We start from the raw sequence: 56122 nt of genomic DNA, 5'->3' as shown, positions 1-56122 counted from the left end.
GGCCGATTTCGTTGGCTGCTTTCTCCATACTTTTATCATAATACTGAACCATCTTTTGGTTAGCTTCATAAGCCCGTAAAGCCGACATCATATCGACCATGGACTGGCTGGAATCCACGTTGGAGCGCTCGACATAGCCTTGCCGCACTTCAACCTGGTCTTGAGCGTCAATCGGCCGGAACGCTCCTTGATCCTGGGCATTTATGCGGTACAGCCCGTTGCCCTCGCGGACCAGCTGGTTCGGATCTTCCACCCGGGTAATAAGCAGCGACAACGGTTGTCCGTTCGCCCCCAATATCGGTTGGCCTTCTGCATTGGTGAACTGTCCCGCCCGGGTCATGCGGAAATTCGTGACCGGCGTACCCGCATCCATCAACACGATAGGTTGTCCATCGCGCCCTAACACCGAATGGCCTTCGGAATCGATCAGCCGTCCGTTGGCATCCAGCGAAAACTTGCCGTTCAGGGAATAGCGCTGTTCGCCGGCCGCATTCAAGATCGTAAAGAAAGCTTGGGGCTGAATCACCCGTTGTCCGTTCTGATCCACGTACTTGCCTGAGCTGTCAAAACGGGCACCCGGCACCTGAATATCCGAAATCAAGGCGAAGTCAAAAGGGTTCTTCGTTTCCTGAATATCGCCTTGCGCATGCAGAGAAACATTCTCCTCCGCCATAACCCCTGTATTAATCCGGCCGACAGGCACCGAACCCGGTTCGTCCTTGCCGCTGCGTACCCGGGAAATGAGAATTTCCGGGAACGACCGGTTAATTCCGTTGCCGCTTTTAAAGCCGGGGGTGTTGAGGTTGGCAATATTATTGGTAACGATATCGTGCTTGCGCTGCTGTGCGATCATGCCGGAAGCGGCGGTATACAGGCCTCTTAACATCGAATGGTTACCCTCCTAAAATTTGCGCTTGGTTACTTTATCCAGGTTGTCCAACATAATGCCGGTTCCTTTTACAACGCAATGCATCGGATCTTCCGCAATCAGGATGGGCACCTTAAGCTCGTCCGCCAGCAATTGATCGATGCCGTGCAGCATCGCGCCGCCACCGGTCAAAATAACGCCGCGGTCGATAATATCGGCCGAAAGCTCCGGAGGCGTGCGTTCCAACACGCTCTTGGCAGCCGCCACGATAGACGATACCGGCTCCGACAGCGCTTCTTGAATTTCCTGCGAATTGATGGTCACCGTTAACGGCAGTCCGCTCACCATATCTCTGCCGCGGATATCCATCGTCTCGCGCTTGCCGTCCGGATGCACCGTTCCGATGCGGACTTTAATATCCTCGCTTGTACGTTCGCCGATCAAGAGCTTGTACTTGCTTTTAATATATTTCATAATGGCAGAGTCGAACTTGTCCCCTGCGATTTTAATAGAAGAGGAGGTAACGATGTCGCCCATGGACAATACGGCCACATCCGTCGTACCTCCGCCGATATCTACGACCATGTTGCCGCTCGGTTGGAAAATATCCATTCCGGCGCCGATGGCCGCAGCCTTAGGCTCTTCTTCCAAAAACACTTCGCGCGCCCCGCTCCGTTCGGCCGCTTCCCGAATCGCTTTCTGCTCTACTGACGTGATGTTCGTCGGAGCGCAAATCAAAATACGGGGGTGACTGTACCAGTTCTTCCCGCCGACTTTATTGATAAAATACTTCAGCATCATTTCCGTTATTTCAAAGTCGGCAATAACGCCGTCTCTCAGCGGACGGATCGCCACAATATTGCCAGGCGTCCGGCCAACCATGCGGCGCGCTTCTTCGCCTACGGCCAGCACTCGCTTTATATCGCTTTCGATGGCGACGACGGACGGTTCATCCAGGACAACGCCCCGACCTTTCACATGAATCAGGACGTTCGCAGTCCCGAGATCTATGCCGATATCCTTGCTTAACATTCCTATTGATCCTCCCTAACCAACCGTCCATCCTTATTGTAAAAGAAGTGGCACTTCTATTATATACGTTACTTAGGTAAATTCGCCATGTATTTCAAAATTCCTCTTTTTTTTGAACGATTTTTCGACAAATATCGCTTCGTCTCCGGCCGGTTCGGGAGAAGGGGCGTACCGTCAGCGGCGCGGAGGCCCATTGGCATCCAAGGGCTATAGGCCTACCTCCGCGTTGGGAAATACAGCTCACGGTACGGCTGGAAACGCGCCCTGCAGCGGGGCCGGTTTACTTAACGGTAACGAGCTTATCTTGCGCCTTCGGGCTGCGGGTTTTCCGGTATTTAATCTTGGTGGCCTCTCCCCCGCGCAGGTGACGGATGGACTTATGATATTCCAAAATATGCTTCACCTGATTGGCAAGCTCCGGATTTATTTCCGGCAGACGTTCCGTCAAGTCCTTGTGCACCGTGCTTTTGGAAACGCCGAATTCCTTGGCTATGGTGCGAACCGTATGCTTGGTCTCCACCAGGCAGCGGCCTATCTTAATGGTTCGCTCTTTGATGTAATCGTGCACTCCCCTCGCCTCCCTACTCGAGTTAGTTTGGTACATTATATGAGGGGCGCACGCTTATATTCTTTGTTTCGGAAGGCTGACAAGCCCGCAGCGAACAATTATTTCAAGGACAAGCGTTTTTTCGCAAGAGCATCCGTTCCGCGAAAACAAAAAGGCAGAGGAAACGATCCTCTGCCTGCCGATCCGCCGATATTAATGATCTCCGAGGTATTGCTCCGGATTAACCGCCGGGCCGCCTTGACCTTGACGCAATTCGAAGTGCAAATGGTTGCCTTGATCTTTTTCCAGCTCGTTGCGTCCTGCTTTGGCGATGACGTCGCCCTTCTTCACTTCGGCGTCTTTGGCGACCTTGACTTCGGCCAGGCTTTGATAGACCGAAACAAGCCCGTTGCTGTGCGTAATTTCCACCAAGTTGCCGACGACCGGATCTTTCTGTACCGCCGTGACCTTACCGCCCATGACGGCCAATACGTCAAACGCTTGATTGTCGTGTCTTGCGAAATCCATACCCATATGGGGGGTAAAGGTGTCGCCGTATTCGACCATCGCGGCTTGCCGCACTTCGTTCGACGCTTTATTATCGAAGAAAGGAAGCACGACATCCAGTTCGCTGCGTTCTTTGACCGGCCATTGCATCGTTTCCTGTTTCGCGTTGGTAGCTACCGCATCGGTACCCGAGACGTTTCCTGTGACCGTACCGGTTTTCGTAGCATCAAGACTGACGTTTTTGTCAGGCTTCGTGATGCTGGACCCTTGGTACCACCACATTAACGTTAAGATGATTGCCGCAGCTGCTATGTACGTTGCCGGAAATACCCACTTCTTGGCGAGCAATCTTTTCCAGGATGACGATGTGCCGCTTTGGGCTCCTTCGGTAGATTTAGGAGCTTCTTCTTGGACCAAATCTCTTTTTTGTTCACTCATTTGTATATCACCTCGCTAACCATTCTTGCCAGGTTCGCGAGATTTATACGCGGAAAAACCTATTTTATTAGAAAGTTTTTCCTTTCAATAGATTGGAAGCCCGGTCGATGGCTATGCCGGCATAATAGTATTTCACAATGTCCTCCGCTTTGCGTCCTTCCATCGCCATCCCGTTGGCGCCCCATTGGCTCATCCCTACGCCATGCCCGTAGCCGAATGTCGTAAACCGCCATTCTCCGCCGCTCCATGTCCATTGAAACTGGCTGGAATTCAGTCCGAGCTTCTCTCGAACCTCTCTTCCGGTAAATAGCTTTCCGCCGATAGACAGCTTCTTAATCCGGTTTCCTTGACTCTTCTCTATCACCTTGATGCCTAGAGGGCTTCCGGCCGATACCGGCACGGCGCCGGACAACCCCAGCTTGCGCTGCAGCTCCTTGGACGTAAAAGCTACCGTCTCTTTATAGCGCGGCGACAGCTTAGCATCCCAAGGGCTCGGTACGCTTCGCAAATACGGAACGTTGAAATTCCAGTAGTCTTCCGAATTTTCCGTATACCCGTTGCTGGTAGAGAAAAAGCTCGCTTCGATCGGCTTCCCTTGATAGGTTAGTACGAGATCTCTTGTTTCCTCTACCGCCCGTTTTAGCTTGTCCATACGGGAGAGGAACGCATCGTCGCCCCAGCGCTGCTTTAGCTCCTCGTCGGTGACGTAAACTTGGTGGCTGATCGTATCCGTCACGAGCGCATTGGCATCCGGGACATTGCTCTGGTCGCCGTCGAGCAGCCTTCGGACGATATAGGTGCGTGCGGCCATCGCTTGGGCTTTGAGCGCCTCCGGCTCGAATTCGATGGGCATCTCCGCCGCGACGACTCCCCGCACATACTGCTCGAGGGCCATTCTTTCCGTTCTCTTCTCCTTTGCCCGGTAAACGGGAACAAGCAGTTCGTCCTGCTGCCGCGCTGCGGACGGCTGCTCTGCAGCAGTCGGCGCAGGCTCCGGCTCCTTTCCGGGTCCCGTGCGTACGAGCAAGCCGGGTACCAGCACGACGACAGCTGTGAAACTGGCCAGCCATACGGCCAACCAGCGAATCCAAGATTGTTGCGTCCGGGTCAGCTTGTACTTCATCAACGGGTTCCTCCATCTTTCGGCTCTCCATAATCAGACGCTGCGGCTGCAGGTACCACCATCTTATGAACCGAAAAGATAGAATAGAACCTCAAAAGAAAGAGAACCGGCCCTTTCCGAATGAAAGAGTCGGTTCCCGTTCCAAGAGAATAGAAGCCATAAGGGTTAAGCAAGGCTTGGCTGCACAGCGAACAGCGGGAGTGTTTGCTCCTCTTCTTCCGTATCGACGATTTCGACAGGAATCCGGCGAATGTCCGCCCCTAGCGCGCTGAGCTTCTCAGCTATATCCACATAGCCCCGGTCAATATGATGAATGCCGGTAATCTCCGTATCGCCGTCGGCCGCAAGCGCAGCCAAAACAAGCGCCGCTCCGGCACGCAGGTCGGTCGCGCACACCTTGGCCCCTTGTAGCTTGCTGCCGCCGCTGACAACCGCCGTACGGCCCTCCACCTTAATCTGCGCATTCATGTTCAGCATTTGCTCCACATGCATAAAACGGTTCTCGAACACCGTCTCGGTAACCAGGCTGGTCCCGTCTGCCATGAGCAGCAGGGCCATCATCTGCGACTGCATGTCGGTAGGGAAGCCGGGATAAGGCAACGTTTTAAGATCTACCGCACGCAGAGGACGATCCGTATACACCCGGAGGCCGTTCTCATCTTCTTGAATTTGCACGCCCATCTCCTGCATCTTGGAAATGACCGGACGCAAATGGTCGCCGATCGCTCCTTCGATGTACAAATCGCTGTTCGTGATGGCGGCGGCAATCATATATGTACCTGCTTCAATGCGGTCGGGAATGACCGTATGTACTGCACCGGTAAGCTTCGATACGCCGTCGATGCGGATGATGCCCGTACCCGCTCCGCGGATTTTGGCGCCCATCGCGTTAAGATAGTTCGCCAGATCGACGATCTCCGGTTCCTTGGCGGCGTTCTCAATTAAGGTCGTGCCTTCGGCAAGCGCCGCGGCCATCATAATGTTCTCCGTCGCCCCTACACTGGCGACATCGAGGTACACCTTAGCTCCCTTTAATCGTCCGCTCACCCTCGCTTCAATATACCCTTGGCCGAGCTCAATCTCTGCGCCCATCGCTTCGAAGCCTTTCAGATGCTGGTCGATCGGACGCGTACCGATAGCGCATCCTCCAGGCAGCGATATGCGCGCTTGGCCGACACGGGCTAACAGCGGGCCCATGACCAGAAACGACGCCCGCATTTTTCTTACCAGATCATAGGAGGCCTCGCACGTATCGATTTTGGATGCATCGATGCGGACCGTTTCGTGTTTATATTCAATCTTGATTCCCAGACTTTCAAGCACCTTGTTAATGACAAGGACATCATCCAGGGGAGGCGCGTCGTGAATGACGCTGACTCCATCCGTTCCTAAGATCGAGGCTGCGATGATCGGCAGGACAGCGTTTTTCGCTCCGTTTATTTTGACCCTGCCGGATAGCTTTTTGCCGCCGCGGACGATTATTTTGCTCATCATGATCCCCCTCCGCGTAATTTCTGCTTGCGGTTGCATAGTCTTTAGCCGGTCACGATACCATTCGTGGCCCGAGCGGATTTTTTAACGGTTGTACTAACCATTGTTGACAACATTCTCCTCGGTTATTCGAAAAAATGTTTTTTCAGAACATTCCGGAGAACCAGGTCGACCACTCCAAATAGTCGATCACGAAGCGGGCGGTTTGATACCCTAGCGCGATCGAAAGCAGGATTTGCAGCATTTTGGCCTGGGCGCTTTTGGGACGTCTCAGCATCGTCTCCAGCTTCAGCTCCTGCAGAGCCCACCAAGAAACGCCGATGAATACCAGGACGACCACAATGTTGATCATCCCCTTGAGTCCCATCGACGCGCTCATTTGATCCAAATAATCCATGGAAAAAGCATTCCCCGCTTTCACCGAAGTGTCCCGCCGGTCCGGAAAAGCCGTATTGACCGCTTCCGGACCCGGTTTATTTCAGAATCCCCATCAACAGCTGGACGAATTCGGCCCGGGTCGCCTGCTGCTCGGGCCGGAACGAGCCGTCCGCATAGCCGCCGACCAGTCCCTCGGCTTTCATCTGCTTGAGCAGACCGGTGCCCCAATACTCTTCATCCACGTCGGTGAACGGAAGGGCGCCTCTTCGTTTGCCCGTCATGTTCATGCTGCGTGCCAGCATCGCCGTCATCTCCATGCGAGTGACCGGCTGGTCCGGCGCAAACGTCTGGTCCGGGTAACCTTCGATAATGCCCGCCTGTGTCGCCCGGGCCACATGATCATAGGCCCAATGCGTCGCCGGCAAGTCTGAGTAGCTGACCGCTTTTTGCTTTTCGAGCCGGAACGCCCGTGAAATGACCGCCGTCGCTTCGGCACGGGTAATCGGCCGGTCGGGCTGGAACGTATAGTTGTCGTATCCGTTAATGACCTGTTTGCCGGTCAAATTCAAGATCGCATTTTGCGCCCAATGCCCTCGAATATCGGTATAGCCGCCGGTCAGCGGCTTGGCGTTAACGAGAAGCTGATACATACGGTTATCGAACGGCCGGTTGGAAGTCAGCTTCAGATAGTACGTCCCCGGCTTGAAGCGGCCGGACAATTCCTGCGAATCGGCTGAGCTGTTGTTCATCGAGGTTGCCATCGAATTCATCGACCCGTCGTATAAATGCATATACATGCTCACGCCGGAAGGGATGTCGCTAAGTCCGACCCGAACGAAGCTGTCCTCTTCCACCTTAAATTGGAACCAATCGACGTCGTCCGACTTATCGAGCAGGCCGTTATAAGGAGTATCCATCGAGATGGCAGTCGCCTGATATGAACGATTATTCGGTTCGTTCGGATCGATCAGCTTCGCGTCGTACTCGATCGCAAGCGTGTATTCGCCAACAACCGGGTTCGTATAATCCTTCACGTTGGTCACCCGAATGTAGTAGGTGCCGGGAAACACTTCGGGCAAGGAGTACGACTCCGTTGCGCCGTCGTCCCCTTCGTCGATCGTCACCGACTTCTCTCCTTGTTTTTGAACAAGAAGCACCGGGTCGATTCGCGCCGTATCGGTCGTCACATGAATGCGCAACGAACCGGTTTGGGTAACGGGGAACTCGTACCAGTCCACATCATTGTATTGGTGGAACGTCCCCTTGACCTTCACGCTCCGGGAAGGCAGCACGTACGCTTTGAACTGGCGGTCGTTGTCTTCGTACGGATCGCGGTAGATGTCAAAGGAAGTCGTCAGTCCGTAAGGCGTTTCCCCTTTGCGGTTGCGATCGCTAAGCTGGAGTTGAAAATAACTGCGCCCCTTGGATACTTTGAACGGAACCGTCTGGCCTCCTTGCACGGTTTTGGTCGTCAATACACCGGAAGCGTCCGTATGCTGTACATTTACAGACAAGCTGCTATCGAGCTCCAGCGTAACATTTACGGTTCCGTCGTAGGAAGCATCCGTGGCATACCAGTCGTTGTCCGTGCCGTCCGAGAAGGATGCGGTAATTTTTTTGCTGGCGGAGATTACTTTGGCCTGATCCTTACGGTTATTCGGTTCGTACATATCGGCCAAATAAGGCTCATTGAGCAATCGGTCTACCCGAAGCAAGCCGTAGCCGGTACGCGGATTCCAGCCTTTTCCGGTTAGATCCTCCGCCGTTTGGCGAATCCATTGACGAATCTGATACGCTTTCATCTCCGGATTCCGTCCCCACAGCAGTGCGGCGGCAGCTGCGACTTGCGGTGCAGCCATCGACGTGCCGTCCTTCGCTTCGTACGAACCGCCGGTCGCCGTCGTGAACACATCCCAAGGCGCGACGACGTCGACCTCCGGTCCCGTGTTGGACAAGTCGTTCACCGCACCGTTGGCATTCACTCCGCCAACCGCGAGGACGGTAGGATACGCCGCCGGATATTTGACGCGGTTGCCTTCGTTGCCCGTAGCGGCTACCAGCAGCACGTCTCTTTCCTCCGCGTACCGTACGATATCGTTCATGTAGGCGGAGTATTTATTGAGGCCGAGCGAGAGAACAACAATCTTGGCGCCATGATCGACGGCATAGCGAATCCCTTCGCCGAGCTTCTGCTCGCCACCGGACCCGTCCGCTTCAAGCGCTTTGATCGGCATGATCCGGGCGTTCCACAGCATGCCGGCAACGCCCCGGTCGTTATTTCCCACAGCGCCTATGACACCCGCTACGTTGGTGCCGTGGCCGTTGTCGTCCGCCGGCGGCTGTTTCGCATGAATCAGGTTGACGCCCGGCAGCAAATTGGGCTTCAAATCGGGATGCGCCAAATCTACTCCGGTATCAACGACCGCGATAATCATGCCGCTGTTGCTCTGCGTCACATTCCAGGCTTCGTTCATATGAATTTGCTTAAGGTAAGTTTGCTTGGCATAGAACGGATCGTCCGCCTCCAAGGCATAAACCGTACCGGTGATGGTGAGGAAAATCGTGAGGCCTAAGCATGATGAGTATATGGTATGTTTAAGATTTATGCCGTTCATCGCATTCAGAATCCTTTATCATGATTTTCTTCAGCCTAACCCCATTATCTCATTCTAAGCTTTATGCCGAATCCCTGCAACTGGAATTGAAAACCTGAGAGCAAAGTTTCACCATTCAGACATATACGCCGAAAAACCCCGCCGTTCCGGTCAAGGAAAAGCGGGGTATCACATGGACGAGTGGAGAAATACGTCCACCCGGACTAGCTAAATATGAACAAATCCTGCGTAAGTGAGAAGATGCGTTCCAAGTAGCCGAGCACCCAGTGCGGGAACAAGCCGAGCACTACGCTCGCGGCTGCGCACAGCCACATCGTTACGCTAAGCGGAACGCTCGTGCGGATCGGCTGCGCTCCGTCTTCGCTGCGCATGAACATTTGGCGGATCAAGCCGAAGTAGAAGTAGTACGAAACGACGCTCGTTCCGATCATGACCGCCGCAAGCCAGTAATGCTGCGTTTGCAGCGTGCCGAGCAAAATGTACAGCTTCCCGAAGAAGCCTCCGGACATCGGCAGCCCGGCCAGTGACAGCACCAGCAGCACGGCTGCGACAGCCGTTCCCGGCGCTCGGTAGTACAAACCGGCCAATCCTTTGATCTCATCGTCGCCCGTCGAGCGTTCGATGATCATCAGCACCGCGAAAATCCCGATGTTCATGAACAGATAGGCGATAAGGTAAAAAGCGAACTCGGCGAAATTCGAATAATGCATCATCGAGAACTGAATCGCGATCGGCACCATCAAGTAGCCGGAGTTGGCAATCCCGGAGTAGGCCAGCAGCCGCTTCATGTTCGTTTGCCGCAAAGCAATGAAGTTACCGACGATCATTGCAGCAGCCGCCACGACCATTAGCGATAGCAGGACGTCCTGATGGAACGGGAGATTCATCAGATCCCCGATCGCATAAACGTTGTACATGAACCGGAACAAAATCGCAAATGCCGCCGCCTTCGACACGACCGCCAGAAAAGCGGTAACCGGCGTCGGAGCTCCTTGGTATACATCCGGAGCCCACATATGGAACGGCGCCGCCGCCACTTTGAAGCCGAAGCCCGCAAGCAGCAGGAAAAAGCTTAAATAAACGAGCGGAAGCATTCCATGGGACGCTGCCCCCAGTCCCGCGTTAATCTCCTTAATCACCGTCGAGCCCGTCATGCCGTACAAGAAGGACATGCCGTACAGAATGACGGCTGACGATATGCCGCCCAGCACAAGGTATTTGAAAGCCCCCTCGTTCGAGCGTTTGTCTTTTTTGCGCATGGCTACCAAAATATACGAGGTGATGCTGAGCAGCTCCAAGCCGACGAAGATGGTGATCAGATCGCCGGACGAAGCCATAATCATACCGCCGAGCGTCGCCGGCAGAAGCAAGTAATAAAATTCGCCGATGTGTGGAATTTCATCTTCTTTTACCGAGCCGATGCTCATTAGTGTAATCAGCCCGGCTCCCGCCAGCAGCACCAGCTTCATTATGGCCGCAAAATCGTCGATCCGATAGCTGAAGTTCAGCAGCTGCTTCGGTTCTGCAGGATTGAGCTGCCCGGCCGCAAATACAGCGGCAATAATAATGCCTACCAGCGATAGCCAGCCCAGCCAGGTCCGGTTCATCTGACGCGGCAGCAGCAGATCCAGCAGCGACAACACCACAGCGGCGGCGACAAGCGTCAGCTCCGGAGCCAGCAGACCCAGATCACTTAGCTCAAGACGTATCGGTTCCACCGGTCTAACCCCCTATCTTCGCAGAAACGCTGTGAATGAATTGATCGAAGCTGCTGACGGTTTGATGCAGCGGATTGCTCAGCACGCCCGGGTAAATCCCGAGTACCACGATGAAAGCGACAAGCGCAATCATCGGAATCGCTTCGATCAGCCGTGCGTCCCGCATCTCCGGCAGCGTCGTCTTCTGCGGTCCGTATGTGATACCGAGCACCCCGCGAAGCACGTAGACCGCAGCCAGAATGATCCCAAGCGCCCCGACGGCCGTAATGATCTTATACTTCTCGAACAAGCCCAGGAAGGCCAGAAACTCGCCGATGAAGCCGGACAACCCGGGCAGACCGAGCGAGGCCATCCCGGCTACAAGCAGAATCCCGGAAATGAACGGCACCGATTTGGCCAAGCCACCAAGCTGGTCTAACTCCGTCGTCTGCGTGCGCTCATAAATGCTTCCGACAAGCAGGAACAGCAGCGCCGAGATGAGACCGTGAGAGACGAGCTGGAATACGGCTCCTTCCAAGCCGGCCGGATTAAACGCGGCAATGCCGACCAGTACGATGCCCATGTGGCTAATACTGGAGTAAGCCAGCACCAGCTTGAACTCCTTTTGCACGAAGGCCAGAATCGCACCATACACGATGTTGATCACACCGAGAATCGCCAGTACGGCAGCCCACTGCACCGCCTGCTGCGGGAACAGCAGAATCCCGAAGCGGATCAAGCCGTAAGCGCCCATTTTCAGCAAAATGCCGGAGTGAATCATAACGATCGACGGCGGCGCTTCCGTATGTACTTTCAGCATCCACGTATGGAACGGGAAAATCGGCAGCTTGATGCCGAAGGCCACAAGCATCATCAGAAACAGCACCCATTTCATCGTTTCGCTTAAATAGAACGGGTTGCCTTCCAGATCGCCTTGATTCACATACGAATCCGCGCTCTGGAACAGATGCTCCATAATCACGTTGATATCCCCGGAATAATGAATCGAAATGCCGTTATCGCCCATCGTTTGGCCGAAGCCCGCCGTACTGACGAGGATGAGAAAAGCGATCAGCATAATCGCCGAACCGATTCCGTTATAGATCAAGAACTTGTTCGCCGCCCGCTCCCGGTCCATATATCCCCAAATGCCGATCAGGAAGAACATCGGGATCAGCGTCAGCTCGAAGAAGACGAAGAACAAGAACAGATCCTGCGCCATAAAGACGCCGAACATACCGGTTTCGAGGAGCAGGAACAAAATAAAATACGATTTCCAGCGTTTCTTGATGTACACCGACGCCAGCGCGGCCATCGTTGCGACAATCGCGGTCAAGAAGACGAGCGGCAGCGAAAGGCCGTCAACGGCCATCGTATACTTGAACTCAAAAAAGTAGGCTGTCAACTGACTGAGTCCCTGCGTCTCTTTGTTCAGCGGAACGAGGATCCACGGTACCTCTTCTCTGAACTGCATGCCTTCGAGATTATGGTTGAACTGCCCGTAAAGCCAGGCGGACAGCACCAGCGGAATGAGCGTCGCGACAATCGCCGTCGCTTTGATCCACTGGCCCTGCGTCTTGGGCGTAAACATCAGGATCAGCACACCGATGAGCGGTGAAAAAGCGATGAGCGATAAAATAGGAATACTATCCGACATCGATGAACCTCCTTCCCGCAATGGCCAGCATCAAAATCAACAGCCCGAGCAGCGTAATCAGCCCGTACGATTGTACCTGTCCGTTCTGCATCCGGGACCCGAGACGTCCGAGGCCGGTTACGGTGTAGGCGGCCAAACGAACGACGCCGTCGATCACATAGACGTCGAACAGGTGCAGCAGAGACCCGATGCCCTGAAGCGGACGCACGATGATCGCTTGATACAGCTCATCGATGTAATACTTGCGGTTAAGCAGCCGGTACAACCAAGGCGCGCCAGCCGTGAAGGCATCCGCCGAAATCACGCGTTTGAGATAGACGAGATATCCCAGTCCGATCCCTAGCAAACCGACGACATTGGACATCACCATGACGAACCAGGAAGCATGCTCTTCTTCCGCATGTCCGGTTAGCCACGAGCCCAGCCACGGATTGAACGGCGTAAAGACGAAGCCGGCCACGACGGCAAGAACCGCCAGCACGATAAGCGGGAAGGTCATGGAGCCGGGAGATTCGTGAACCGGACCGTGACTCTCCTTCTGCCGGGACTTGCCCATAAACACCAGAAAGAACAGGCGCGACATATAAAATGCCGTAAAAAACGCTGCGATCAGCCCGACCCAGAACAATCCGGTATGTCCGGTGTTATACGCTTCGGCAAGAATCGCATCCTTGGACCAGAAGCCGGACAGCGGCACGATTCCGCTGAGCGCAAGCGCGCCGATGGCGAACGTCCACGCCGTAATTTTCATTTTGCTGCCGACGCCGCCCATCTCATGAATGTTCTGTGTATGCACAGCATGAATGACGCTGCCTGCGCCGAGGAACAGCAGAGCCTTGAAGAACGCATGCGTGAACAAGTGGAAAATGCCGGCCGTATACGCCACGGTCGTGCCGATGCCCAGCGCCATCATCATGTAGCCGAGCTGGCTGACCGTCGAATAGGCCAAAATCCGCTTAATATCGTTCTGCGCCGTACCGATCGTGGCGGCGAATATCGCCGTGAACGCCCCGACCACAGCGACCACGGTCAAAGCCACGGGCGATGCCGTGAAAATGTCAAACGTCCGCGCTACGAGATACACGCCAGCGGCAACCATCGTCGCGGCATGGATCAGCGCACTGATTGGCGTCGGACCTTCCATCGCGTCCGGAAGCCACGTGTGCAGCGGGAATTGGCCGGATTTGCCGATGGCGCCGATGAAGATCAAGATGGCGATCCAAGTCGCCATATCGCCGGAAATTTTTCCGCCGGACAGCGCATTATGAATCGAGCTAAAGTCGAGTGCATGGCCCGGCATAACCCAGAACAGCAGCAGAATGCCGAGAAACAACCCGACGTCGCCGATCCGGGTGACGATGAACGCCTTCTTGGCGGCCGCCCGAGCCTCCGGCTTGAAATACCAGAAACCTACGAGCAGGAACGAGCAGACGCCGACCAGCTCCCAGAATATGTAGAACTGCACCAGGTTCTCCGAGGTGACAAGCCCGAGCATGGAGAACGTAAACAGGGCGATATAAGCGAAAAACACATTAATTCGCTCGTCCCCGTGCATATAGCCTTTGGAATAAATATTGACAAGCAAGCTGACAAAGGTCACGATGACCAGCATGAGCGCATTCAAATTCGTAACCTCGAAGCCCATGTTCAATGTAACGTTGCCAAGATGGAGCCATTGCAATTTGTTCCACGTGAAATCTTCGACGTTCCCGCCGATCCGCTCCCAGAAAATAAGGACGGACAGCGCGAACGAAGCGAACACGGCCACTATGCTGATATAAGCGCCCGTCTCCCGCAAGCTGCGCCCTACCGCCGTTAAAATGAGAAACGACAGCAAAGGGAACAACGGGATGAGCCAAGCGTATTGCGAATAAGCCGATACCATGGGCTTAAGTCCTCCTCCAAGAGATTGCCGCAAGCTTGCCTAAGAACACGATCTCTGATTTCCTGTCCGGATAATCCTTCCAAGAATCCGGACAGGCGCTTGCGGAAGCTGCGCTATCGCTTCATCGAGTCCATCTCGTTGACATCCGTTGTTCCTTTGTTGCGGTACAGCGCAATCAGTATCGCAATGCCGACAGCCACTTCCGCCGCGGCCACCGTAATGTTGAACAGCGAGAAAATTTGCCCGGTTAATCCGGGGTTGACGCCCAGCTTGGAAAAAGCGACGAGGTTCAGGTTGACGCTGTTGAGCATCAGCTCGACAGACAGCAAGACGATAACGGCGTGCTTTTTCGAGAGCGCTCCGTACAATCCGATGCAGAATAGAATCGCTGCCAGCGTCAAGTAAGGCGTAGCCAGTCCGGTAGCTCCCATCCCTCAGTCCTCCTCTCTCTTCGCCACGATGATCGCACCGATGAAAGCGACCGTCAGCAGCACGGACATCAACTCGAACGGGATCACATGGTTGGAAAACAGCAGCTTCCCGATCTCCATCGTATTGTCCTGCATCGACGGGTACTCGCCGGAAGGAAGCTGCGATTTCTGGATCGCGTAGAAGATGATGCCGAACAGTCCAGCCGCCCCGATGAACAACAGTCCGTTATGCCACGGCCGCTTCGGCTCCTCTTCCTCTTCCTTCGTATGCTTGGTCATCATAATCCCGAAAATCATCAGAATGGAGATGGCACCCGCATAGATCAAGATCTGAACGACGGCCACAAATTCGGCTTCGAGGACGACATACAGCCCGGCCAGGCTGATGAACGTCAGCGCCACGGCCACGACCATGTGGACCACTTTGGTGAAGCTGAGCATGAAAATCGCCCCGCCGATGGCAAGCAGCGCACAGATAAAAAATGCGATATTTTCGCCGCGGGACAAAAAGTCGACGATATTTCCGAACATTATTTCGCCCCGCCTTTCGGAAGCGCGGAGTTGTTCTCCTTGCGCACGTTGTGATTGTTCTCGTTCAGCCATTGCAGGTTTTTGAACAAATCGTCGCGGCTGTACGTGCTCAGCTCGAAGTTGTTGGTCATCACGATCGCTTCGGTCGGACATACTTCCGTACACAAGTCGCACAAAATGCATATTTCAAAGTTAATATCGTACGTATCGATCACTTTTCCCTTTTTCTCGGGGTCCGGGTTCGGCTTGCCGACCAGATTAATGCACTCCGTCGGGCAAATGCGCGCGCATTGGTTGCAGACGATGCACTTCTCGGGGTCAAAATGCTGGATGCCCCGGAACCGGTCCGGCATTTGAAGCGGAACGTCGGGATAAGCGTAGGTCACTTTTTTCTGGGTCATGGATTTAAAAGTCACGCCCAGTCCCTTCATGATGCCCTTCATAGTCAATCACCCTTTCATCCTCGGCATCCGGCTGCCGGGTCCTTGTTACATCGCAATCGCCATATAAATGGCCGTTACAAAAATATTAACCAGCGCCAGCGGCAGCAGTATTTTCCAGCCGAGTCCCATCAGCTGGTCCACCCGAATCCGGGGCATCGTTGCGCGCAGCCAGAACAGGAAAAATACGATGAACGCAAACTTCAGCAAAAACCAGATGATCCCCGGGATAAAATCGAGGAACGGAAGCGGCGCCTGCCAACCTCCTAAAAACACGGTCGTCGTCAAGCCGGCGATGGCGAACACGTAGACATATTCAGCAAGCATGAAGAAGGCAAAGCGGAAGCCGCTGTACTCGACGTGGTAGCCTGCAACCAGCTCCGACTCGGCCTCAGGCAAGTCGAAAGGCGTCCGGTTTAGCTCCGAAACGGCAGCCACGATAAAGACGGCAAAGCCGATAATTTGCGGCAAAAAGTTCCAGTGCCAGAACCCGCCCGCCTGTCCTTCCACGATCGTACGAAGGTTCATGCTGCCGGACATCATCACGACGCCTACGATGGAGATAACCAGCGGAATTTCATAGCTGATCATCTGGGCAGCGGACCGCATTCCGCCGAGCAGGGCATATTTGTTATTGGAAGCCCAGCCGCCGAGCACGATGCCGATGGTGGAGATTCCGGAAAGCGCGACATAGTACAGCACTCCGACATTCAGGTCGCTGCTGATCAGCCGGTCCGTGAACGGAATGGCCGCAATGACCGTAAACGCAGGAATAAACGTAATCACCGGAGCGAGGATGAAGAGCTCGCGCTCGGCTTTTCTCGGAATCGTGTCTTCTTTAATCAAGAGCTTGAATACGTCCGCGACCGTTTGCAGCAGTCCGAGGGGGCCAACACGGTTCGGGCCGATCCTCATCTGCATCCAGCCGATGACCTTGCGCTCGAAGTAGATCGCGTACGTCACAAAGCCGAGCACGACCAAAAGCAGCACGACGCCCCATGCGAAGAAAATGGCCGCATTCGTCCATGTTAACGGTTCTTGCAATAAATCCGGCATCAGCTATCCACCTCCCCGACAACGATATCGATGCCTCCGAGAATGGTGATCAGGTTCGTCATCGTTTCGCCGACCAGGAGCTTCGGCAGGATCTGCAGATTGACGAATGACGGTCTGCGGAATTTCAGGCGGTACGGCTTATCTTTTCCTTTGGAAATAATATGGCAGCCGATTTCGCCGCGCGGGGATTCGATACCGGCGTACACTTCCCCTTCGGCGGGACGCAGCACACGAGGCACCTTGCCCATGATCTCGCCTTCCGCCGGGAACTGCTCGACCGCTTGCTCCAGAATGCGCAGCGATTGGCGGATTTCCTCCAGCCGCAGCAAATATCTGGCGTAGCAATCGCCGCCTGTGCTTACCGGGACATCGAAATCGAAGCGATTGTAAATGCTGTAAGGCTGGTCCTTACGCAGGTCCCAGTTTACCCCCGTACAGCGCAGATTCGCGCCGCTCAGCCCGTAGGCGATAGCCGTCTCCGCGTCGTATTTGCCGACGCCCTTGATCCGGGCCAGAAAAATTTCGTTTCCGCTCACTAGCTCGTTATATTGTTCCAGCTTGCCCCGCATGTATGGAACAAACTCGCGCACCTTCTGAATCCAGCCTTCCGGCGCATCCCACTTCACTCCGCCGACCCGCATATAGTTGTACGTCAGCCGGGCGCCGCACAGTTCGTTAAATAAGTCGATAATAATCTCCCGGTCGCGGAATGCGTACAAGAACGGGCTCATGGCCCCGATATCGAGCAGGTATGTGCCCCACCAAACCATGTGGCTGGCAACACGCTGGAGCTCCATCACGATCAGCCGCAAAAACTCTGCGCGCTCCGGGATCTCCAACTGCATGAGCTTCTCCACGGCATTGACAAGCACGTAATTGTTCGTCATCGCCGATACGTAGTCCAGTCGGTCGGTATAAGGTATGATTTGGGTGTAGGTTAAATTTTCGGCCAGCTTCTCCGTTCCCCGGTGCAGGTATCCCATGACCGGGATCGCTTCCGTGATGATTTCGCCGTCGAGCTTGACGACGATCCGAAACACTCCATGCGTACTCGGATGCTGCGGGCCTACGTTCAGCAGTAGTTCTTCCGTTCTAATGGCCAAACTTCATCACACCTCCGGGTCGAGCGGCTCATAATCTTTGCGCAGCGGGTGACCGATCCAATCGTCAGACATCATAATCCGGCGCAGGTCGGGATGTCCCGGAAAATCGATTCCGAACAAATCGTAGACTTCCCGTTCGTTCCAATTGGCCGTTGGCCAAATCGGCGTCACGGAAGGAATGGACGGCGATTCCCGGTCTGTCTTCACTTTCACGCAATAATTGCGCTTGGTTTCCAGCGAAATGATATGGTAGGCCACTTCCATATGTGTCTCCATATCGACCCCGGACAAATTGCGCAAGTAGTTCAGCTTCAGCTCCTCATGCGTCCGCAACAGCTCCGCCACATCCGGCCAAGCCTCGGCTTTAACAATAACATAAGGAATATGCCCGTCTTTTTCATTAATAAAAGCTTCTTCGACCGCATCCGCGCGAAAATCTTTCAATATCGCCACGAGCCGATCCACCAGCGGCTGATTCGGCGACGGCTCCTTCGGCGCCTCGGGCTCCGCCCCTTCCGCTTTCGCGGCGCGCGCGTTCGCTCGCGCGGCTCTCGCCTCGGCGGCGGCTTTCGCCTTCGCCTCCTTCTCGGCGTCGCTCGGCGCTGCGCGCTCCGCCTCCGGCGCGTCGCCGGGCTCGCCTGCGGCGGCCTTCGCGGCCTGCGGCGCTGCAGGCTTCGCCGCGGCGTACCCGCCCGGCGGCTCGCCTGCGCCGCCCGCCTTGGCGACGTCGGCGCCCGGCGCTGCCGTCGGCTCGCCGCTCATCGGCGCCGCCGCGGGGGCAGGCTTCGCTTCGGGCGCTTCACCGTCAGCGGCTTTTGCTGCGTCGCTGCGTGCCTCTGCGCCGCTCTTCGCCGGAGCCTCTTCGCTTGCGACCGCTTCCCCGGCGGACGCTTGGCTTACGCTAGCTTTCGCCGTATCGCTCGCCTGCTCGCCGGCTGCACCCGCTTTCACTCTATCGCTCGCAGACGGCTCGCCTGCGTTCGCTTTCGTATTTTCGCCCGCCGTCGGCTGCTCGTCTGAAATGGCTTCCGCTTGATCGCCCGACGGCTTTGCGTTGGCGTCCGCTTTCGCTTGCTTCTGCTCTTCGGCAGCGGCCGCATCAGCTTTTTCTCGCTTTTGCTCCTCGCTCATCGATTGGTCACCTGCTTACCGGTTTTCGCTTCATAGCGGATTTTTTCCTGCAGCTTGTTGATGCCGTAGATCAGGGCGGCCGGATTCGGCGGACAGCCGGGAATATACACATCGACCGGAACGACTTGGTCAACGCCCTTCACTACCGCGTACGACTTCACATACGGGCCGCCTGCCGTGGCACAGGAACCCATCGCAATGACCCACTTCGGCTCCGGCATCTGCTCGTACAAGCGCCTCAAAAGAGGGGCCATCTTCTTCGTCACCGTACCGGCGACGATCATCACATCCGACTGGCGCGGGGACGTCCGGAAAATAACACCGAAACGGTCCAAATCGTAATGGGACGCGCCCGTACCCATCATTTCGATGGCACAGCAAGCAAGTCCGAACGTCAACGGCCACAGCGAGTTGCTGCGGGCCCATGCCTTCACCTGCTCCAGCGTCGTCATGAATACGTTGCGCTCCAGCTCCTGCCGTTCCTCCGGCGTAATGCTCTCTAAATTGAAGTCCATTGCAGCACCTTCTTCTTCCAAGCGTAGAGTAAGCCTATGACCAGCAAGCCCACAAATATGCACATCTCTACAAGCGCAAACAAGCCTAATTGCTTATAAGCAACGGCCCACGGGTACAAAAATACAGTTTCCACATCGAAGATGACAAACATCAGCGCAAAGAGGTAATACCGGATGTTGAAACGGACATGACCCGTACCTACCGGCTCGTTACCGCTTTCATAAGTCGTATACTTTTCCTCCACCGGTCTGTAGGGACGGAGCCAGCGACCGATTGTAAGCGCTGCAATTGGAAGCAATACCGCTAAGAAGAGAAAAATCGTTACGACCACGTAATTGTTCATGTACATCGCGAACGAACCGCCTCCCTTATTATATTGGGTCCCGCCTGCGTCTTGCTTTTGCAGGACTGTTGTTAATGTTATGCCTTCCCAATTATAACAAATGCCTTTTGGGGTGTCTAACATTTTCATCCACTTTCACAATGCCTTCATAAGTCGAGAAGCCTAATCCCATCCGATTCATTCAATATACCGGAAGAACTAGAAAAAAGACGGAGGAACCGTGTTCCCCCGTCTTTTCAGTTCATTTCTTATTTTTTCCCAGAGACGTCAATTCGATTCAATGCACGCTGCAAAGCGAGTTCCGCCCGCTTGAAGTCGACATGGTCTTGTTTGGCTTGAGACAACCGACCTTGCGCCCGTTCTTTCGCTTTCTGTGCACGCTCGACATCGATCTGTTCCGGCAGCTCGGCGCTTTCCGCCAGTATAACCACCTTATCCTTGCGCACTTCCATAAAACCGCCGTTTACTGCGATAACCGTGTCTTTCGACCCTTTCAGTTTCACAGTAATCGGAGCGATCCGTAATGGAGTGACCAGCGGAATGTGATTCGGCAGAATTCCAAGCTCCCCTTCAACGCCCTTTACGACAATCATGTTCGCCTGCTCGGCGTACACTTTACGCTCGGGGGTGACGATTTCCAACAGGAATGTGCTCACTTGGATTCCCCTCCTAAGAGTTTGCCTGAAGGCAAACTACTTCGTAAGCATAGTCTTGCCGCCGAAGCCCGATTCTTTTGCGGAATCGGCGCTTCAGCCGCGTTCTATTTCATTACAGCGTTTTTGCCTTTTCGATCGCGTCTTCAATCGTACCCACGTTGTGGAACGCAGGCTCCGGAAGGTTGTCGTGCTTGCCTTCGAGGATTTCTTTGAAGCTGCGGACGGTTTCTTTAACCGGCACGTACAAGCCAGGGATCCCGTTGAACGCCTCGGCCACGTGAAGCGGCTGAGACAGGAACAAACGGAGACGGCGAGCGCGGTGTACGACCAATTTGTCCTCGTCGGACAACTCGTCCATACCCAAGATCGCGATAATATCGAGCAGCTCTTTATAGCGCTGAAGAATCCGCTTCACGCCTTGAGCGACATTGTAATGCTCTTCGCCGAGAATTTCCGGCGTCAAAATCCGGGAGGACGAGGCGAGCGGGTCTACCGCAGGGAAAATACCGGCGGCAGCGATGCTGCGCTCGAGGTTCGTCGTTGCGTCCAAGTGAGCAAATGCCGTTGCCGGAGCCGGGTCGGTGTAGTCGTCCGCCGGAACGTAGATCGCTTGGATGGAAGTAACGGAACCTTTTTTCGTCGAAGTGATCCGCTCTTGCAGCTGACCCATCTCGGTAGCCAGCGTCGGCTGGTAACCTACCGCGGAAGGCATACGGCCGAGCAATGCGGAAACCTCGGAACCCGCTTGGGTAAAGCGGAAGATGTTGTCGATAAACAGAAGCACGTCGCGGCCTTCTTCGTCACGGAAATATTCCGCCATCGTCAAACCGGACAATGCCACGCGAAGACGCGCACCCGGCGGTTCGTTCATCTGTCCGAAAACCATCGCGGTTTTCGAGATAACGCCGGAGTCTTTCATCTCGTGGTAAAGGTCGTTCCCTTCACGCGTTCTTTCGCCTACGCCCGCGAATACGGAGATACCGCCGTGCTCTTGAGCGATGTTGTGGATAAGCTCCTGCATCGTAACGGTTTTACCTACGCCCGCACCGCCGAAGAGACCGATCTTACCGCCCTTCGCATAAGGAGCCATCAAGTCGATAACTTTAATTCCCGTTTCAAGGATTTCCGCCTTCGTCGACAGGTTGTCGAACGCAGGAGCGGCTTTATGAATCGGGCTGACGTTGGTACGGTCGACTTCTGTCGTTCCGTCGATCGGATCGCCAAGCACGTTAAATACGCGGCCCAGCGTAGCCGGTCCTACCGGTACGGAAATCGGAGCTCCAGTATCGACGGCTTCAATACCGCGTACCAAACCGTCCGTGGAAGACATCGCGACACAACGAACCAGGTTGTCGCCGAGATGTACCGCAGCTTCAACCGTCAGGCTGATGTCGTGCTCGCCTTGTTTTTCGGCTTTCTTTTCAATCTTAATGGCATTCAAAATCTCAGGGAGGTGTCCACGTTCAAACTCAATGTCAACGACCGGCCCTGTGATATTCACAACGCGCCCTTTGCTCATGTTTTCCCTCCTCAAAGTTTTGCCTATGGCAAAACTGTCTTCGTAAGCATTCGCTTAAGTTTTGCCGTAGGCAAAACTGCATCGTAAGCATATATCCGAGCCTTGCCGGAGGCAAGGCCATTAACGTACCGTGATTCGATCTAGGCGTTAGCGTTCGCACCGGCGACGATCTCGGAAATTTCCTGGGTAATCGAAGCCTGACGCGCACGGTTGTACGACAACGTCAGTTCGTTGATCATCTTCGTCGCGTTCTTCGTCGCGCTGCTCATCGCCGTCATTCTGGCGCCGAACTCGCTGGCCTTTCCGTCCAGTACCGCACTGTATATGAGCGTCTCGGCATACTTGGGAAGGAGCACTTCCAATACGCCTTCGGCAGACGGCTCGTACTCGTAGGCTGCTGTTGTTTCGACGGATACGTCTTCCATCGGGAGAAGGCGTTTGACGGTCGGGATTTGAGTCATCGCATTTTTAAACTGGTTGTAGACCAGGAACAATTGGTCATACGACCCGTTTTCGAAATTAGCTACCGCTGCAGCCGCAACCGACTTAATATCCGAGAACGTCGGCGAATCGGGAAGCCCGGTTACTTCCTCCAAAATCGGAATGTTCCGCTTCTTGAAAAAGTCTCTGCCTTTGCGTCCGATCACGAAGATCGAATATTCGGCAGGAGAGCTGTGCTTTTCCCGAATTTCCGCCAGCACCTTCCGCAACACGTTGGCGTTGTAACCGCCGGCCAGACCGCGGTCGGACGTGATGACCAAATAACCGGTCTTCTTCACCTCGCGGGTTTCGAGCATCGGGTGCTTCACACCCTTCGTTCCCGCAGCGATGCTGCCGACCACTTCCTTCAGCTTATCTGCGTAAGGACGGGCGGATTCCGCCGCCATTTGGGCTCTTCTAAGCTTGGAAGCCGCAACCATTTCCATGGCCTTGGTTATTTGTTTCATGTTTTGCTTGGATCTGATCGCGCGCTTAATCTCGCGCATCCCTTTTGCCATACCTGCTCACCTCTCTTTCGAGGCTTCTCCGCTTGCTTCCGCAGGCCCTGAACGGCCAATGCTTCCGCAAGGGAGAACCTTCATCGAAACGCTTGTTTCAGGCTTATCGTAGAGCACCGGGTTTCTTCAGCAGATTCCCGGGTTAATTATATATTACTCGGAAACCGAGAAACTTCTTTTGAACTGTGCGATCGCATCCGTCAATGCTTTCTCGTTATCCGCAGTCAAGTCTTTCGTGTCGCGGATGCTTTGGAGAATTTCCGGACGGCTGGTGTCCAAATAAGTCAAGAATTCGGACTCGAAACGAAGCACGTCTTTCACCGGGATATCGTCCAGGTGGCCTCTGACAACCGTAAAGAGGGAAGCCACTTGACGGTCAAGACCCATCGGCTGGTTAACGCCTTGCTTCAAGATTTCAAGCGTGCGCTCACCGCGGTTCAAACGGCTTTGCGTCGCTTTATCCAAGTCGGAACCGAACTGTGCGAATGCGGCCAGCTCGCGGTATTGAGCCAAGTCGACGCGGAGCGTACCGGCAACTTTTTTCATCGCTTTCGTTTGTGCGGAGCCGCCTACCCGGGATACCGAGATACCGACGTTAACCGCCGGACGTTGGCCGGAGTAGAACAGGTCGGACTCCAGGAAGATCTGTCCGTCCGTAATCGAGATTACGTTGGTCGGAATATATGCGGATACGTCGCCTGCTTGCGTTTCGATAAACGGCAGCGCGGTGATCGAACCTCCGCCCAGCTCGTCGTTCAATTTTGCAGCGCGCTCCAGCAAACGGGAGTGCAGATAGAAGACGTCGCCCGGATAAGCTTCCCGACCCGGAGGACGGCGAAGCAGCAAGGACAGCTCGCGGTATGCGGCCGCTTGTTTGGACAAGTCGTCGTAAACGATCAGGACGTGCTCGCCTTTGTACATGAAGTACTCGCCCATCGCGCAGCCTGCATAAGGAGCAAGCCACAGCATCGGGGACGGCTCGGAAGCCGAAGCGGTAACCACGATCGTATATTCGAGCGCGCCTGCTTTACGCAGCTGCTCTACGACGCCGACAACGGTGGATTGCTTTTGTCCGATCGCAACGTAAATACATTTTACGCCGTTGCCTTTTTGGTTGATGATCGTATCGATCGCGATTGCGGTTTTACCCGTTTGACGGTCGCCGATGATAAGCTCGCGCTGACCGCGGCCGACAGGAATCATCGCGTCGATCGCTTTAATCCCGGTTTGCATCGGTTCATGAACCGATTTACGGGCCATAACGCCCGGAGCCGGAGATTCGATCGCACGGAAATTCGTTGTGTTGATCGGACCTTTGCCGTCAACAGGTTGACCGAGCGGATTCACGACGCGGCCCAGCATTTCCTCGCCTACGGGAACTTCCATGATGCGGCCGGTACGCTTCACTTGGTCGCCTTCGCGGATGTCGGTGTAAGGCCCCAGAATAACGATACCTACGTTGCTTTCTTCAAGGTTAAACGCATATCCCAACACGCCGTTGGGAAACTCGAGCAGTTCGCCTGCCATGACGTTCTCCAAGCCGTGCGCACGGGCGATACCGTCACCGACCTGAATAACCGTACCTACGTCAACCACTTGAATCTCGGATTTATATTGTTCAATCTGCTGCTTAATCAGCGTGCTGATTTCTTCCGGTCTGATACTCAAATTCCCTCACCCCTATCTACAGTGCTTGAGATTGATTCAACGTTTTGTGCAGACGCTCGAGCTTGCCCGCCAAGCTTCCGTCATACAGACGGTCGCCGATGCGGACTTGAATGCCGCCGAGCAATCCTTTATCGAGAACCGATTCCACACGGATTTGTTTGCCGGTTAATTTGCCGAAGGTTGCGGCAATGGTGCCGAGCTCCGCTTCGCTGAGTTCCACCGGCGTGTATACGGTGGCGCTTGCTTGACCGAGCGCATCGCTGGCGATTTTGCTGTAAGCTTTCGCGAAAGCTTCCAGAGACTCTTCCCGGCGGCGCTGGATGAGCAGCTTCAGCGTGTTAATAACGACTTCGGATACGTCCGCATCGAAGATTTGCTTGATCAACCCGATCTTTACATCAGCCTCGATGCCCGGATGCTTGATGAGCTTGAACAGGTCCGGATTCTCGTTTAAGACCGCAATGACCTTTTCGAGCTCTTGCTCGACTTGAGCAACCCGGTCGGACTCCCTAGCAACATCGAATAATGCCTTGGCGTACCTTTTGGCTGCGATCAGATCCTGGCTCATCGGTTGCCCCCTACTTCTTTCAAGTAGTGTTCAACCAACTCTTCCTGGGATTTTTCGTCAACTTGCTTCTCGATAATTTTGGAAGCGATCATGACGGACAAAGCGCTGACTTGACCGCGAACGGCTGCAATCGCTTTGTTTTTCTCGCTCTCGATATCCTGAAGCGCTTCGTTCTTCAAACGAGCTGCCTCCGATTTCGCTTGCTCCACAATTTCTTCGCCTTGCTTGGCGCTTACTTTGCGTGCTTGCTCGATGATCTCGTGAGCTTCCTTGCGAACATCCTGCATCGCTTGCTTTTGTTCGGCCAGGAGCTGCTCCGCTTCACGGCGATTTTTGTCAGTAGATTCGATTTGCTCAGCAAGCATACGCTTGCGCGCTTCCATGATTCCCATCAAAGGTCCGAAAGCGTATTTATTTAAGAGCCAATACAGGATCAGAAAGGCTACTATTGCGAATACAAAGGATTCCCAGTGCCAACCCATACCACCCATCTATGCCACTCCTTTCAGTCATTTCAGGCAAAACGAAGGCGTGGATGGCTCTTGCCTTCCGCGCCAAACCGATTTCATTCAATTAAGCACCGAAGAAGATCAGGAATCCGAGTACGACACCGATGATCGGAACAACCTCGACGATACCAACACCGATAAACATAGTCGTTTGCAGCGTACCGCGGAGCTCAGGCTGACGAGCGATACCTTCGACTGTTTTACTGACGATCAAACCGTTACCGATACCTGCGCCAAGTGCGCCCAAACCGATTGCCAAAGCTGCTGCCAAAAATCCCATTGTTAAAATCCTCCTCAACTGATAACTAATTTTTTTTGTTTGATTTCCTTAAATTCGCAGACCGACACGAAGGCGAGTGTCTAAATTAATGCTCCTCATGCACAGTAGCTTGCGAGATATAAACCATGGTAAGAATGGTGAACAAGAACGCCTGAATGCCGCCGACGAAAAGACTGAAGCCTTGCCATGCTGCAAGCAGCGGAGTTCCAAAAATACCCGCCATCAGAATTGTGGCGATCAGCACCTCACCCGCAAAAATATTCGCGTACAAACGCAGACCGAGCGTTAGAGGCTTGGAAAGCTCCTTCATCACGTTCAGAGGGAAGAAGAACCAAAACGGTTCGAAATAATGCTTCAAATAATGCTTCGTATTCTGCTTAAGTCCCAAATAATGCGTCAGTACGAATACGATGACAGCCAAACCGAAGGTTACGGAAACGTCGGCCGTCGGCGATTTCCACCAAGCAACCTCGACTCCGTGACCGCCGTGGGCGGTTTTGATCATTTCTTCGGAAACGATCGTATAGCCGAACAGCGATAGCGGTTGCTCATGCGTTGTCACGATACCGAAGGGAAGACCCAACAGGTTGGCTACGAAAATAAACATAATCAAGGTCATACCGAGCGAAACATAAGGCTTCACTCTGTTTAAAGGCATGGTGCTGGCAACGATGCCATGTACGAACTCGACAACCCATTCCAAAAAATTTTGCATTTTGGAAGGATTCGTGACGGACAGGTTTCTTACGGACACCCTGGCCAGAGTGAACACGATGATGCAAGTGATGATAATCGCCAAAAACGTGGAGATATCGATGTTCAATCCACCGAGCTGCCATACCGGAAATTTATGCATTTTAACATTTCCCTCCTTTCCATGCACTATGATTGATTGCTTCTAAAAAATATACCCATCAGGAGTGTTACCAATTGGACAAAAAATAATCCAATAATGGTAAAAACAAGGTTGAATTGCGGCAGCTTCACGGCGATCATCACCGCGATTAGCGCCATGCACATCCTGGAGACCGTTCCCAAATTGACTCGCTTGCCCATGTATTCGTTTGCGTTCCGGGAAACCGATTCAATTTTCATGGCCAAAAGCCAGGCGTTGATCAGGCTGACCGTCAGGCCGAGCATCAATCCGCACACATATGTCCGGTAAGCCGGCAAGAAGGCCCATACCAGCAGCAGAGCAGACAAAAAATACAGCGTAACACGAACAACAGACTTTAACTGGTTCTTCATTTATTCCCGTTTGTCCTCCAGAAACCGTTTTAGTACCAGTATGACCGTAAAGATACCGATTGCAAAACCAATCAATACCCCGACGATCAACCAAGTCTTTGTACCGCTACCCCAATGTTTGTCGGCCAAGCTCCCTATGAAATACCCAACCGTTGTGCATACGACAATGTCGATACCCAAAGCGCTGACCAGTGCGGCCGCGCGCCAAGGCTGATTGTACGGATCCTTTTCATTCATGGAATGCCACCCTACAATCCTAGTATATTTTATCGAAGCAAAGTCAACTTTGTCAATTGTGCAACTTGGCAAGATTTCTATGACAAAACTCACAAAAACGTTGATATATCAAGGTTTTTTTGGCCCTCAAACCAAACAGTGCAACTGTACGCTGTAGCGTTTGTCAATATATTGTCACGGTTGGAACGGTTCCGGCCTGTCCGCCGTATGTCCAAAATGGTAAAGGATGGCCTGAACGATCCGTTCGGACGCTTTTCCGTCACCGTATGGATTGGCCGAGCGGCTCATTTTCTCATACAGCGTCTCATTGCTGAGCAGCGCCTTCGCCCGTTCGTAGACATGCTGTTCGTCCGTCCCCACCAGCTCCAGCGTTCCGGCGTCGATGCCTTCCGGACGCTCGGTCGTTTCGCGCAGCACGAGCACCGGTACGCCAAACGAAGGAGCTTCCTCCTGCATCCCGCCCGAATCGGTCAAGATCAGGTGCGCATGCCGGTAAAAGTTGTGGAATTCCAGCACGTCGAACGGCTCGACCAGCTTGATCCGGTCATGCCCGCCGAGCATCTCGTGAGCCGGTTCCTTAACGGCCGGACTCGGATGCACCGGATACACGATGACAATATCTTCAAACTCGTCAACCAGCCTGCGCACAGCGCGGAAAATTTGCCGATGCGGCTCGCCCTGCGACTCCCGGCGGTGAGCGGTCATCAGCACGAGGCGCTTGCCCTTCGCCCAATCCAGCACCGGATGGGTGAACTGCTCCTGTACCGTATATTGAAACACATCCGTCACGCTGTTGCCAGTGACATAGATCGCGTTCTCGGGCTTATTTTCTTTGCGCAAGTTGCCGGCCGACCAATTCGTCGGCGCAAAATGCATATCGGCCAATACACCCGTAAGCTGGCGGTTCATCTCTTCCGGATACGGCGAAAGCTTGTTCCATGTGCGCAGTCCGGCTTCCACGTGCCCCACTTGAATCTGCTGCAGGAAAGCCGCATAGCTGGCGAGGAACGTCGTCAACGTATCGCCGTGAACGAGAATGATGTCCGGCTTCTCTTCCTTGAACACGGGATCGAGTCCCTGCAGCACGCGAATGGTGATTTCGTTCAGCGTCTGGCGATCCTTCATCACATCAAGATCGTAATCAGGCTTGATTTTGAAAATATCGAGCACTTGATCGAGCATCTGGCGGTGCTGCGCCGTAACGCATACGAGCGACTCGATCTGCTCCGGATGCTTCTCCAGCTCTTTCACCAGCGGAGCCATCTTGATGGCTTCCGGCCTTGTCCCGAAGATCGTAATGACTTTTGTTTTTTTCATGCTTTGCGGTTTCCCCTTCCCGAAGACTTTATTTCGTTCCGAACAACCGGTCGCCCGCATCTCCGAGCCCCGGCACGATATAGCCGTGGTCGTCCAAGTAATCGTCGATGGCCGCTACGTAAATATCGACGTCCGGATGCTCCTGCTGTACGGCTTGTACACCTTCGGGAGCGGCGATCAGACACATCAGCTTGATCTGGGTGCAGCTGCGCTTCTTGAGCGCTTCGATCGCCGCATTCGCCGAGCCTCCCGTGGCCAGCATCGGATCGATCACGATCAGCTCGCGCTCCGTGACGTCCGTCGGCAGCTTGGCGTAGTATTCGACCGGCTCCAGCGTTTCCGGGTCTCGGTACAATCCGATGTGGCCCACTTTAGCCGCCGGGACGAGCTTCAGGACCCCGTCCACCATGCCGAGCCCCGCTCTCAGAATCGGAATAAGTCCGAGCATCCGCCCGGAAATAACCCGGCCTTCCGCCGTGGTGACGGGAGTGCGAACCTCCACCTTCTCCAGCGGAATGTCTCTTGTGATTTCGTAGGCCATCAGCGTAGCCACTTCATCGACAAGCTCGCGAAAATCTTTCGTTGTCGTATTTTCGTCCCGTATGTACGTTAACTTATGTTGGATCAGCGGATGATCGCAAACAAATACTTTTCCCATGCCTTGCTCCCCCTACTAACGCTATGAAGCCAAACCTTGTCTATTATACCACAACTACAAGAAGTAATCCCAAATCGCGTGAAAAATATGCAGCATCGACAAAAATGATCCACGTGGAACAAATAAAATCGGCACGATCACAACACAAAAGAACCGGTCCCTTCGCGAGGAAAGGCCCGATTCTTTTGCAAAAAGCGAATTAGTATTGAAGTCCCGAATAAAGCGGGAACTGTGCCGTCAAGTCTTTAACCATCCCGCGCACCTTGTCATGAACCGCCGCGTCGGACGGATTTTTCAGGGTAAGAGAGATGATCTTCGCGATCGTTTTCATCGCTTCTTCGTTCATACCGCGGGACGTTGCCGCCGGTGTGCCCAGACGGATGCCGCTCGTCACGAACGGGCTGGTCGGATCGTACGGGATCGCGTTTTTGTTTACGGTAACGCCGACTTCATCAAGCAGATGCTCGGCTTCTTTCCCCGTAATGTTCAAGCTGCGCAGGTCGATGAGCATCAAGTGGTTGTCCGTACCGCCGGACACGATGTTGATGCCTTCGGCCGACAAAGCTTCGGCCAACGCTTTGGCATTGTTGATGACGTTTTGCGCGTACGTCTTGAACTCCGGCTGGAGCGCTTCGCCGAACGCTACGGCTTTCGCTGCGATGATGTGCATCAGCGGACCGCCTTGCGTGCCCGGGAAGACCGCTTTATCGATTGCCGCCGCCCAAGGCTTGCGGCACAAAATCAAGCCGCCGCGCGGACCGCGAAGCGTTTTGTGCGTCGTCGTCGTGACGAAGTGCGCATGCGGCACCGGGTTCGGATGCAGACCGGCTGCAACAAGACCCGCGATATGCGCCATGTCCACCATAAAGAGCGCGCCGACGTCTTCGGCGATTTTGCCGAGCGCTTCAAAGTCGATCGTACGCGAGTACGCGCTTGCGCCGGCTACGATCAGGCGAGGTCTATGCTTGAACGCCGCTTTGCGGACGTCGTCGTAATCGATGCGGGCATCCTTCTCGGAAACGCCGTACTCGACGAAATTGTACAGAATGCCGGATGCGTTCACCGGGCTGCCGTGCGTCAAGTGACCGCCATGGGACAAGTTCATGCCGAGAATCGTATCGCCAGGCTTCACTGCTGCAAGATAGACGGCCATGTTCGCCTGTGCACCGGAGTGCGGCTGTACGTTCGCATGCTCGGCGCCGAACAATTCTTTCGCGCGGTCGCGGGCGATATCTTCCACAATGTCGACGTATTCGCAGCCGCCATAGTAGCGCTTGTGCGGATAGCCTTCGGCGTATTTGTTGGTCAGCACCGTACCCATCGCTTCAAGCACGGCTTGGCTGACAAAGTTTTCGGAAGCGATCAGCTCGATTTTGTCGCGTTGACGGCCGAGCTCCAGGTTCATGGCCTCAACAATTTTCGGATCTTGTTTGCGCAAATGTTCCATAATGAATAAGTCCTCCTCATAGTTAAAATGATTTATGGTTATTGTGACTGTTCATCGCAGCTTTCTTCTCCGCGAGGCGGCTCTGCCGTGTAGACGGCGCGGACTCCACCGATTAGCTTCGGACGGGTAACCGCCATCAGCACGGGCGCCTCGCCGATCTGCCGGATCGACGGCCGGACCGGTACGGCTACGCGCTTCAAGTGCATCCCGATCAACGTGCCCCCGATATCGATGCCGGCATGTGCCGTCACGGTCTCTACGACGACGGCGTCGGTCAGCTTCCTGTAGGCATAGGAGGCCATAGAGCCGCCAGCTTTCGGTACCGGGATGACGCTTACCTGCTCCAAGCCGTACCGCCGCATCGCTTCCCGCTCCATGACGAGCGCCCGATTCAAATGCTCGCAGCATTGATATACCGGGAAGAAGCCGGCTTCCGACCTTACCGCTTCCACCGCTTCGTAGATCTCCTTGGCGACCGCTTCGCTGCCCCCGGTGCCGATATGGCGGCCGAGCACTTCGCTCGTGCTCGTCCCAATCACGATGAGCTGGCCCGGCTCGATTTTCCCGGCCTGAATCAGCTCCCGGACGATCGTTTCGACTTGCGTACGGACGGCTGCCACAGGTGAACCCGCGGCCCGCTCGTTTTCCACATTAGGCTGTTCGGTCATCGATCTCACCCTCTTTTCCTGCCATGCGGCAAATTTAAGGATGTACGGCGAACTTGTCTTCGAGCGCTTTGACCTTGTTCACCCGATTCCGGTGGCGTTCGCCTTCCGAAAACTCGGTTTCGAGCCAAATCTTGACGATTTCCTGCGCAACCCCCGGGCCGATGACCCGCTCGCCCAACGCGAGCACGTTCGAATCGTTATGCTCCCGCGTCGCTTTGGCGGAAAATAAATCGTGCACGAGCGCGCAGCGGATACCCGGCACTTTGTTGGCCGCGATGGTCATGCCGATGCCCGTCCCGCAGATCAGAATGCCTTTGTCCGCATCACCCGCCGCCACTTTCTCGCACACAGCCAGCGCATAATCCGGATAATCGACGGAATCGGAGCAGCTGCAGCCGTAATCCTGAACCTCGTGTCCCAACGATTCGATAAGAGGCTTCAGCTCGTCCTTCAGCCGGTACCCCGCATGATCCGCACCCATTGCAATTTTCATTTTCGTGAATTCGCCTCCTCGCTAATGTCGATTTCATTATAACCCAAAACTGCGACAAAAACGAAAAAAGAGCATGACGCATGCGTGTCCGCTTGCGATGCTCTTTGCCCAGGCGACCGGCCGTATGTCCCGATGCTCCACTGTGGTTGCCCCCACTCGTCGCCAGTTACATCGGGATTCCTTCATGTATACGTCCATCATATCCGATTCTGCGCCCGGTGTAAAGCCTAGCTTGCCACTTGCGCGGTAACACAAAAGCTTCAACGGGCTTCTTTCAGCTTGGCTGCGAGCTTGATCAGACAGGCGTGAATTTCGACTGCACAGCTCTCATACTGCTGCAGCGAACCGCCGAACGGATCGGCGATGTCCGGAGTGGGCAGTTCCTGCTGTAACGTTACAATACGGGACCGCTCTTCGTCCGTCACCGGCTTCGCCAAGGCTTGTTTCAGCTGGATATCGGTCATCAGCCTTTCGACCTCAGCGATTTTCGCCGCAGCTGCCGAATCGGCTTCCACGTATTCCTTCAAGGTATGAATCTTGTCCACGGCGCCCGGAAACCGTTGAATCGTATATCTTTTGTGCGCGGAAGTCATCGTCAGGATCAAATCCGCCCACTCGACCGTCGATTGCGAAAGAGCTGCAGAACGCTGGGGCCCTGTGCCGCCGCTTGATTTCAACACCGTCGCTGCGTGCTCGGAGATCGGAGTCCCGTCTTGGGCGGCTACCCCGGCGGACCTTACCTCAATCCCCGCCAGCCCCTCGTCCGCCAGTATTTTTCGCATCAATCCTTCCGCCATCGGACTGCGGCACGTATTGCCGGTACAAACGAACAAGATCCGGTTCATCGCATTCTCCCCTCTTTCATCTTTAAATTGGTTCTCCCCTATATATTACCTCAAAACCATCGGATTTACCTCAAAACCGCCCAAGGGCGGTGCGGATCGGTCACAACAAAAATCGGATGCCGAATGCAAGCAGGATGACGCCGCCCAGCGCTTCGCCATACTCTCCCACCCATTCGCCGACCCTTCGGCCAAGCGTCAGTCCGACAACCGACATGAGCCCGCCTGCCGTGCCGAACATGAGAACGGTCATGATGACATCCCCGGCGAACATCCCAAGCGAAACGCCGACCGAAAACGAATCGATACTGACGCTAAGCGAAAACAGCATGAGCCCCCAAAAAGATCGGTGATCGTACGTCGGAGACTCTTCCGCGCGCAAGGAGCTGTAAACCATGTGCGCTCCGAGCAGCAGCAGAAGGACGCCTCCGCAGATCGTGGCGACTTTGCCGATCAGCGCGCTGATATAGCCGCCCATCCACATTCCCGCGAGCGGCATCAAGATGTGGAACAGGGCGGTTACGACGCTGATTTTGGCAATATCAAGCTTGCGGATGCCCCGCATGCCGATCCCGAGCCCCAGTGATAACGCATCCAAACCGAGGGCCAGCGCCATTAGCCCGATGGAAATGAATTGTCCCCACAGCAGCGGCGATGCCAGATCCATGCTTCCCCTACCCCCTGTCCTCTTCTTAACCAACATATGCGGACAAGAGGGCAAACATGAATTCCATAATATGCCACGCCGTAAAAGAGATTGAATGAATCCCACGGCAGGTCACACGGGCTGAAGAGTCACAAGCTAAAATAGCTACACCGTTAAAATGCGGCCACCGGCAGCTTTGCGCAGCCGGTTCATGATCGCAGCCCCGAGGCCTTCTTCGGGGCAAGCTTCGGCCACGATGAAGCCGACCCCGGCTTCATCGAATTCGCGCAGTGCCGCGTATAGCCCATGGGCGACCGTCTCCAGGGCGTCCAAGCGGCCGCACGGCACGACATGGTCCGCGCGGAAGCGATCTGCGTGCTCCGCGTAGGTTAATACGCCGGTGCGCTCGCCCCGCGCCCGGGCTTCATCCAGCTCGCGCTGCATGCAGGCATGCACCAGCTCGTCCGATGCGCCCTGCACAAGCACCATCGTCCCCCGTGGAGCGTAGTGCGCATATTTCATGCCCGGTGCGCGCGGAGCGTCGGGCTCGCGGTGCTCCGCCTGCGGCTCGATCACGGGAATGCCCGGCAGCGCTTCGCGAAGCTGCCCTGCCGTAACCCCGCCGGGCCGCAAAATATAAAGTGCATCGCCCGCAAATTCCACCACGGTTGACTCCAGACCGACCCCGGCCTCTCCCCCGTCGACGATCCCCGCTATGCGGCCCGCAAGATCGCCCAGCACGTGCGAGGCGCTCGTCGGGCTCGGACGGCCGGAGCGGTTCGCGCTGGGAGCGGCGACCGGACAGCCGGAGGCCGCAATCAGCGCGAGCGCGACAGGATGGCCCGGCATGCGCAGCCCGACCGTGGAAAGTCCCGCCGTAACGAGTGGGGAAAGCGCGCCTGGCTTAACCGGCAGTACGACGGTCAGCGGCCCTGGCCAGAAGGCGTCCAGTAAACGCAAAACGGCCTCCTCCGGCGGAGCGACGAGCTCCTCCAGCTGAGACCTGTCCGCGATATGAACGATCAGCGGGTTATCCGACGGTCTTCCCTTGGCTGCGAAAATGTCCGCAACGGCCTCCGTGTTCCGCGCGTCCGCCCCGAGGCCGTACACTGTCTCAGTCGGAAACGCCACCGTTCGTCCGTTCCGCAGCAGCGCAGCCGCTTCGAGTAATGCTTCCCGGGAAGGGGCTTCCGCGCTCACTTTCCACACCTTAGTTTCCGTCGTCATGTTCGTTATCTTCCTTTCCTGACAGACCGGCCCGGACAGGCCGCCGCATCAGGCAAACCACGAGCCGACTTTGTTCATGAGATCCCATAAGAAGAAGCGTACTTCCGGCTGCGGGGCATCCGGAGCTTCCGGTTGAGCTTTCGAAGGAACGGATGCTTTGCCGCTATCCGCCACTTTTCCGTTCCGGACCTTTACGTCGCCTTCGGCGCTTCCCTTTTTACTCTCTGACTTGCTTTTCTTTCCGGTTTCGGTAGCGCCCTGTTTCGAAGCCGAGGCATGTTCGCTTTGCGCCGACCCGCCATTTTCAACAGACTCTTCCACAGAGGCGGCATACGCCGTGTTGTTCTTTTTCACGACACCCGTGTCCGCAAAGCATAAAGGCGGGAACAGCACGCACCACCAATTCTGCCCTTCGGCGGCGCCGATAGCGATGCGCAGCGCTTCGTAATCTCCTGCGGGATACACTTCGTTGTTATATACTTTGGCCGGGAACGGGACCATCCCCAGTTCCACGCGATACGTATAGTCAAAGCCGTTCTTGCGCAGCGTTTCGCCGACGAGCTTATCGAGCTCGGGCAGATGGTTGCGCAAGGTTTGGCGGGCCGCTTCGATGCCTTGAGGCTCGGTCGCCCAGCTTTTCATCTGCTCCATGACGGCGTCGCGCACTTCGCGCTTTACCCATTGATCGGCCGGAGCGTCGGAGTTGGCCAGAATGCGCAGACGGATCGCTTCCTTCGGAATCGAGCTTCCTGTTTCCATTTCGCGTTCCGCCGTAGCCAGCATCGCATTGGAACGGTTCGTTTCCCAGCAGGCCAGCATCACCATAAGAGCAAATGCCAAGTACGCATATCGTTTCCACGCAAACCGTTTGACCATCTCCGAACCGCCCCTCTCGAACTCTAGCATTTCTAGTTGTCAGTATGCTCGGGTTTGAGAGAGTTTATACTCGGGCAGAAAAATAAGTTCCGTATGTTCCGCATAAATCGTGGTTCGAGGGCCTTGTCCAGCCAGCCATCAGGCATGATTCTTGCTGCGATAAGCGATCACATGCCGGTCGATCCCGGCCAAATCCGGTACGATCCGCACCTCGTCCCAATTGGCCGCCCGCTCCAGCAAACGACGTACCTCGTCCGCCTGCCCTTGGCCGACCTCGAAGCCGACCAGCGCGGGCATCGCCGGAAGCTCGCCCAGCTGCGCCGTCAGGCGGCGGTACGGCTCCAGCCCGTCCGCTCCGCCGTATAGCGCCGTCCGCGGCTCGAACAGCCGCACCTCCGGCTGCAGCCCCGCCTCATCCGCCTCCGGAATGTACGGCGGATTGGACACCACCAGATCGAGCCGCTCGCCGCGCTCGATCCACGGGCCGAGCAGGTCCCCTTCCACGAAGGCGACCCGCTCGGCCACCCCGTTGCGCTCGGCGTTCGCTCGCGCCACCGCCAGCGCGTCCGGCGCGATGTCCGACGCCGTCACGCGCCACGCAGGGCACTGCACCGCGAGGCTCACCGCGATCGCGCCGCTGCCCGTGCCGACGTCTGCGACCGTCGGCGAAGCCACACCCGCGGCGCCCGGCCCGTGCGAGGCCCCGCCGAAGAGCTGCCGCCCGAGCAGGACCACCTGCTCGACCAGCAGTTCCGTCTCCGGCCGCGGGATGAGCACCGCCGGCGTCACCGTAAAGGGGAGCCCGTAGAACTCCTGCTCCCCAATGATGTACTGCACCGGCTCGCCGCTCGCCTTGCGCTCGAGCAGCCGCTGCCAGTCCGCCTCCCGCTCCCGCGGGAACGGCTCTGGCCAGCGCAGCAGAAGCCCGCTGCGGCTCTCGCCCAGCAGGTGCTCCAGCAGCCGGCCGGCGTTGGCCTCCGGCTCCCGCACCCTGCGCTGCTGCAAAAAAGAAGAAGCCTCGGCATAGGCTTCACGTATCGTTATCCGCTGCTCGTCACGCACCGGCGTATTCTCCTTTTTCCATCTGCTCGGTTTGCGAGGCGATCGTCAGCGCTGAAATGATCTCTTCCATATCGCCGTTCAGCACGGCGTCAAGCCGGTGCAGTGTCAAGCCGATGCGGTGATCGGTCACCCGGCTTTGCGGGAAGTTGTACGTGCGGATCCGCTCCGAGCGGTCGCCCGTGCCGACCTTGCTCTTCCGTTCGGCACCGTACTTTTCCATTTCTTCCTGCTGCATCTTGTCGTAAATCCGTGCGCGCAGTACCTGCAGCGCCTTCTCTTTGTTCGAGTTTTGCGACTTGCCGTCCTGACAGGTCGCCACGATCCCGGTAGGGATGTGCGTCACCCGAACGGCCGATTTCGTCGTATTGACGGACTGTCCGCCCGCGCCGCTCGAACAGAACGTGTCGACGCGAATGTCCGAATCGTTGATCTCGATGTCAAAGTCTTCCATCTCCGGCATAACCGCTACGGTCGACGTCGACGTATGGATGCGCCCGCCCGACTCCGTCGTCGGAATGCGCTGCACGCGGTGCGCCCCGCTCTCGAACTTCAGCTTGCTGTAAGCGCCCTTGCCGTTCACCAGGAAGATGATCTCTTTGAAGCCGCCGAGATCATTCATGTTGACGTCCATGACTTCCGTCCGCCAGCCTTGCGCATCGGCAAACTTGGAATACATCCGGTAAAGGTCAGCCGCAAACAGGGCCGCCTCGTCCCCGCCGGCCGCGCCGCGGATCTCCACGATGACGTTCTTGTCGTCGTTCGGATCCTTCGGCATCATGAGAACCTTAATGCGTTCCTCAAGCTCCGTTTTGCGCTCCGACAGCTCGTCGAGCTCCATTTTTACGAGTTCCTTCATTTCATCGTCAAGCTTTTCGTTCTGCATTGCCCGCGCCGCTTCGTATTGTTCGGAGACGCTTTTATACTCCATATAGGCGTCGTACGTCTCCTGCAGGTCGGATTGCTCCTTGGAATATTCCCGCAGCTTCTTCGCGTCTCCCGCAACATCCGGGTCGCACAGCAGCTCACTCAATTTTTCATAACGGTCGGCCAATGCTTGAAGCCGGTCCAGCATCGTCATTCACCCTTTCTTTTATTCCGTTTGTCGTAAGTTTGTCCGTTCTGGTTCCTTTGCAGCTCCCGTGGAGCCCACAGCCGTCTCCCGACTGTTGCTCTTCCCTCCGTTTCACCGCGAATCGCGGCCGAAGCAAGAGACGGTCCCCCAAGTCCCTCAGCCCAGCCTCGCTATACGTTGAAACGGAAGTGCATGACGTCGCCGTCCTGAACGACATATTCCTTGCCTTCCAGACGCAGCTGTCCTTTTTCCTTCGCCGCATTCATCGAGCCGGAACCGATCAAATCTTCATAGCCGACGACTTCCGCCCGAATAAAGCCGCGCTCGAAGTCCGTATGAATCACCGCCGCCGCTTGCGGGGCTTTCGTGCCCATGCGGATCGTCCATGCGCGCACTTCCTGTACGCCGGCCGTAAAATACGTATACAACCCAAGCAGCTTGTAAGCCGCTTTAATCAGCCGGTTTAAGCCGGATTCCTGCAGCCCCAGCTCCTCAAGGAACATCGCCTTGTCTTCGCCTTCCAGCTCTGCGATCTCCGATTCGACCTTCGCGCTGATCGGCACGACTTCCGCGCCTTCCTGCGCCGCGTATTCGCGTACCTTCTGCACGTACGGATTGCCTTCGGCGTCGGCCACTTCCGATTCGCTAACATTGGCCGCGTACAGCACCGGCTTCATCGTCAGCAGGTGCAGATCGCGGATCAGCAGCTTCTCTTCCTCGCTGAGCTCCACGCTGCGCGCCGGTTTATCGTTGTAGAGCGCTTCTTTGATCCGTTCGAGCGTTTCGACTTCTTGCGCGTACTTTTTGTCGCCGCCCTTCATGTTTTTGCGGGAACGGTCAATGCGCTTATCGACGGAATCGACGTCCGCCAAAATCAGCTCGAGGTTAATCGTCTCGATGTCGCTGATCGGATCGACTGTACCGGAAACGTGCGTGATGTTTTCGTCCTGGAAGCAGCGCACGACGTGCACAATCGCATCCACCTCGCGGATGTGCGCCAAAAATTTATTGCCCAGTCCTTCGCCTTTGCTGGCGCCTTTAACCAGGCCCGCAATGTCGACGAATTCGAATGCCGTCGGCACGATGCGGTTCGGATTCACAATCTCGGCCAACCGGTCAAGACGCTCGTCCGGCACCTCGACGACACCGACGTTCGGATCTATAGTACAAAACGGGTAGTTCGCCGACTCCGCACCGGCTTGCGTAATCGCGTTAAACAACGTAGATTTGCCAACGTTCGGCAGTCCGACGATCCCTGCTTTCAATGCCATGAAAAGGACAACTCCTTCAGTGTATTTCTAAGCAAATTCCTAACTTCAAATTATACTACAAAACCGGCCTTTGTGTCACCTCATGCCCGCACAGCAAAAAATACCGGCTTCGCGTTCCGCAAGGCCGGCTCTATTCGTTCCGTTCTCGTTTGCAGCCTACTCTTCCGGCTGACCTGAAGCCTTTCTGAGCTCGTTCGCCAGCCGGTGGAATTCCGCCTGGCCTTCCGCATCGTCAATCGCCAAATACGACGCAGACAAAAAACGGATCAGGTTATTCGCATCCTCCACGCTAAGAAGCGCATCCGGCGGGTCCGGCGTTACGCTGGAAGCATACTCGTCCGCCACGTCCTGCAGAAAATCACCAAACGTCTTGCCGAGCAGTCGCAGCGGCTCCATAGGGTCCGTGCGCCGTGCCGGATCGAGCATGTAATGGCCGGCAATGTCCGTCCCCGGATTCAAGCCGTACCGGTAGCAGGCATACGCCAGTACCCACACGTACCGTTTATACGCTTCCGCCAGATTGATGCTTCCGCCGTAACAAAGCTCGACCGCACCGGCCGCATCGTTGGCATCCACACCGTAACGGGCGTTGTCCGTGGTTACGTTATATACAACGTGATACGCCTTCTCCGGAGCCCCCGTCAAAAAAGGGATGCACTCGATAATCTCCCGGTCGTCGACAAACAAATGCGCCGAAGCCGACATGTCGTTTCGGGTCCGTTCGTAATACGCTACGTTGGATGCAGCCGTCGCACCGGGATTGCCCGTATCGTGCGCCACCATGAAGCGGCACGGGTCCAGAGCAAGAACCGGGCGGCGTTGGCTCGGCCCCGACAAATACCGGGGAACGATCTCGTATTTCATCGTAAACGCCATGCTGTTCACCACCTCGAAGCTTTTATCTTTAAGATATGCTCCAAGTTACCAACCAGTCCGGCGCGTTTGCCGATGAAGCTGCGCCTTTTTTACTCTTCCCGTTTCTGCGCAAAATGCGTCTCCACCTGTTTTTTCAGGATGAATGCGCGCAGTGAATTGGCCTTATCCGCCGCCATTTCGGCGAAATGGGCCCCATAATAACAGCCGAACTCCACCGGCTCCGTCCGTATAATTTCCGCACGGCAGTGCATAGAGAAGCCAAGGTCGAGATGCAGCTGCACCAGCGCGTCCCGGTCAAGCTCGACGGGCTCTTCTACGATAAAACCTATCCCGCTGAGGCTGATGTTTTTAACAGTAAGTGGAATCTGCCCCTCCGGCACCTGCCAGGAACCGTCCTCGTTGCGGTACGATACGAGAGCGCCCTTTTGACTCACCTGAACCCGGGGATGCTCGCGCTTTTCCGCGAACCGGTTCTGATGCTGGGGCGGAATAAGGACCATAACCACGCCCTGATCCTTCGCAACGACCGTCGACTCGAACGGGTAAAAGCCGCCCGGCGAATAAATCGTCAGCTTGACCGCATCGCCCAATTCGAACGCTTTGTACTCCGACATTTCGATTTCGAGAATGTCCCCTTCGACGTACGTCAATGTCCCGGTGGACACAAATTTCTCTTTCTCCACTACAATTCGGCTGTTCAGCATAACCGTGCCGGAGCCGCGATGTCTTTCTTTGAAATTGTTAAGATTGCGGGAAACAGCCGGTGTGTTCATCCGCTACGTCACCATCCTTGATTTTTAAGTGATGTCCTTGGCGCAAAAAAAGGCCGCCTCCCCCGTAACAGAAGAAACAGCCGGTGAATTCCGCATCTTTTCGGCGGCCAGGCTGTCGTAGTCCGTCTGCGGACCTTAGACCCTAAGCTTTGCGTCGCTGCCTTTCGGCAGGTTTGCCATGAACGAATGGTTGCAATACTTTATTATCATTATCGTATATGTAAAAACAATCAATTATAGGACAATTTACCTAATCGATACTATATTTAGTATATCGTTCACCTCATCATCATTCAACGGCATAGCCATAAATTCATTTTTTCTTAATAATTCACAATGGGGATAACTTTGCTATTCACATCTTCGACAACCTGTGGATAACCGCAAAATTCGTTTTATTCCTTGCTATTTCGACTCGAATTATCTACAATGAATTGAAAATAGTGCTTTTTATCCACAATCTTATCCACAGCGTGTTAACAACGAATACTTGTTCGAGAACGCACTGTGCATGCACATACGATAATCGAGGTGTCCAGCTTGTCCGCAGCATTATGGGAAGAACATTTGCCTTTTATGAAAGCCGCGATCGAAGAAGCGCAGAAAGCGGAAGCGATACGCGAAGTCCCGATCGGGGCGGTCGTCGTGCTCGGCGACGAGATCATCGGCCGCGGCCACAATGTCCGTGAAACGACGCGGGACCCGCTGGCGCATGCCGAGCTGATCGCGATTAAGCAGGCGAGCGAGCATCTGGATGCTTGGCGTCTGCTGAACTGCCGGCTCTATGTTACGTTAGAGCCATGTCCGATGTGCGCGGGTGCGATTGTGCAAGCCCGAATCAGCCAAGTTGTCTTCGGTACGCCGGACCCCAAGGCCGGCTGCGCAGGCACGCTGATGAACTTGCTGCAGGAAGACCGGTTCAATCATCGGGTCGACGTGATCGGCGGAGTGATGCAGCAGGAATGCGGAACGATGCTGACGCAGTTTTTCCGCAAGCTGCGGGGAAAAGAGTAAACGCCGGCTTCTCTATCAAGCTGCCACAATTTGTGGCGGCAAAAAAAGAGGCCGTCCTCTTTACATTTTCTTGGGACAATGATAGAATAAAAAAGCTTCGTGCTTAGGCACACCGACGAGACGTGGCTCAGCTTGGTAGAGCGCTTGGTTCGGGACCAAGAGGTCGCAGGTTCAAATCCTGTCGTCTCGATACTTTTAAGACAAGAATTGCGGTCATGAGACCGCAATTTTTTTTATTTTCTTTTACGGAAAATATGCGCTGTGTCGTTTTTATGAAAAGTCGTTCCAAGATACGCCGCAAACCGTTCAAGACAATCGAGTATGCTCTCTTTCATCAGACTCGTTACGGAAATGGAATCTTCCCACCACCAATTTTTTATGGCAAGCGGAGCGCCGTTTTTATGCTGTTGAGGTTCGAATCGGGCTACGATTCGATCACCATAAAGGACTGGCAGCACATAGTATCCGAATTTCCGCTCCGCGGCCGGCTTATAAACTTCCCACCGGTATTCAAAATCAAATAACGCTTGGATCAGATTGCGATCCCATAACATATTATCCAGAGGAGCAAGAATACTGGAACGTTCTTTCGCCGGATTTTCCGATAAAGCTTTGTTCAGAAGCTCCAAGTCCGTACTTCGGATATATAGGGGACGCTCCAGATCTTCCACATGGATTTCAACGATTCTGTTCCCGCTCGACAATCTTTTAAAAGCTTCATTTCGCTGCGGGCTCTTCATGCCGCTAATACCAAGCCAGCCGTCGCTGGGTCGGTTCCACAGCATGCCTATACTGCCGATGCGACGAAGCACGTTCCAATCATAGTATTGCTCGTCAGATTGGAACGGTTCCTGTGCGCAATATAGTTCTTCTGCAATATGTCTCTCCGCCAAATCATAATATTTGCGGGTGTTGACCTTATGATGAATCACGAGAAGTCCCGCATAATTCATCCCTTCCAGCGCGGCCCGGGCTAGTCTGGTCGGTCCCCATCCCCAGTCAATTTTTTCATCAAGATTAAGATCTCCGGAGCAGAGCGCGCCCCGGTTCTTGATTTCTTCGTATATTTTATCCACCGTGCTTTGACGGGCAGCGCACCAAGCTCGATATTTATTTCGAAATTTCGTGAAATAAGGCCAATCCTCTACGGGGAAGATGGCCATATTTTTATCCCAGTAATCAATCAACTGACGTTCGTTATATAACAGGTCCCGAAGCATGCTGCGATTGAAATCCTTGATTCGGCTCTGAAGCACAAGCTCCGGATTCATCCCGACCACATTGAGAGGGTCGAACTGGATGCACCCCACACGGCGGATATAAGAAACGACTCCCTCCGGACCGGCAAATTGAAAATCGCCGTGCAGTCCGTGGTAATATAATAAAAACCTTCTGGCTTGCGACTTGGTTAGCAGAATAGGGGTCAATCGTTTCACCTCGAATGACAAATAACGAACTTATGTTCCTGTATTATATTCCACTTTGTTCCAAACTGGCAAGCCATTTTTTCAGATTGAACAAAAAAGAGCTTTGGCCCGGCATCCCGTCCGGCTTCAAAGCTCTTTCATCCTACTCTTTAATTCTTCCCATTCGCCCGATTATAATCCGCCAACGCCTTGTTGATTCGGGTAACCATGGCGGTGATGGCCTTGTCGATGTCCTTCTTGTCGGTGACGTAGCCCAAAATTTCTTCTTTCATCGCGGTGCTGATTTCGCTCGACACCGCATTCATCGGCTCTTGCGTATCCGGCGAAGAGGCGTGCAGCTGGTTGATCGCCGTCTTAAACAGCGGATTTTTGTCCAGATGCGCTTTCATATCCGGCAGATCGTACGTCTTCAAATTGACAGGAAAATAGCCTGTCCCGGAATGCCATACGAACTGGGTTTCCGCAGACGTACTGTATTTCATATACTCTCTGGCCGCATCAATCTTGGCCTTGTCTCCGCGATCCATCGTGTATAATGCGGAGCCTCCGACAGCAACGCCGCCCTTGTCGCCCGCATCCACTTTCGGAAGGAACGCCGTTCCTACTTCGAACTTCCCGCCGACGGCGTTCAGCACGCCTTTGAGCCCGGCCGTCGAATTCACGAACATGGCAAGCTTGCCCGCGGCGAATTCTTCGTTCTGATTCGTGTCCGTTCCCGTCTGGATTCCGCCGTAAGCAACTGCTTTTTTCCATTCCGTCATAAATTTCTTCATCGTCCCGTTCGAGTCGAACTCCACGGCGGTCATCGTATTGGCGCGGCCGTTTTTGTTATTCCCGATATACCCTCCCTGCATGCCGATCCAGCTGGACAGATGATACAAGTCCGGCGTTCCGGAAAAGCCCCACTGGCTGGCTTGCGTACCGTTCTTCTTCGTCAGCTTGGCGGCAACCTGCCCCAGCTCGTCGATCGTCGCCGGCGGCTGCTCGGGATTCAAGCCCGCTTCCTTAAACAAATTTTTGTTATAGTACAGCAGAATGGTAGAGTTGGCAAACGGCACGCCGATGAGCTTGCCATTGTAGCTGAAGGAGGCCACGACATTCGGCTCCAGATCCGCTATGCGAAAAGAAGCATCTTGGTCGGCCAACGTCTGCGCCGGAACCACGTAAGGGATATCCTTCATATAAGCCGTTTCCGAAGCGGGAGACTGTACGATATCCGGCAAATTTTTAACATCCTTGGCCTGCACCGCGGCTCTTACTTTTTTCATTAAATCGCCGTAGCTGCCTTGAAAGACAGGCGTAATGACGATGCCTTTCTCCTTGCCGACAGTCTCGTTAAAGGTCTGCGCCACTTTTTTGACGACCTCTTCGTTGGCGCCGCCCATCGCGTGCCAGAAGGTCAGGTTCACCGGCCCTGTACTCGTCGTCGACGGAGCAGCGCTGCTGTCGGGTGTAGCCTTCGCACTCGGATTCGCACCCCCTCCGCATGCGGTCAATACGTTAAGAGCTGTCAATACGCTGACTAGGGTGATCATAGGCTTTTTCATTTAATTATCCTCCTTGGGTAGTGGCTAGATTGCGAATCCCTATCCTTTTAAGCCGCCTGACGTTACGCCGAAGACGAGCTGCTTTTGGAAGAAGACGAAGACTAGCACGGACGGAATGAGGATCACGGTTACACCGGCCATAATCGGTCCGTACACCATCCCTTCCGGGAATTGCAGCATCGTAATGCCGACCTGCACGGTTCTCATCTGCTCCGAGTTCGTCACCAGCAGCGGCCACAGGTATGTATTCCAAAGGCCGATAAACGATGTAATCGTGATCGAAGATAAGATAGGCACGGACATCGGCAGCAAAATTTGCGCAAAAAACCGCATATCGCCGCAGCCGTCCACAAACGCCGCATCTCTGTAATCCCTCGGCACAGTCATGAAGTGCTGCCGCAGCATAAACATGAACACCGCTGCCACCAGCATGACGATCATGATACCGCCGTACGTATTAATCAGCCCCATCTGGGCGACCGTAATATAGTTGGTAATGATGAGCATGTCCCCCGGAATCATCATCGTCCCGAGGATCAGCAGAAACCACCCTTTCTTCCACCGGAACTCCATAAACGCGAAGGCGTACGCCGCCAAGCTGCTCGTGATCAACCGCCCGATCGTGCCAACAACCGCAATCAGGAACGAGTTCCACATAAACGTGAAAATCGGCGTTGAGGAAAATACCGTTTTGTAATTATCCAAAAATAACGTGCTGGGAAACAGCCTGGGCGGATAGGAGCCGAGATCGGAAGGACTCATCAAGCTGACTCCGATGCAATAGATGAGCGGGAAAATGACGATCAGGCCCGCCAGCATGGAGATCACGACCACTCCCCAGTCGTACAGCCGCTTCGCTGCCATCATGTGTAATGCACCCCTTTCTTCTCGTACGCGAAGGTGATCAGCGTAAAGATCATGACGATGAAGAAAATGATGACCGCAATGGCGCTTCCGTAGCCGTACTTGCCCTTCTCGAAAGCTTCCGTGTACATCCAGTACACCATCGTCTCCGTGGCGCCCAGCGGCCCGCCCTTGGTCAGAATCGATACGGGACCGAACACCAGCAAGGAGCCGATCAAGTCGGTGCACAGCAGAAAAAACAACGTCGGCGAGATCAGCGGCAGCTTGATTCGAATCAGCTTCTGCATGTAGCTGCTTCCTTCCATCTCGGCCGATTCCAGCAGCTCCTGCGGGACGTTCCTGAGGGCAGCCAGCAAAAACAGGAAGCTGAACCCGATGCTCATCCACACCGAGATGATCGCAATGCCCGTTAGCGCATATTTTTCATCACCGAACCAGTTCAAGCCCAGCCCGGTAATATAGTTGAACATCCCGATTGTCGGATTCATGAGCAGTTGGAAGATCATGACCGCAGACGACATGGAGACGGCCATCGGCAAGGCGAACATCACTTGGTAGATTCGGCTGCCTTTCCTGGCCTTCTCCGCCAGCAGCGCCAAGGTCAGCGTGATCAACAGCGTAGCCGGCACCGTCAGAATGGTGAATTGCAGCGTATTCAACAATGCCCGGAGCAGCCGCTCATCCTGGAAAGCTTCGACGAAGTTTTCCAGCCCCACAAACTCCACCGGATTGCCGAGCATGTCCACCAGCGTAAAGCCCAAAACCATCGTTTTGACAAAAGGGTAGTAGTTGAAGAGAAGCACCAATACGATGCAGGGCAAAATAAACAAATAGGGCTTCAGTATCCGACCGATTTTGCTGCTGGCCTGCTTGCGGGCGGCTTCTTTAAACGTCGGCTTCGAAGCGTAAGAAGCGTTCGGATTCATCATGATTTCCCCCCTCCCAGGCCGCCGTCCGACAGCACTTCTCCGATGGGCTCCCTCCATAATTCATGCGTCCCCATCGACACGGCTACCGCCCCGCTTTGCAGCGCCTCCTTGATTTGCTCCCGGGTTTGGATCAAACCGCCCGCAATAATCGGGATATTCGTCTCCTGCCGGTACACGCGAATGTATTCCGGCAGCAGCGCAGGCATGATCTCAATCGCATTCGGCTGAGTTTCCTGCACCGATTTGAGGCCCGATTTGACCGAATCGCTGTCGAATAAAAATATCCGCTGAATCGTAAGCAGGCCTTCCTTCTTCGCGAGCTTGATCAGCTGATTCCTCGTCGTGACAATGCCGTCAGGCTTGACGCAGGTGGCCAGAAAAGCCATCCCTTCGCTATCCTGACTTAGTCCTCCGAGCCGTTCAACGTGAAGAAATACGGGAATCCTGTTCTTTTTGTACAAGTCTACAAAGCTTTTAATATTGCCGATGTTGCCGATCGAAAGCACCACCGCGCCGACCTGAGCCTTCGCAGCCTTCTCCAGCGTCTTGTGCTCCTTAACCGATGCAATCAACCGGCTTTGACGCAGCCTTTCCAAAAAACCCAGATCCTGCATACCCTTCAGCCCGCCTTTCTGACACAAAAAAACCTTAAATAGACTTTTTCAACCCTGCAGCTTCGGGAAAAAATCTAATTAAGGTTTCTCCATGTGACTCCAACCTATCGGATTTATTTACTTGTTCGGTTACAGCATACCCCTCGTATGTTAGAGCAAGTTTAACCCGGTCTAAAGATATTGTTAACGCAGACGTCGGCGGCAAGAGAAAATCGCTATACTCGTACTTTCCGTACCGTTTCATGTATAATAAAAATCGAAGCTACATGATTATGGAAAAGGAGAGTCGAAATGGAAGTTGTCGTTACAAAAGCAGCGGCGGAGCAAAAATCCGTCTTGCGAAATTTGCTGGAGCTGTACAAATACGATTTTACCGAATTCGATCCGGAAGACGTGAACGAGCACGGCTTATTCGAATATCCGTTCCTGGATCACTACTGGACAGAGGAAGGAAGACACGCTTTCCTCGTTCATGTGGACGGAAAGCTGGCCGGATTTGCCTTGATTCGGGAAATAGGGTCGGATGAACCGGTGTATTCGGTCGCCGAATTTTTCGTCATGAAAAAATACCGCCGGCATGGGGTCGGACGGAAGCTGGCTTTTGATCTGTTTAACCGGTTTCCGGGTCAATGGGAAGTGGCGCAAATGGAGGAGAACGAGCCGGCCCAGACGTTCTGGAGACGAATCGTTGACGAGTATACGAAGGACAGCTATCAGGAGATGACGAGAGACGATTGGGAAGGGCCCATTCAAACCTTTCGGTCGCTGCCGTAAAAAACAGCGGCCCTCTCCTTATCAGCTTTCGGAGAGATAGCCGCTGACTCCAATGCTCATGGACCGTGAATACATGGTCCTTTTTTTTTGGATAGTCGGAACGGAAGCCCCTCTACGGTCTCATGAGCGGCCCCCTCTGCCCTTTTTATTTCCGAGCAGAAGCCGGATGCCCCCGCCAATCAGCAGCACCGAGATGACGAACGTCTGGAAATACTGGTCGAACCATAGCATGACCTGCCGCTGCATTTTTTCGGAAAGCCAAATATCCAGTGCACTCAGCAGCACGCGATCGAGCAAATAGTACACTCCGAGCGCAAGCAATCCGTAACCGAGCCACCGCTGATGGTGCAGCAGCCAGCCGACGACCGGTACATCCCTTAATTCCTCACGGCCGACCTTGGACACCATCTGCAGTGCGTCGAAGAAGCTGAAGAACCACAAGATCGGAATCAGGAACATGAACAGCGACAGCCGCATCACATCCATGATATAGATACAGAACAGAAAGGCCGCCATGAGCTGCAGGCCGCGCTTTTGCAGGCCCAGATACATATGCCCCGCCCCGGGGAAAATCGAAAGCAGCGTAGCGAGCGTTTTATTCTTCTTTCCCGACCCCCGGCTCTCTTGAAATTCTTCAAAGATCGTCCGGTCCGTCAGGACCTCTCCGCGCTCCTTCCGTCCACACTGCTGTACGCAGTCGAACATGCAGTACAGCCAAATGACCGGCAGTGCGCCGAGGAATACCAGGAATACGTCGCGATGCGTAATCACGCTGAGGAAGAAGATCATCACCGTCAGTCCGAAGAACAAGACCATAAAGCCGAGCCCGCGCTGCATAAGCCCGAGGTGGAGATGGCCGAGCCCCGGAATAAAAGAAAGCGCAATGGTGCGAAAACGGTCGTTCAGCGGAGCCCCGGCATCATACGCCCAAGACCGGTAGCTTCCATCTGCAGGTTCATAGGGCTGGTCTTGTGCGATGTGGGATTGCCGGTGAGCTGGCGGACGTCCACCCCGGGTGAGCAGAAAGAACACCATATCGAGAACGTTTATGACGGCAATTGCAAGGGCAATTAACAAAATGAAGAATGCGTCGCGCCCTCCGTATTGCGTACCGAGAATGAAGGTCAGCAGCAGCAAGCCAAAAAATGCAAACCCGTATACCAACCCCCGGAATACGCGTCCCATATACAAATGGCCTAGTCCGGGAATGAACGACAGCAGGAACGCCGCCACCGGACTTTTATATGTGTTCATCGGGTACCTCCTCTTTCATGTTTCGGTTGGATGGAATCGAGCAAGCCGATTGTTTTCTCCAGCAAGACTTCGGAGAACGGAACGTAGGCTTCCGTCCGATCGGAAGCGGAATAGGATATGTGGCCGGGCTCCGGACGGCCCATGAGCGAGTGGAACACGCCGGTGCTCATTAAGAGCAGCGTGATGGCCGCAGCAACAGCATAATGGAAGAAGGGACTCTGCGTCCAGGGAATACGCCGTTTGCGTTCTGCCGGTGGATTCGCCGGATTATCTTTGGCCTCGGGAGCCGGCAGCTGCTCTTCCGCCCAACGCTGCATGACCGCAGCCGTAAAAGCGTCCGTATCCGGTAGTGCCGGCAGGCTGTCGGCCATTTGCCCTATACACTCCATGTACAGCTCCAGGCAGGCGTCGCAGCCGTCCAGATGCGCCTCACAGCGCTCCCTCTCCTCCGGCGGCAACTCTTCGTTCACATACTGCATCCAGATGTTTAGCGGCCTGTGTCGATTCATTCCCACTCCTCCTCCTTCCAAACCTTCCGCATATATTGCTTTGCCCGGTACAGCTTCGATTCTACCGTTTTGATCGCGACCTGCTGCTCTTCGGCGATCTGTTGATAGCTTTTTTCCTCGATATAAAAGGCGACCACGACATCCCGGTAATTTTCCGGCAGACGATCCAGACGTTCACGAACATAGGTGCTTCTCTCGCGTCGGATGACCTGCGTCTCTACGGGGTTGCTCTGGGTCGGTTCGGGAGGCGTGCGTCCCTCCCAGTCATCCGTTAACTCTTCTTTCTTGCGATCCTGCGACCGTTTGAAATCGATCGCTTTATTGACGGCGATTCGCGTGAGCCAGGTTTTAAAGCCTTGATACCGGTACTGGGGGAGAGACGCATATATTTTCAGCAGCGCTTCCTGCGTGACGTCTTCTGCATCTTTTGTCGAACGCAATACCCCGTAAACCGCTTGAAACAAATAATTTCCATATTTGTCCACAAGTTCACGGAACGCATCCGCATCGCCCGATATGATGCGCGCAATCCATGCTTCTTCTGTAATCGTTCTCCCCCTCCCTTCTCTGCGAATAGACGAACCGGGGCTAATCAAACCCTGCATTATTTTTTTGAAACTTAAAAAAATATCTTTTTATTGTAACGGTCACCCCTAACAAGAACAATGGAAAACAAAACAAGAGCCGGACAACGCCCGGCTCCTGTAACGAATGCTATAAATTCATAAAATGCGGCATACAGCTGCTGCGGTTCGAGACGTTTCTCGGCTCCCTTCGTACTAATTGCCTTGAGATGATTGCTGGGGGATCGGGGTATCCAGCGAACCTCCCCCTACCGGACGGTAAGCGATATTTTGCAGCGCCTGCTCGCCCAAGCGCTCTTTTAATTGCTGCTTGTATAGGCTGAGCGGCGTCACGTGGCGCCCATGCAACTCCCAGTAAGCATCCTTGCGCGGCCTTGTATCGTAATCCGTATCCGGTAAAAATCCGGGAACCTTCTCTCCGACGTGACCGATCGCATAGTTTTGGGCCGTCGGCGGCTGCTGGCTTGTCAGCTTGCCTTCGGTATTCCATGTCACGTAATTTGCTCCCGCCCAGCCGTGGCCGCTTCCCAGCCAAGCCCGGTCCCGGATCGCGATCGGAGATTTGATATTATCGAACAACCCGCCAACCGACCAGCGGTGATGAGGTTCGCTTGTATTGTAGTCGATCCGGCTCTCGCCTTCGAGAAATACGTTAGGCCCCTGCACACGGCTGTCCACCACATAACCGTGCCTTGCCGTCTCCGCATACGTACGCTGCACTAAATTTTGCTGCCCTTGAATGTAGTAGGCATAACGTCGGCCGCCTGTAATTATGCTGACCATATCGAACACTTTGGAGTCCTGTACGGTTACCCATTTCGCATGGCGGCCCATTTGCACCAAGGCATAGGCCAAGTGATATCCGGTCACATCCCGGACCCAGGCATTTTTCACGCTGTTCATCATGACAAAGCGCTCGGTATGCTTCTCATCGGCATAATACGGATCGGTCTTGCCGTTATCCATGGTCGTATCGATGACGGACGGGTCAAAAGCCGAATCCACCCGCATCTTCTCTACGCCGATTTTTTCGATCCGCTCGTCGTCATTGTATTTATAGAGCTGTCCGCCGCCCCAACGAAGCTCGATGCTGTTCGCCAGCGCCGCGTCCACCGTAATCTCATTGCCGTTAATACCGGTAATGACCCGGTCAAAATCAAGGTTAAATGGCCCCCATTGACTCACGGTGCCTCCCGGCCGTTTATAAATATAATCCATGCCGATTTCGGTAATAAAACGGGCATTGCCGATGCGACGCACGATGACTTTATCGCCTACTTTGTAGGCGCTGGCATCTTTCACGTGAAACGTTTTCGCCCCCGAAGGGACATACAGGTCCGTAACGTCCGTCATGGAAGCGTTGTCGATAACCGGCCCTTTGAAGGAGCCGATTTCGATCAGATTGCGCGGTTTGTTCCCCGAGCCGAACAGGAGCGTCCCTCCCTCGTCCTGCCCTTCCCCACGCAGCACGACGCCGCTCGTCCGCACGTACAGCGTGCCTTCGATCTCGTAGCGTCCCTTTTTCAGCAGGACCGCTCCACGGAAGCCGTCGGGCCCGACCGGCATTTGGGACACCTGATTGATCGCTTGTTGAATTCGCGCCGTAGCGTCGCCTTCTCCCGGTTCGACGGCTACCCGGGCCTGCACATCCGGTAGTTGGACCCCGCCGCCCATATACCCGGCGTTCGAGAAATCGATCACCCGGTTGCCTTTATAGTCCGGGACATACACAAGCTTCCCGTCAGGTCCCGTATATGCAATGCTGCTCTGCCCGTCCGGAATCGCAGCCGAATCCATCACCGTAAAATAGAACACGTCATAGGCCGGAGGCAGACCTTCTCTTTGCAGCGTCAGCCGGATTTCGTAGCTCCCGGATTGATTAGCTTTGAACGGAAGCGTAACGTTCTTCGTTTCCGACTTGTTCACAGCTACTTTCGGAATAACTGCAACAGGCTGACCGTTCCGGACCACTCTCCCGCTCACGTCCAGCTTCACATTTGCCTGCACCGATACGGCCGGAAAATCGTCACCGGGCTGAAGTACCGCCGGCTGGCCGATCTCCGTCTTCATACGGGGGTGAACAAGCGAAGTATTCGCAATCAAGGCTTCCGCCAAAAACTCGTTCGGATCTTTGACCAAGATCCAAATATCCGGAGTAGTCAGCGTCAGGTCCTTGGTGACCTTCACTTCCGTATACACCGTGCTCGCTCCGGCCTGAAGCGCCGTAACGGTTCCGTTCTGCTCCACCGTGATGAACTTTGTATTCGTTTTTAACGTTTTATTGTACTTGGACAAGTCGACGATCTCGCCGTTCTTTCGCTTTCCTTTCAGGCTCAGCGATAACGTTCTCGACTCGCCCTTCTTCATCTCAATCGCTTCGTTTACGGCATAAGGCTGCCCGTCCTCCTTAACGAAATAAACGCTTGCCAAATCGGACGGAATGACCGGTTCTTCCGGATTCGGTCCCGGGCCGTCCCCAGTCTCCCGATAAACGCCCCATTCGAACAAATTGACATTGCTGTTCTTGCTAAGCGTAATATCCAGCTTCACGTACCGCGCAGAGGTATCCTTAAACCGGATTTTATCCTGTACGGTCAAATCGCTTTTCTTGGACGCAACCTCTTCCCAAGTCGTACCGTCCGACGACACAAGTGCGCTTACAGCCGACACCATGTCCACACTCCGAAACGATACTGTAAATGTATTGAACGTTTCCGCCTTGCCCAAATCCGCCGAGATCCACACATTCATATCCTCCCGATCTTTCGCCAGGGGCTGCCAGAACGTCGAGGCATCGCCGTCGACCGCGGCTGCCCCCGGTCCGGTGGAGCTTGCTTGCGAGCTTGTTTGGACCGGCTTATTCCGTACCAGATTGACAGGCTGCTCTGACGCCTCCGTTTTCATAGCCGGCATTCCAAGCGTTACGGCCAGGATAAAAGAAAGGGGGAAACCTATCCACTTGCGCCAAGCCATAATGCATACCTCCGATTCATTGAATTTTAGAAAACGCTTGCAAGAAGAACATACCAAACTTTTCCTTGTGCAGAACATGTGCTAATTTATGCTCCACCTGTATATTTTTTCGTTTCGTTCTGCAGCTCGTTAACGGTGATCGACTTTATTCCCTTTGCGCGGTATGGTATAATGAATATTGCTTGAATTGAGTCCCCGTAGCTCAACAGGATAGAGCAGTCCTCTCCTAAAGGACCGATAGAGGTTCGAGTCCTCTCGGGGACGTATTACTTATGTAAGATCCGACGACAGCAAAAGCAGAGGCTCTGAAGAGACCTCTTTTTTTTTTATGCCTGCGCAGGCGTGCATTAAAAAATGTTCCTCATGCCATACTAGCGTTGAGGTGACGCCGATGGTTAGCAGGAACGATTCGGATGAAGAGATTTACATTTTCAACAACGAAGCGATTAACGATGTCAAGCCGGACGCCACCGGCGAACTGGGCTCTTCGAAACGGACCGATGTCTCGGAAACGCCAAAAAACCAACCGAACGAGCAAGCTTGATAACGGCCAAGAGCCTACAGTACGAATTCGTTTCGTGCCGCAGGCTCTTCTTCTTTATTCGGTTAAAATGAGCGGACCGTCGCGGGTAATGGCAACCGTATGCTCGAATTGCGCCGACAGGCTCCCGTCGTACGTTCTGGCAGTCCAGCCGTCGAAGTCGATAAACATCTCATGCTTTCCCGCGTTGATCATTGGTTCGATCGTAATAACCATGCCTTCCTCCAGCAGAAATCCGCGCCCTGGCTTGCCGACATGCGCAAAGGAAGGCTCTTCGTGCATTTCACGGCCGATACCGTGTCCGACTAAATCGCGAACGATGGAAAAGCCCGCCTGCTGAGCGTGCTGCTGCACTACATGCATGACGTCTCCGATTCGATTGCCGACAATGGCTTTAGGGATGGATAGATCCAGACACTCCTTCGTGACACGAACCAACCGCTCCGCTTCCTCCGATATTTTTCCGACGGCATACGTACGGCAAGAGTCGGCCATCCACCCATCGTAGCTGCAGACAATATCCATCTTTAAAATATCTCCCTCCTGCAGAGGCTCTTCGCTGGGAAAACCGTGGGCAATAACATCGTTCACGGAAGCGCAGGTGGCGAACGGATATCCTTTGTAGCCCTTGGTCACTTGTTTTGCACCATGCTCATTTATGAACCGTTCGGCAAAATCATTGATTTCAAGCGTCGTAAGTCCGGGACGAACCATCTTGGCGATTTCTTGATGGCATTTGGCTAAAACGGCTCCAGCTTTGGCCATTAAAGCAATTTCTTGCGGCGTTTTCAAATGAATCATCAGACCACTCCCCCCCTCCGACGATCATTGATTGCGTGCAACGTGGAGGAATCCCGATGCACGGCAGGCAACAGTCGGTTTCAAACTATTTTACGACGATTCCCCGTGTCCTGCCACTCAAGTTGAGATAAGCTCTTTTCGATTACAAATCCACGCAAGGACTTGTGCATTATGACGCAAAAGGTGATTAATATCACGCAAAAAATGCATTCTCTTTTGGTGCACTCTATGGTAAAATAAGGTTTCAATCACAAAATCGAGGTGGACATGATGCCGGCAAACAGCTGCTATTACATCATTTATGATGAATACTCCATTTCCATTTGTACCATGTTGGACGATGTATGTGATGCGATAGCAGGCGGGTCTTCGTTATACGGATATGCAGATAACGAAGAGATGGCTCACTTGTTATTGAACGAATGCTTTCTTAGGGTGGAGAGAGAAAAAAACAATCTATAACCACGTAATATAAAAACGACAGCCTCTTACAAAAAGTAAGAGGCTTATTTGTTCTACCCTTCGCCATTATTTTGGCGGCTGTGGTTTTGATTTTTTACTTTTTTCGAACCGGACAAGGGGACGTTCGGCTGACGGCTCTCTTCCCGGTTGTGCCGGCCGCTAGGAGGGTTGACAGGCTGCGGAATATCTTTAGGCATCGTGAGACCTTCTCCCTTCAGTCGATATCGGACATCGGCTCATGAGGCGGTTTATCGTGGTTCAAGGCATCCTGGTGCCGATGATCGTTTGTTTGCTGCTGCACTTGTTGAGCCTGATGGCTGGTCACCGTCTTTTTGTCCAAATCTTTCACGACATTTTGCAAATTTTTATCGACGCTGCTTTTATTTTGAGTCATGATGCGACCTACCTCCGTTTAGCTGTGCGTAAAAGCATGAAGCTGCTGGGCACATTCGTGGATATGCCTCACATAATCGTCGACAAGCGTTTGAATGACGTCGGTCCGCTCGTCGACAGCCGTCCCTTCCCTCTCGACATCGACCAACTCCACCTGCACTTCCCGCGAATCGACATACGTACATTTAAAATCGAAGCTGTAATTGCTCCGTCCGGCTGTCGCAATATGAATCCGGATAACGTTTGGTTCCGCTTCATCTGCCTTCACTTCCGCACGGTCCGAGGCGTTCAGGACGGTCGGCAGCGTTCTCGCCCAAGCTTCCGCCAAACGTTGGTTGTCCACTTGCAAGCTGTCCTTTTTACTCATCAGCCACACCTCCATGGTTGTTAACATGCGAAGTGCGCGGCCTTCTTATACCAAGGACGTAGCAGCAAAAAAAGCCATCAAAAAAACGACCCCTCATTTGGGGTCGTATACTTGTATGTATGGCGGAGAGGGTGGGATGCGTCCACTTCGTGGCCGACTGCGATGCATTCCTACCGAAGCTTACGCTCCGACGAACCTCCGGTTCTCATCCCACCTGCTTGCTCCCCATACAAAAAACGACCCCTTATTTGGGATCGTGTACTTGTATGTATGGCGGAGAGGGTGGGATGCATCCACTTCGTGGCCGACTGCGATGCATTCCTACCGAAGCTTACGCTCCGACGAACCTCCGGTTCTCATCCCACCTGC

59 protein-coding genes, 2 tRNA genes and 2 riboswitches (1 of these 63 running past the window's edge) are annotated in these 56122 nt (G+C 54.4%); of the genes, 5 read left to right on the top strand and 56 right to left on the bottom strand.

Features of this window, described 5'->3' with window-relative positions; genetic code table 11:
• The 43 genes from KQX66_RS18010 to KQX66_RS17800 form a co-directional block, all read right to left on the bottom strand.
• A protein-coding gene (locus KQX66_RS18010; RefSeq protein WP_216794171.1) for a flagellar hook-basal body protein crosses the window boundary here: on the bottom strand, positions 1-886 show its 5' portion. Its footprint begins 8 nt before the window's first position; the window shows 886 of its 894 coding nt (coding positions 1-886); it begins with the start codon at positions 884-886; its stop codon lies beyond the left edge, outside the window.
• A gap of 15 nt (positions 887-901) precedes the next feature.
• The gene (locus tag KQX66_RS18005; protein ID WP_127462355.1) at positions 902-1900 is read right to left on the bottom strand and encodes a rod shape-determining protein; all 999 of its coding nucleotides are present in this window, start codon (positions 1898-1900) and stop codon (positions 902-904) included.
• 280 nt (positions 1901-2180) lie between these two features.
• On the bottom strand, positions 2181-2468 hold the full coding sequence (spoIIID, locus tag KQX66_RS18000; protein WP_216794170.1) for a sporulation transcriptional regulator SpoIIID: 288 nt from the start codon (positions 2466-2468) through the stop codon (positions 2181-2183).
• Positions 2469-2660: 192 nt separating this feature from the next.
• Positions 2661-3392 (bottom strand): M23 family metallopeptidase, encoded by a 732-nt coding sequence (locus tag KQX66_RS17995; protein WP_216794169.1) that lies wholly within the window; start codon positions 3390-3392, stop codon positions 2661-2663.
• Positions 3393-3459: 67 nt separating this feature from the next.
• Positions 3460-4515 (bottom strand): stage II sporulation protein D, encoded by a 1056-nt coding sequence (gene spoIID, locus KQX66_RS17990; RefSeq protein WP_216794168.1) that lies wholly within the window; start codon positions 4513-4515, stop codon positions 3460-3462.
• Positions 4516-4680: 165 nt separating this feature from the next.
• The gene (gene murA, locus KQX66_RS17985; RefSeq protein ID WP_216794308.1) at positions 4681-6006 is read right to left on the bottom strand and encodes a UDP-N-acetylglucosamine 1-carboxyvinyltransferase; all 1326 of its coding nucleotides are present in this window, start codon (positions 6004-6006) and stop codon (positions 4681-4683) included.
• Between the two features lie 145 nt (positions 6007-6151).
• Positions 6152-6403, bottom strand: a complete 252-nt coding sequence (locus tag KQX66_RS17980) for a DUF1146 family protein (RefSeq protein WP_054972593.1) — start codon at positions 6401-6403, stop codon at positions 6152-6154.
• Between the two features lie 76 nt (positions 6404-6479).
• Entirely contained in the window at positions 6480-8999 is a 2520-nt protein-coding gene (locus KQX66_RS17975; RefSeq protein WP_216794167.1) for a S8 family serine peptidase, read from the bottom strand.
• A 203-nt stretch (positions 9000-9202) separates the two neighbouring features.
• Positions 9203-10717, bottom strand: coding sequence for an NADH-quinone oxidoreductase subunit N (locus KQX66_RS17970; RefSeq protein WP_216794166.1), 1515 nt, complete (start codon positions 10715-10717; stop codon positions 9203-9205).
• Between the two features lie 4 nt (positions 10718-10721).
• On the bottom strand, positions 10722-12353 hold the full coding sequence (locus KQX66_RS17965) for a complex I subunit 4 family protein (RefSeq protein WP_216794165.1): 1632 nt from the start codon (positions 12351-12353) through the stop codon (positions 10722-10724).
• Positions 12343-14238, bottom strand: coding sequence for an NADH-quinone oxidoreductase subunit L (nuoL, locus tag KQX66_RS17960; protein ID WP_216794164.1), 1896 nt, complete (start codon positions 14236-14238; stop codon positions 12343-12345). The genes KQX66_RS17965 and nuoL overlap by 11 nt, the downstream gene beginning before the upstream one ends.
• Before the next feature lie 113 nt (positions 14239-14351).
• Positions 14352-14669 (bottom strand): NADH-quinone oxidoreductase subunit NuoK, encoded by a 318-nt coding sequence (gene nuoK, locus KQX66_RS17955; protein ID WP_010499416.1) that lies wholly within the window; start codon positions 14667-14669, stop codon positions 14352-14354.
• A 3-nt stretch (positions 14670-14672) separates the two neighbouring features.
• Positions 14673-15200, bottom strand: a complete 528-nt coding sequence (locus KQX66_RS17950) for an NADH-quinone oxidoreductase subunit J (protein ID WP_216794163.1) — start codon at positions 15198-15200, stop codon at positions 14673-14675.
• Positions 15200-15643 carry an NADH-quinone oxidoreductase subunit NuoI gene (gene nuoI, locus KQX66_RS17945; RefSeq protein ID WP_090672266.1) on the bottom strand — a complete coding sequence of 148 codons (444 nt, stop codon included), beginning with the start codon at positions 15641-15643 and terminating at the stop codon, positions 15200-15202. Before nuoI ends, KQX66_RS17950 begins: the two co-directional genes overlap by 1 nt.
• Before the next feature lie 45 nt (positions 15644-15688).
• On the bottom strand, positions 15689-16696 hold the full coding sequence (gene nuoH / locus KQX66_RS17940) for an NADH-quinone oxidoreductase subunit NuoH (RefSeq protein WP_284439823.1): 1008 nt from the start codon (positions 16694-16696) through the stop codon (positions 15689-15691).
• A complete protein-coding gene (locus KQX66_RS17935; protein WP_216794162.1) occupies positions 16696-17799 on the bottom strand; it encodes an NADH-quinone oxidoreductase subunit D in 1104 nt (367 codons plus the stop codon). The genes nuoH and KQX66_RS17935 overlap by 1 nt, the downstream gene beginning before the upstream one ends.
• Positions 17800-17805: 6 nt before the next feature.
• On the bottom strand, positions 17806-18930 hold the full coding sequence (locus tag KQX66_RS17930; protein WP_216794161.1) for an NADH-quinone oxidoreductase subunit C: 1125 nt from the start codon (positions 18928-18930) through the stop codon (positions 17806-17808).
• Positions 18927-19445 carry a NuoB/complex I 20 kDa subunit family protein gene (locus KQX66_RS17925; protein ID WP_010500430.1) on the bottom strand — a complete coding sequence of 173 codons (519 nt, stop codon included), beginning with the start codon at positions 19443-19445 and terminating at the stop codon, positions 18927-18929. Before KQX66_RS17925 ends, KQX66_RS17930 begins: the two co-directional genes overlap by 4 nt.
• The gene (locus tag KQX66_RS17920; RefSeq protein WP_216794160.1) at positions 19430-19795 is read right to left on the bottom strand and encodes an NADH-quinone oxidoreductase subunit A; all 366 of its coding nucleotides are present in this window, start codon (positions 19793-19795) and stop codon (positions 19430-19432) included. The genes KQX66_RS17925 and KQX66_RS17920 overlap by 16 nt, the downstream gene beginning before the upstream one ends.
• A 242-nt stretch (positions 19796-20037) precedes the next feature.
• Positions 20038-20445 carry a F0F1 ATP synthase subunit epsilon gene (locus KQX66_RS17915; RefSeq protein WP_216794159.1) on the bottom strand — a complete coding sequence of 136 codons (408 nt, stop codon included), beginning with the start codon at positions 20443-20445 and terminating at the stop codon, positions 20038-20040.
• Positions 20446-20557: 112 nt separating this feature from the next.
• On the bottom strand, positions 20558-21964 hold the full coding sequence (atpD, locus tag KQX66_RS17910; protein WP_010500433.1) for a F0F1 ATP synthase subunit beta: 1407 nt from the start codon (positions 21962-21964) through the stop codon (positions 20558-20560).
• 140 nt (positions 21965-22104) lie between these two features.
• Positions 22105-22962 carry an ATP synthase F1 subunit gamma gene (gene atpG, locus KQX66_RS17905; RefSeq protein WP_216794158.1) on the bottom strand — a complete coding sequence of 286 codons (858 nt, stop codon included), beginning with the start codon at positions 22960-22962 and terminating at the stop codon, positions 22105-22107.
• A gap of 153 nt (positions 22963-23115) precedes the next feature.
• Positions 23116-24630: a F0F1 ATP synthase subunit alpha gene (gene atpA / locus KQX66_RS17900; protein ID WP_010500435.1), complete on the bottom strand. Its 1515-nt coding sequence runs from the start codon at positions 24628-24630 to the stop codon at positions 23116-23118.
• A 16-nt stretch (positions 24631-24646) separates the two neighbouring features.
• Positions 24647-25198 (bottom strand): F0F1 ATP synthase subunit delta, encoded by a 552-nt coding sequence (locus KQX66_RS17895; protein ID WP_216794157.1) that lies wholly within the window; start codon positions 25196-25198, stop codon positions 24647-24649.
• A complete protein-coding gene (gene atpF, locus KQX66_RS17890; RefSeq protein WP_025850352.1) occupies positions 25195-25680 on the bottom strand; it encodes a F0F1 ATP synthase subunit B in 486 nt (161 codons plus the stop codon). Before atpF ends, KQX66_RS17895 begins: the two co-directional genes overlap by 4 nt.
• Positions 25681-25771: 91 nt before the next feature.
• Positions 25772-25987 carry a F0F1 ATP synthase subunit C gene (atpE, locus tag KQX66_RS17885; RefSeq protein ID WP_010500439.1) on the bottom strand — a complete coding sequence of 72 codons (216 nt, stop codon included), beginning with the start codon at positions 25985-25987 and terminating at the stop codon, positions 25772-25774.
• Positions 25988-26072: 85 nt separating this feature from the next.
• Positions 26073-26843, bottom strand: a complete 771-nt coding sequence (gene atpB / locus KQX66_RS17880) for a F0F1 ATP synthase subunit A (protein WP_216794156.1) — start codon at positions 26841-26843, stop codon at positions 26073-26075.
• Between the two features lie 26 nt (positions 26844-26869).
• Positions 26870-27235 carry an ATP synthase subunit I gene (locus KQX66_RS17875; RefSeq protein WP_036682796.1) on the bottom strand — a complete coding sequence of 122 codons (366 nt, stop codon included), beginning with the start codon at positions 27233-27235 and terminating at the stop codon, positions 26870-26872.
• On the bottom strand, positions 27236-27472 hold the full coding sequence (locus KQX66_RS17870; protein ID WP_216794155.1) for an AtpZ/AtpI family protein: 237 nt from the start codon (positions 27470-27472) through the stop codon (positions 27236-27238).
• A gap of 174 nt (positions 27473-27646) precedes the next feature.
• Entirely contained in the window at positions 27647-28789 is a 1143-nt protein-coding gene (gene wecB, locus KQX66_RS17865) for a non-hydrolyzing UDP-N-acetylglucosamine 2-epimerase (RefSeq protein ID WP_216794154.1), read from the bottom strand.
• A 28-nt stretch (positions 28790-28817) separates the two neighbouring features.
• Positions 28818-29447, bottom strand: coding sequence for a uracil phosphoribosyltransferase (upp, locus tag KQX66_RS17860; RefSeq protein ID WP_216794153.1), 630 nt, complete (start codon positions 29445-29447; stop codon positions 28818-28820).
• A gap of 199 nt (positions 29448-29646) precedes the next feature.
• Entirely contained in the window at positions 29647-30894 is a 1248-nt protein-coding gene (gene glyA, locus KQX66_RS17855; RefSeq protein ID WP_216794152.1) for a serine hydroxymethyltransferase, read from the bottom strand.
• A gap of 38 nt (positions 30895-30932) precedes the next feature.
• The gene (locus KQX66_RS17850; RefSeq protein WP_216794151.1) at positions 30933-31562 is read right to left on the bottom strand and encodes a TIGR01440 family protein; all 630 of its coding nucleotides are present in this window, start codon (positions 31560-31562) and stop codon (positions 30933-30935) included.
• Positions 31563-31596: 34 nt separating this feature from the next.
• Positions 31597-32055 (bottom strand): ribose 5-phosphate isomerase B, encoded by a 459-nt coding sequence (gene rpiB / locus KQX66_RS17845; RefSeq protein WP_216794150.1) that lies wholly within the window; start codon positions 32053-32055, stop codon positions 31597-31599.
• A 99-nt stretch (positions 32056-32154) separates the two neighbouring features.
• A riboswitch (ZMP/ZTP riboswitch) is annotated at positions 32155-32235 on the bottom strand.
• Between the two features lie 80 nt (positions 32236-32315).
• Positions 32316-32900 (bottom strand): low molecular weight protein arginine phosphatase, encoded by a 585-nt coding sequence (locus KQX66_RS17840; RefSeq protein WP_216794149.1) that lies wholly within the window; start codon positions 32898-32900, stop codon positions 32316-32318.
• A 100-nt stretch (positions 32901-33000) separates the two neighbouring features.
• Complete coding sequence (locus KQX66_RS17835) at positions 33001-33564, bottom strand: manganese efflux pump MntP (RefSeq protein WP_216794148.1); 564 nt, start codon at positions 33562-33564, stop codon at positions 33001-33003.
• A 144-nt stretch (positions 33565-33708) separates the two neighbouring features.
• On the bottom strand, positions 33709-34770 hold the full coding sequence (locus tag KQX66_RS17830) for an L-threonylcarbamoyladenylate synthase (RefSeq protein ID WP_216794147.1): 1062 nt from the start codon (positions 34768-34770) through the stop codon (positions 33709-33711).
• A 48-nt stretch (positions 34771-34818) separates the two neighbouring features.
• On the bottom strand, positions 34819-35646 hold the full coding sequence (gene spoIIR, locus KQX66_RS17825) for a stage II sporulation protein R (RefSeq protein ID WP_216794146.1): 828 nt from the start codon (positions 35644-35646) through the stop codon (positions 34819-34821).
• Between the two features lie 138 nt (positions 35647-35784).
• Entirely contained in the window at positions 35785-36708 is a 924-nt protein-coding gene (prmC, locus tag KQX66_RS17820) for a peptide chain release factor N(5)-glutamine methyltransferase (protein ID WP_216794145.1), read from the bottom strand.
• On the bottom strand, positions 36701-37780 hold the full coding sequence (prfA, locus tag KQX66_RS17815; RefSeq protein ID WP_216794144.1) for a peptide chain release factor 1: 1080 nt from the start codon (positions 37778-37780) through the stop codon (positions 36701-36703). Before prfA ends, prmC begins: the two co-directional genes overlap by 8 nt.
• A gap of 170 nt (positions 37781-37950) precedes the next feature.
• Entirely contained in the window at positions 37951-39051 is a 1101-nt protein-coding gene (gene ychF, locus KQX66_RS17810) for a redox-regulated ATPase YchF (protein ID WP_216794143.1), read from the bottom strand.
• 156 nt (positions 39052-39207) lie between these two features.
• Positions 39208-39927: a peptidoglycan recognition protein family protein gene (locus tag KQX66_RS17805; protein ID WP_216794142.1), complete on the bottom strand. Its 720-nt coding sequence runs from the start codon at positions 39925-39927 to the stop codon at positions 39208-39210.
• 89 nt (positions 39928-40016) lie between these two features.
• Positions 40017-40700, bottom strand: a complete 684-nt coding sequence (locus tag KQX66_RS17800) for a PilZ domain-containing protein (RefSeq protein ID WP_216794141.1) — start codon at positions 40698-40700, stop codon at positions 40017-40019.
• Positions 40701-40799: 99 nt separating this feature from the next.
• Positions 40800-40888: riboswitch (cyclic di-GMP riboswitch) on the bottom strand.
• 352 nt (positions 40889-41240) lie between these two features.
• Between KQX66_RS17800 and tadA the strand changes: the two genes are divergently transcribed.
• Together tadA and KQX66_RS17790 are read left to right on the top strand one after the other, a co-directional pair.
• Positions 41241-41714, top strand: a complete 474-nt coding sequence (tadA, locus tag KQX66_RS17795; RefSeq protein WP_284439822.1) for a tRNA adenosine(34) deaminase TadA — start codon at positions 41241-41243, stop codon at positions 41712-41714.
• Positions 41715-41830: 116 nt separating this feature from the next.
• Positions 41831-41904: transfer RNA gene (locus KQX66_RS17790), tRNA-Pro, on the top strand.
• Positions 41905-41947: 43 nt separating this feature from the next.
• Here KQX66_RS17790 and KQX66_RS17785 read toward each other — a convergent pair.
• The 5 genes from KQX66_RS17785 to KQX66_RS17765 all read right to left on the bottom strand — a co-directional run bounded on the left by KQX66_RS17785 (position 41948) and on the right by KQX66_RS17765 (position 47095).
• Positions 41948-43150, bottom strand: a complete 1203-nt coding sequence (locus tag KQX66_RS17785) for a winged helix-turn-helix domain-containing protein (RefSeq protein ID WP_308647248.1) — start codon at positions 43148-43150, stop codon at positions 41948-41950.
• A 140-nt stretch (positions 43151-43290) separates the two neighbouring features.
• Positions 43291-44688, bottom strand: a complete 1398-nt coding sequence (locus KQX66_RS17780; RefSeq protein WP_216794139.1) for an ABC transporter substrate-binding protein — start codon at positions 44686-44688, stop codon at positions 43291-43293.
• A 39-nt stretch (positions 44689-44727) separates the two neighbouring features.
• On the bottom strand, positions 44728-45555 hold the full coding sequence (locus KQX66_RS17775) for a carbohydrate ABC transporter permease (protein WP_216794138.1): 828 nt from the start codon (positions 45553-45555) through the stop codon (positions 44728-44730).
• Entirely contained in the window at positions 45552-46481 is a 930-nt protein-coding gene (locus KQX66_RS17770) for a carbohydrate ABC transporter permease (RefSeq protein ID WP_253957237.1), read from the bottom strand. The genes KQX66_RS17775 and KQX66_RS17770 overlap by 4 nt, the downstream gene beginning before the upstream one ends.
• A complete protein-coding gene (locus KQX66_RS17765) occupies positions 46478-47095 on the bottom strand; it encodes a glycerol-3-phosphate responsive antiterminator (RefSeq protein ID WP_216794137.1) in 618 nt (205 codons plus the stop codon). Before KQX66_RS17765 ends, KQX66_RS17770 begins: the two co-directional genes overlap by 4 nt.
• A 291-nt stretch (positions 47096-47386) precedes the next feature.
• Between KQX66_RS17765 and KQX66_RS17760 the strand changes: the two genes are divergently transcribed.
• Positions 47387-47869: a GNAT family N-acetyltransferase gene (locus KQX66_RS17760; RefSeq protein WP_216794136.1), complete on the top strand. Its 483-nt coding sequence runs from the start codon at positions 47387-47389 to the stop codon at positions 47867-47869.
• Between the two features lie 120 nt (positions 47870-47989).
• Here the strand turns inward: KQX66_RS17760 and KQX66_RS17755 are convergent, their stop codons facing one another.
• The 4 genes from KQX66_RS17755 to KQX66_RS17740 form a co-directional block, all read right to left on the bottom strand.
• Positions 47990-49123, bottom strand: a complete 1134-nt coding sequence (locus KQX66_RS17755; RefSeq protein WP_216794135.1) for a hypothetical protein — start codon at positions 49121-49123, stop codon at positions 47990-47992.
• Positions 49120-49632: a zf-HC2 domain-containing protein gene (locus tag KQX66_RS17750; RefSeq protein ID WP_216794134.1), complete on the bottom strand. Its 513-nt coding sequence runs from the start codon at positions 49630-49632 to the stop codon at positions 49120-49122. Before KQX66_RS17750 ends, KQX66_RS17755 begins: the two co-directional genes overlap by 4 nt.
• Positions 49629-50237 (bottom strand): RNA polymerase sigma factor, encoded by a 609-nt coding sequence (locus KQX66_RS17745; protein WP_253957236.1) that lies wholly within the window; start codon positions 50235-50237, stop codon positions 49629-49631. The genes KQX66_RS17750 and KQX66_RS17745 overlap by 4 nt, the downstream gene beginning before the upstream one ends.
• A 174-nt stretch (positions 50238-50411) precedes the next feature.
• Complete coding sequence (locus KQX66_RS17740; protein ID WP_216794133.1) at positions 50412-53189, bottom strand: discoidin domain-containing protein; 2778 nt, start codon at positions 53187-53189, stop codon at positions 50412-50414.
• A gap of 191 nt (positions 53190-53380) precedes the next feature.
• On the opposite strand from KQX66_RS17740, the gene KQX66_RS17735 reads away from it, so the two are divergent.
• Positions 53381-53453: transfer RNA gene (locus KQX66_RS17735), tRNA-Arg, on the top strand.
• A 127-nt stretch (positions 53454-53580) separates the two neighbouring features.
• A complete protein-coding gene (locus tag KQX66_RS17730) occupies positions 53581-53733 on the top strand; it encodes a hypothetical protein (protein ID WP_216794132.1) in 153 nt (50 codons plus the stop codon).
• Between the two features lie 54 nt (positions 53734-53787).
• Here KQX66_RS17730 and map read toward each other — a convergent pair whose 3' ends face one another.
• The 4 genes from map to KQX66_RS17710 form a co-directional block, all read right to left on the bottom strand.
• Positions 53788-54531, bottom strand: coding sequence for a type I methionyl aminopeptidase (gene map / locus KQX66_RS17725; RefSeq protein WP_216794131.1), 744 nt, complete (start codon positions 54529-54531; stop codon positions 53788-53790).
• 515 nt (positions 54532-55046) lie between these two features.
• Positions 55047-55190: a small acid-soluble spore protein P gene (locus tag KQX66_RS17720; protein WP_010500477.1), complete on the bottom strand. Its 144-nt coding sequence runs from the start codon at positions 55188-55190 to the stop codon at positions 55047-55049.
• A gap of 17 nt (positions 55191-55207) precedes the next feature.
• A complete protein-coding gene (locus tag KQX66_RS17715; protein WP_216794130.1) occupies positions 55208-55387 on the bottom strand; it encodes a hypothetical protein in 180 nt (59 codons plus the stop codon).
• Positions 55388-55405: 18 nt separating this feature from the next.
• Entirely contained in the window at positions 55406-55753 is a 348-nt protein-coding gene (locus KQX66_RS17710; protein ID WP_216794129.1) for a hypothetical protein, read from the bottom strand.
• Positions 55754-56122: the final 369 nt, after the last annotated feature.

Origin of the sequence: Paenibacillus oleatilyticus, from assembly GCF_018998565.1 — a bacterium.
GTDB classification, from domain to species: domain Bacteria; phylum Bacillota; class Bacilli; order Paenibacillales; family NBRC-103111; genus Paenibacillus_G; species Paenibacillus_G oleatilyticus.
This window is presented reverse-complemented; position numbering and strand designations above follow the sequence as displayed.

Excerpts from the sequence above, each read along its gene's own strand:
- KQX66_RS18005 (WP_127462355.1), bottom strand. The coding sequence starts at position 1,900 with ATGTTAAGCAAGGATATCGGCATAGATCTCGGGACTGCGAACGTCCTG.
- KQX66_RS17995 (WP_216794169.1), bottom strand. The coding sequence starts at position 3,392 with ATGAGTGAACAAAAAAGAGATTTGGTCCAAGAAGAAGCTCCTAAATCT.
- spoIID (WP_216794168.1), bottom strand. The coding sequence starts at position 4,515 with ATGAAGTACAAGCTGACCCGGACGCAACAATCTTGGATTCGCTGGTTG.
- murA (WP_216794308.1), bottom strand. The coding sequence starts at position 6,006 with ATGAGCAAAATAATCGTCCGCGGCGGCAAAAAGCTATCCGGCAGGGTC.
- KQX66_RS17980 (WP_054972593.1), bottom strand. The coding sequence starts at position 6,403 with ATGGATTATTTGGATCAAATGAGCGCGTCGATGGGACTCAAGGGGATG.
- KQX66_RS17975 (WP_216794167.1), bottom strand. The coding sequence starts at position 8,999 with ATGAACGGCATAAATCTTAAACATACCATATACTCATCATGCTTAGGC.
- KQX66_RS17965 (WP_216794165.1), bottom strand. The coding sequence starts at position 12,353 with ATGTCGGATAGTATTCCTATTTTATCGCTCATCGCTTTTTCACCGCTC.
- nuoL (WP_216794164.1), bottom strand. The coding sequence starts at position 14,238 with ATGGTATCGGCTTATTCGCAATACGCTTGGCTCATCCCGTTGTTCCCT.
- nuoK (WP_010499416.1), bottom strand. The coding sequence starts at position 14,669 with ATGGGAGCTACCGGACTGGCTACGCCTTACTTGACGCTGGCAGCGATT.
- KQX66_RS17950 (WP_216794163.1), bottom strand. The coding sequence starts at position 15,200 with ATGTTCGGAAATATCGTCGACTTTTTGTCCCGCGGCGAAAATATCGCA.
- nuoI (WP_090672266.1), bottom strand. The coding sequence starts at position 15,643 with ATGAAGGGCATCATGAAGGGACTGGGCGTGACTTTTAAATCCATGACC.
- nuoH (WP_284439823.1), bottom strand. The coding sequence starts at position 16,696 with ATGCCGGATTTATTGCAAGAACCGTTAACATGGACGAATGCGGCCATT.
- KQX66_RS17930 (WP_216794161.1), bottom strand. The coding sequence starts at position 18,930 with ATGAGCGAGGAGCAAAAGCGAGAAAAAGCTGATGCGGCCGCTGCCGAA.
- KQX66_RS17925 (WP_010500430.1), bottom strand. The coding sequence starts at position 19,445 with ATGGACTTCAATTTAGAGAGCATTACGCCGGAGGAACGGCAGGAGCTG.
- KQX66_RS17920 (WP_216794160.1), bottom strand. The coding sequence starts at position 19,795 with ATGTACATGAACAATTACGTGGTCGTAACGATTTTTCTCTTCTTAGCG.
- atpD (WP_010500433.1), bottom strand. The coding sequence starts at position 21,964 with ATGAGCAAAGGGCGCGTTGTGAATATCACAGGGCCGGTCGTTGACATT.
- atpG (WP_216794158.1), bottom strand. The coding sequence starts at position 22,962 with ATGGCAAAAGGGATGCGCGAGATTAAGCGCGCGATCAGATCCAAGCAA.
- KQX66_RS17895 (WP_216794157.1), bottom strand. The coding sequence starts at position 25,198 with ATGAGCCAGGATCTGATCGCAGCCAAAAGGTACGCCAAGGCATTATTC.
- atpF (WP_025850352.1), bottom strand. The coding sequence starts at position 25,680 with ATGGGTTGGCACTGGGAATCCTTTGTATTCGCAATAGTAGCCTTTCTG.
- atpE (WP_010500439.1), bottom strand. The coding sequence starts at position 25,987 with ATGGGATTTTTGGCAGCAGCTTTGGCAATCGGTTTGGGCGCACTTGGC.
- atpB (WP_216794156.1), bottom strand. The coding sequence starts at position 26,843 with ATGCATAAATTTCCGGTATGGCAGCTCGGTGGATTGAACATCGATATC.
- KQX66_RS17875 (WP_036682796.1), bottom strand. The coding sequence starts at position 27,235 with ATGAAGAACCAGTTAAAGTCTGTTGTTCGTGTTACGCTGTATTTTTTG.
- KQX66_RS17870 (WP_216794155.1), bottom strand. The coding sequence starts at position 27,472 with ATGAATGAAAAGGATCCGTACAATCAGCCTTGGCGCGCGGCCGCACTG.
- wecB (WP_216794154.1), bottom strand. The coding sequence starts at position 28,789 with ATGAAAAAAACAAAAGTCATTACGATCTTCGGGACAAGGCCGGAAGCC.
- upp (WP_216794153.1), bottom strand. The coding sequence starts at position 29,447 with ATGGGAAAAGTATTTGTTTGCGATCATCCGCTGATCCAACATAAGTTA.
- glyA (WP_216794152.1), bottom strand. The coding sequence starts at position 30,894 with ATGGAACATTTGCGCAAACAAGATCCGAAAATTGTTGAGGCCATGAAC.
- KQX66_RS17850 (WP_216794151.1), bottom strand. The coding sequence starts at position 31,562 with ATGACCGAACAGCCTAATGTGGAAAACGAGCGGGCCGCGGGTTCACCT.
- rpiB (WP_216794150.1), bottom strand. The coding sequence starts at position 32,055 with ATGAAAATTGCAATGGGTGCGGATCATGCGGGGTACCGGCTGAAGGAC.
- KQX66_RS17840 (WP_216794149.1), bottom strand. The coding sequence starts at position 32,900 with ATGAACCGGATCTTGTTCGTTTGTACCGGCAATACGTGCCGCAGTCCG.
- KQX66_RS17835 (WP_216794148.1), bottom strand. The coding sequence starts at position 33,564 with ATGGATCTGGCATCGCCGCTGCTGTGGGGACAATTCATTTCCATCGGG.
- KQX66_RS17830 (WP_216794147.1), bottom strand. The coding sequence starts at position 34,770 with ATGACGACGGAAACTAAGGTGTGGAAAGTGAGCGCGGAAGCCCCTTCC.
- spoIIR (WP_216794146.1), bottom strand. The coding sequence starts at position 35,646 with ATGGTCAAACGGTTTGCGTGGAAACGATATGCGTACTTGGCATTTGCT.
- prfA (WP_216794144.1), bottom strand. The coding sequence starts at position 37,780 with ATGCTGGACCGGCTTCAAGCATTGGCCGACCGTTATGAAAAATTGAGT.
- ychF (WP_216794143.1), bottom strand. The coding sequence starts at position 39,051 with ATGGCATTGAAAGCAGGGATCGTCGGACTGCCGAACGTTGGCAAATCT.
- KQX66_RS17805 (WP_216794142.1), bottom strand. The coding sequence starts at position 39,927 with ATGGCGTTTACGATGAAATACGAGATCGTTCCCCGGTATTTGTCGGGG.
- KQX66_RS17800 (WP_216794141.1), bottom strand. The coding sequence starts at position 40,700 with ATGAACACACCGGCTGTTTCCCGCAATCTTAACAATTTCAAAGAAAGA.
- KQX66_RS17780 (WP_216794139.1), bottom strand. The coding sequence starts at position 44,688 with ATGAAAAAGCCTATGATCACCCTAGTCAGCGTATTGACAGCTCTTAAC.
- KQX66_RS17775 (WP_216794138.1), bottom strand. The coding sequence starts at position 45,555 with ATGATGGCAGCGAAGCGGCTGTACGACTGGGGAGTGGTCGTGATCTCC.
- KQX66_RS17770 (WP_253957237.1), bottom strand. The coding sequence starts at position 46,481 with ATGATGAATCCGAACGCTTCTTACGCTTCGAAGCCGACGTTTAAAGAA.
- KQX66_RS17765 (WP_216794137.1), bottom strand. The coding sequence starts at position 47,095 with ATGCAGGATCTGGGTTTTTTGGAAAGGCTGCGTCAAAGCCGGTTGATT.
- KQX66_RS17760 (WP_216794136.1), top strand. The coding sequence starts at position 47,387 with ATGGAAGTTGTCGTTACAAAAGCAGCGGCGGAGCAAAAATCCGTCTTG.
- KQX66_RS17755 (WP_216794135.1), bottom strand. The coding sequence starts at position 49,123 with ATGAACACATATAAAAGTCCGGTGGCGGCGTTCCTGCTGTCGTTCATT.
- KQX66_RS17750 (WP_216794134.1), bottom strand. The coding sequence starts at position 49,632 with ATGAATCGACACAGGCCGCTAAACATCTGGATGCAGTATGTGAACGAA.
- KQX66_RS17745 (WP_253957236.1), bottom strand. The coding sequence starts at position 50,237 with ATGCAGGGTTTGATTAGCCCCGGTTCGTCTATTCGCAGAGAAGGGAGG.
- KQX66_RS17740 (WP_216794133.1), bottom strand. The coding sequence starts at position 53,189 with ATGGCTTGGCGCAAGTGGATAGGTTTCCCCCTTTCTTTTATCCTGGCC.
- KQX66_RS17730 (WP_216794132.1), top strand. The coding sequence starts at position 53,581 with ATGGTTAGCAGGAACGATTCGGATGAAGAGATTTACATTTTCAACAAC.
- map (WP_216794131.1), bottom strand. The coding sequence starts at position 54,531 with ATGATTCATTTGAAAACGCCGCAAGAAATTGCTTTAATGGCCAAAGCT.
- KQX66_RS17720 (WP_010500477.1), bottom strand. The coding sequence starts at position 55,190 with ATGCCTAAAGATATTCCGCAGCCTGTCAACCCTCCTAGCGGCCGGCAC.
- KQX66_RS17715 (WP_216794130.1), bottom strand. The coding sequence starts at position 55,387 with ATGACTCAAAATAAAAGCAGCGTCGATAAAAATTTGCAAAATGTCGTG.
- KQX66_RS17710 (WP_216794129.1), bottom strand. The coding sequence starts at position 55,753 with ATGAGTAAAAAGGACAGCTTGCAAGTGGACAACCAACGTTTGGCGGAA.